This is a genomic window from Campylobacter concisus, from assembly GCF_902460715.1.
GTDB lineage: Bacteria > Campylobacterota > Campylobacteria > Campylobacterales > Campylobacteraceae > Campylobacter_A > Campylobacter_A concisus_AK.
In genome coordinates this window covers 218,547-276,217 of record NZ_CABPUX010000001.1, presented here as the reverse complement: position 1 = coordinate 276,217, position 57,671 = coordinate 218,547, and the positions used below count along the sequence as shown (strand labels likewise).

Annotated in this window: 53 protein-coding genes and 4 pseudogenes (1 of these 57 only partly in view); 44 read left to right on the top strand and 13 right to left on the bottom strand. The window is 39.9% G+C overall.

Annotation, left to right across the window (positions count from 1 at the left end; genetic code table 11):
* From F3G91_RS01315 to F3G91_RS01255, 13 genes are all read left to right on the top strand, one after another.
* On the top strand, positions 1-315 hold the final stretch of the coding sequence (locus tag F3G91_RS01315; protein WP_149700458.1) for a Jag N-terminal domain-containing protein. The gene continues 768 nt to the left of window position 1, outside the view; the window shows 315 of its 1,083 coding nt (coding positions 769-1,083); the start codon falls outside the window, past its left edge; its stop codon occupies positions 313-315.
* On the top strand, positions 312-1,637 hold the full coding sequence (gene mnmE / locus F3G91_RS01310) for a tRNA uridine-5-carboxymethylaminomethyl(34) synthesis GTPase MnmE (RefSeq protein WP_149700457.1): 1,326 nt from the start codon (positions 312-314) through the stop codon (positions 1,635-1,637). Before F3G91_RS01315 ends, mnmE begins: the two co-directional genes overlap by 4 nt.
* A 42-nt stretch (positions 1,638-1,679) precedes the next feature.
* Positions 1,680-2,255, top strand: a complete 576-nt coding sequence (locus F3G91_RS01305) for an NAD(P)H-dependent oxidoreductase (RefSeq protein WP_149700456.1) — start codon at positions 1,680-1,682, stop codon at positions 2,253-2,255.
* A gap of 80 nt (positions 2,256-2,335) precedes the next feature.
* Positions 2,336-3,055, top strand: coding sequence for a DUF8095 domain-containing protein (locus tag F3G91_RS01300; RefSeq protein ID WP_149700455.1), 720 nt, complete (start codon positions 2,336-2,338; stop codon positions 3,053-3,055).
* 56 nt (positions 3,056-3,111) lie between these two features.
* A complete protein-coding gene (purL, locus tag F3G91_RS01295; RefSeq protein ID WP_149700454.1) occupies positions 3,112-5,301 on the top strand; it encodes a phosphoribosylformylglycinamidine synthase subunit PurL in 2,190 nt (729 codons plus the stop codon).
* Between the two features lie 3 nt (positions 5,302-5,304).
* On the top strand, positions 5,305-6,357 hold the full coding sequence (locus F3G91_RS01290; protein ID WP_103598235.1) for an SDH family Clp fold serine proteinase: 1,053 nt from the start codon (positions 5,305-5,307) through the stop codon (positions 6,355-6,357).
* Between the two features lie 6 nt (positions 6,358-6,363).
* Entirely contained in the window at positions 6,364-7,161 is a 798-nt protein-coding gene (locus F3G91_RS01285) for a TerB family tellurite resistance protein (protein WP_149700453.1), read from the top strand.
* Positions 7,162-7,734: a hypothetical protein gene (locus F3G91_RS01280; RefSeq protein WP_149700452.1), complete on the top strand. Its 573-nt coding sequence runs from the start codon at positions 7,162-7,164 to the stop codon at positions 7,732-7,734. It abuts the gene before it with no gap.
* 22 nt (positions 7,735-7,756) lie between these two features.
* Positions 7,757-9,289, top strand: coding sequence for a bifunctional phosphoribosylaminoimidazolecarboxamide formyltransferase/IMP cyclohydrolase (gene purH / locus F3G91_RS01275; protein ID WP_149700451.1), 1,533 nt, complete (start codon positions 7,757-7,759; stop codon positions 9,287-9,289).
* A gap of 77 nt (positions 9,290-9,366) precedes the next feature.
* A complete protein-coding gene (gene msrB / locus F3G91_RS01270; RefSeq protein ID WP_149700450.1) occupies positions 9,367-10,407 on the top strand; it encodes a peptide-methionine (R)-S-oxide reductase MsrB in 1,041 nt (346 codons plus the stop codon).
* Between the two features lie 73 nt (positions 10,408-10,480).
* A complete protein-coding gene (locus F3G91_RS01265; RefSeq protein ID WP_149700449.1) occupies positions 10,481-10,819 on the top strand; it encodes a hypothetical protein in 339 nt (112 codons plus the stop codon).
* 1 nt (position 10,820) lies between these two features.
* A complete protein-coding gene (locus F3G91_RS01260; RefSeq protein ID WP_149700448.1) occupies positions 10,821-12,011 on the top strand; it encodes a peptidase M50 in 1,191 nt (396 codons plus the stop codon).
* Between the two features lie 3 nt (positions 12,012-12,014).
* Complete coding sequence (locus F3G91_RS01255) at positions 12,015-12,311, top strand: metal-sulfur cluster assembly factor (protein ID WP_107856111.1); 297 nt, start codon at positions 12,015-12,017, stop codon at positions 12,309-12,311.
* 271 nt (positions 12,312-12,582) lie between these two features.
* Here F3G91_RS01255 and ftsZ read toward each other — a convergent pair whose 3' ends face one another.
* From ftsZ to F3G91_RS01235, 4 genes are all read right to left on the bottom strand, one after another.
* Positions 12,583-13,722, bottom strand: coding sequence for a cell division protein FtsZ (gene ftsZ / locus F3G91_RS01250; RefSeq protein WP_002940156.1), 1,140 nt, complete (start codon positions 13,720-13,722; stop codon positions 12,583-12,585).
* 14 nt (positions 13,723-13,736) lie between these two features.
* Complete coding sequence (gene ftsA, locus F3G91_RS01245) at positions 13,737-15,155, bottom strand: cell division protein FtsA (protein ID WP_103559079.1); 1,419 nt, start codon at positions 15,153-15,155, stop codon at positions 13,737-13,739.
* Between the two features lie 5 nt (positions 15,156-15,160).
* Positions 15,161-16,618, bottom strand: a complete 1,458-nt coding sequence (locus F3G91_RS01240; protein WP_148824270.1) for a peptidylprolyl isomerase — start codon at positions 16,616-16,618, stop codon at positions 15,161-15,163.
* Between the two features lie 140 nt (positions 16,619-16,758).
* On the bottom strand, positions 16,759-17,346 hold the full coding sequence (locus tag F3G91_RS01235) for a class II aldolase and adducin N-terminal domain-containing protein (protein WP_149700447.1): 588 nt from the start codon (positions 17,344-17,346) through the stop codon (positions 16,759-16,761).
* 126 nt (positions 17,347-17,472) lie between these two features.
* Here F3G91_RS01235 and rsmH point away from each other — a divergent pair, with 126 nt between their 5' ends.
* Genes rsmH through F3G91_RS01220 form a run of 3 tightly spaced genes read left to right on the top strand, consistent with a single transcriptional unit; the run spans position 17,473 to position 20,632 of the window.
* The gene (gene rsmH / locus F3G91_RS01230) at positions 17,473-18,396 is read left to right on the top strand and encodes a 16S rRNA (cytosine(1402)-N(4))-methyltransferase RsmH (RefSeq protein ID WP_149700446.1); all 924 of its coding nucleotides are present in this window, start codon (positions 17,473-17,475) and stop codon (positions 18,394-18,396) included.
* 2 nt (positions 18,397-18,398) lie between these two features.
* A complete protein-coding gene (locus tag F3G91_RS01225) occupies positions 18,399-18,692 on the top strand; it encodes a hypothetical protein (protein WP_149700445.1) in 294 nt (97 codons plus the stop codon).
* Positions 18,683-20,632, top strand: a complete 1,950-nt coding sequence (locus F3G91_RS01220) for an FUSC family protein (protein ID WP_149700444.1) — start codon at positions 18,683-18,685, stop codon at positions 20,630-20,632. The genes F3G91_RS01225 and F3G91_RS01220 overlap by 10 nt, the downstream gene beginning before the upstream one ends.
* On the opposite strand, the gene F3G91_RS01215 is transcribed toward F3G91_RS01220, so the two are convergent.
* Entirely contained in the window at positions 20,611-21,117 is a 507-nt protein-coding gene (locus F3G91_RS01215; protein WP_002940170.1) for a hypothetical protein, read from the bottom strand. The two genes, F3G91_RS01220 and F3G91_RS01215, sit on opposite strands and share 22 nt — an antisense overlap.
* Positions 21,118-21,221: 104 nt before the next feature.
* On the opposite strand from F3G91_RS01215, the gene F3G91_RS01210 reads away from it, so the two are divergent.
* From F3G91_RS01210 to F3G91_RS01185, 6 genes are read left to right on the top strand one after another with little or no spacing between them, the layout of a single operon-like run.
* A complete protein-coding gene (locus F3G91_RS01210) occupies positions 21,222-22,088 on the top strand; it encodes a D-amino acid aminotransferase (RefSeq protein ID WP_149700443.1) in 867 nt (288 codons plus the stop codon).
* A complete protein-coding gene (locus F3G91_RS01205; RefSeq protein ID WP_149700442.1) occupies positions 22,085-22,528 on the top strand; it encodes a 2-thiouracil desulfurase family protein in 444 nt (147 codons plus the stop codon). Before F3G91_RS01210 ends, F3G91_RS01205 begins: the two co-directional genes overlap by 4 nt.
* Positions 22,521-23,015, top strand: a complete 495-nt coding sequence (locus F3G91_RS01200; protein WP_149700441.1) for a chemotaxis protein — start codon at positions 22,521-22,523, stop codon at positions 23,013-23,015. Before F3G91_RS01205 ends, F3G91_RS01200 begins: the two co-directional genes overlap by 8 nt.
* Positions 23,012-25,027, top strand: a complete 2,016-nt coding sequence (locus F3G91_RS01195) for a bifunctional C40 family peptidase/M15 family metallopeptidase (RefSeq protein WP_149700440.1) — start codon at positions 23,012-23,014, stop codon at positions 25,025-25,027. The genes F3G91_RS01200 and F3G91_RS01195 overlap by 4 nt, the downstream gene beginning before the upstream one ends.
* Complete coding sequence (locus F3G91_RS01190; protein ID WP_149700439.1) at positions 25,028-26,347, top strand: ATP-dependent DNA helicase; 1,320 nt, start codon at positions 25,028-25,030, stop codon at positions 26,345-26,347.
* The gene (locus tag F3G91_RS01185; protein WP_149700438.1) at positions 26,344-26,883 is read left to right on the top strand and encodes a hypothetical protein; all 540 of its coding nucleotides are present in this window, start codon (positions 26,344-26,346) and stop codon (positions 26,881-26,883) included. The genes F3G91_RS01190 and F3G91_RS01185 overlap by 4 nt, the downstream gene beginning before the upstream one ends.
* 27 nt (positions 26,884-26,910) lie before the next feature.
* On the opposite strand, the gene lolA is transcribed toward F3G91_RS01185, so the two are convergent.
* Positions 26,911-27,423, bottom strand: coding sequence for a LolA-like outer membrane lipoprotein chaperone (gene lolA, locus F3G91_RS01180; protein WP_087578679.1), 513 nt, complete (start codon positions 27,421-27,423; stop codon positions 26,911-26,913).
* Between the two features lie 97 nt (positions 27,424-27,520).
* Here lolA and secA point away from each other — a divergent pair.
* The 3 genes and pseudogenes from secA to F3G91_RS01170 form a co-directional block, all read left to right on the top strand.
* A pseudogene (gene secA / locus F3G91_RS01175) lies at positions 27,521-29,917 on the top strand (preprotein translocase subunit SecA); the annotation flags it as partial.
* A gap of 108 nt (positions 29,918-30,025) precedes the next feature.
* A pseudogene (locus tag F3G91_RS10665) lies at positions 30,026-30,127 on the top strand (SEC-C metal-binding domain-containing protein); the annotation flags it as partial.
* Positions 30,128-30,178: 51 nt separating this feature from the next.
* Positions 30,179-31,378: an ABC transporter permease gene (locus F3G91_RS01170; protein WP_149700436.1), complete on the top strand. Its 1,200-nt coding sequence runs from the start codon at positions 30,179-30,181 to the stop codon at positions 31,376-31,378.
* Positions 31,379-31,642: 264 nt separating this feature from the next.
* Here F3G91_RS01170 and F3G91_RS01165 read toward each other — a convergent pair whose 3' ends face one another.
* From F3G91_RS01165 to F3G91_RS01155, 3 genes are read right to left on the bottom strand one after another with little or no spacing between them, the layout of a single operon-like run.
* Positions 31,643-33,268 carry a cation:proton antiporter gene (locus F3G91_RS01165; RefSeq protein WP_149700435.1) on the bottom strand — a complete coding sequence of 542 codons (1,626 nt, stop codon included), beginning with the start codon at positions 33,266-33,268 and terminating at the stop codon, positions 31,643-31,645.
* A gap of 3 nt (positions 33,269-33,271) precedes the next feature.
* Entirely contained in the window at positions 33,272-33,646 is a 375-nt protein-coding gene (locus F3G91_RS01160) for a heat shock protein transcriptional repressor HspR (RefSeq protein WP_002940240.1), read from the bottom strand.
* 3 nt (positions 33,647-33,649) lie between these two features.
* Positions 33,650-34,546, bottom strand: a complete 897-nt coding sequence (locus tag F3G91_RS01155) for a DnaJ family protein (protein ID WP_009293707.1) — start codon at positions 34,544-34,546, stop codon at positions 33,650-33,652.
* A gap of 155 nt (positions 34,547-34,701) precedes the next feature.
* Here F3G91_RS01155 and F3G91_RS01150 point away from each other — a divergent pair, with 155 nt between their 5' ends.
* The 6 genes from F3G91_RS01150 (at position 34,702) to F3G91_RS01125 (ending at position 40,729) form a co-directional block, all read left to right on the top strand.
* The gene (locus tag F3G91_RS01150) at positions 34,702-36,105 is read left to right on the top strand and encodes a Do family serine endopeptidase (RefSeq protein WP_149700434.1); all 1,404 of its coding nucleotides are present in this window, start codon (positions 34,702-34,704) and stop codon (positions 36,103-36,105) included.
* Between the two features lie 97 nt (positions 36,106-36,202).
* The gene (locus tag F3G91_RS01145) at positions 36,203-36,880 is read left to right on the top strand and encodes a response regulator transcription factor (protein WP_002940190.1); all 678 of its coding nucleotides are present in this window, start codon (positions 36,203-36,205) and stop codon (positions 36,878-36,880) included.
* Positions 36,880-38,121: an ArsS family sensor histidine kinase gene (locus F3G91_RS01140; protein WP_103575996.1), complete on the top strand. Its 1,242-nt coding sequence runs from the start codon at positions 36,880-36,882 to the stop codon at positions 38,119-38,121. The genes F3G91_RS01145 and F3G91_RS01140 overlap by 1 nt, the downstream gene beginning before the upstream one ends.
* A gap of 29 nt (positions 38,122-38,150) precedes the next feature.
* Entirely contained in the window at positions 38,151-38,588 is a 438-nt protein-coding gene (locus F3G91_RS01135; protein ID WP_002940300.1) for a nucleotidyl cyclase domain-containing protein, read from the top strand.
* Between the two features lie 20 nt (positions 38,589-38,608).
* Complete coding sequence (locus F3G91_RS01130) at positions 38,609-40,051, top strand: potassium/proton antiporter (protein ID WP_103650212.1); 1,443 nt, start codon at positions 38,609-38,611, stop codon at positions 40,049-40,051.
* Between the two features lie 498 nt (positions 40,052-40,549).
* Positions 40,550-40,729, top strand: a complete 180-nt coding sequence (locus tag F3G91_RS01125; protein WP_103650213.1) for a transformation system protein — start codon at positions 40,550-40,552, stop codon at positions 40,727-40,729.
* Positions 40,730-40,767: 38 nt separating this feature from the next.
* On the opposite strand, the gene F3G91_RS01120 is transcribed toward F3G91_RS01125, so the two are convergent.
* Positions 40,768-42,039 carry an O-acetylhomoserine aminocarboxypropyltransferase/cysteine synthase family protein gene (locus F3G91_RS01120; RefSeq protein ID WP_103650214.1) on the bottom strand — a complete coding sequence of 424 codons (1,272 nt, stop codon included), beginning with the start codon at positions 42,037-42,039 and terminating at the stop codon, positions 40,768-40,770.
* Positions 42,040-42,145: 106 nt separating this feature from the next.
* Here F3G91_RS01120 and F3G91_RS01115 point away from each other — a divergent pair, with 106 nt between their 5' ends.
* The 11 genes from F3G91_RS01115 to F3G91_RS01065 all read left to right on the top strand — a co-directional run bounded on the left by F3G91_RS01115 (position 42,146) and on the right by F3G91_RS01065 (position 51,402).
* Positions 42,146-42,478 (top strand): hypothetical protein, encoded by a 333-nt coding sequence (locus F3G91_RS01115; RefSeq protein WP_054196491.1) that lies wholly within the window; start codon positions 42,146-42,148, stop codon positions 42,476-42,478.
* Positions 42,475-43,098 (top strand): HAD family hydrolase, encoded by a 624-nt coding sequence (locus F3G91_RS01110; RefSeq protein WP_149700433.1) that lies wholly within the window; start codon positions 42,475-42,477, stop codon positions 43,096-43,098. The genes F3G91_RS01115 and F3G91_RS01110 overlap by 4 nt, the downstream gene beginning before the upstream one ends.
* Positions 43,099-43,146: 48 nt before the next feature.
* Complete coding sequence (locus F3G91_RS01105; RefSeq protein WP_107856093.1) at positions 43,147-43,401, top strand: DUF2018 family protein; 255 nt, start codon at positions 43,147-43,149, stop codon at positions 43,399-43,401.
* The gene (locus tag F3G91_RS01100; RefSeq protein ID WP_149700432.1) at positions 43,394-43,825 is read left to right on the top strand and encodes a hypothetical protein; all 432 of its coding nucleotides are present in this window, start codon (positions 43,394-43,396) and stop codon (positions 43,823-43,825) included. Before F3G91_RS01105 ends, F3G91_RS01100 begins: the two co-directional genes overlap by 8 nt.
* A gap of 10 nt (positions 43,826-43,835) precedes the next feature.
* Complete coding sequence (locus tag F3G91_RS01095) at positions 43,836-44,729, top strand: polyprenyl synthetase family protein (RefSeq protein ID WP_149700431.1); 894 nt, start codon at positions 43,836-43,838, stop codon at positions 44,727-44,729.
* On the top strand, positions 44,729-46,012 hold the full coding sequence (hemA, locus tag F3G91_RS01090) for a glutamyl-tRNA reductase (RefSeq protein ID WP_021085432.1): 1,284 nt from the start codon (positions 44,729-44,731) through the stop codon (positions 46,010-46,012). The genes F3G91_RS01095 and hemA overlap by 1 nt, the downstream gene beginning before the upstream one ends.
* Complete coding sequence (locus tag F3G91_RS01085; protein WP_149700430.1) at positions 46,002-47,702, top strand: proline--tRNA ligase; 1,701 nt, start codon at positions 46,002-46,004, stop codon at positions 47,700-47,702. The genes hemA and F3G91_RS01085 overlap by 11 nt, the downstream gene beginning before the upstream one ends.
* A complete protein-coding gene (locus F3G91_RS01080) occupies positions 47,699-48,130 on the top strand; it encodes an FxsA family protein (protein WP_149700429.1) in 432 nt (143 codons plus the stop codon). The genes F3G91_RS01085 and F3G91_RS01080 overlap by 4 nt, the downstream gene beginning before the upstream one ends.
* 8 nt (positions 48,131-48,138) lie before the next feature.
* Positions 48,139-49,068: a hydroxymethylbilane synthase gene (gene hemC, locus F3G91_RS01075; protein WP_149700428.1), complete on the top strand. Its 930-nt coding sequence runs from the start codon at positions 48,139-48,141 to the stop codon at positions 49,066-49,068.
* 2 nt (positions 49,069-49,070) lie between these two features.
* Positions 49,071-49,421, top strand: coding sequence for an Imm10 family immunity protein (locus tag F3G91_RS01070; protein ID WP_149700427.1), 351 nt, complete (start codon positions 49,071-49,073; stop codon positions 49,419-49,421).
* Between the two features lie 172 nt (positions 49,422-49,593).
* Entirely contained in the window at positions 49,594-51,402 is a 1,809-nt protein-coding gene (locus tag F3G91_RS01065) for a menaquinone biosynthesis decarboxylase (RefSeq protein ID WP_149700426.1), read from the top strand.
* A gap of 865 nt (positions 51,403-52,267) precedes the next feature.
* Here F3G91_RS01065 and F3G91_RS01060 read toward each other — a convergent pair.
* Positions 52,268-53,287 (bottom strand): HdrB C-terminal domain-containing protein, encoded by a 1,020-nt coding sequence (locus tag F3G91_RS01060; protein WP_149700425.1) that lies wholly within the window; start codon positions 53,285-53,287, stop codon positions 52,268-52,270.
* A gap of 63 nt (positions 53,288-53,350) precedes the next feature.
* On the opposite strand from F3G91_RS01060, the gene F3G91_RS01055 reads away from it, so the two are divergent.
* Positions 53,351-54,172, top strand: a complete 822-nt coding sequence (locus tag F3G91_RS01055; RefSeq protein WP_149700424.1) for a thiamine-phosphate kinase — start codon at positions 53,351-53,353, stop codon at positions 54,170-54,172.
* On the top strand, positions 54,150-55,274 hold the full coding sequence (truD, locus tag F3G91_RS01050; protein ID WP_149700423.1) for a tRNA pseudouridine(13) synthase TruD: 1,125 nt from the start codon (positions 54,150-54,152) through the stop codon (positions 55,272-55,274). The genes F3G91_RS01055 and truD overlap by 23 nt, the downstream gene beginning before the upstream one ends.
* Before the next feature lie 112 nt (positions 55,275-55,386).
* On the opposite strand, the pseudogene F3G91_RS10660 reads toward truD, so the two are convergent.
* Positions 55,387-56,439: pseudogene (locus tag F3G91_RS10660) on the bottom strand (methyl-accepting chemotaxis protein); the annotation flags it as partial.
* A gap of 24 nt (positions 56,440-56,463) precedes the next feature.
* Positions 56,464-57,294: pseudogene (locus tag F3G91_RS10655) on the bottom strand (Cache 3/Cache 2 fusion domain-containing protein); the annotation flags it as partial.
* Between the last annotated feature and the right edge of the window lie 377 nt (positions 57,295-57,671).

Sequence of the window (57,671 nt, the reverse complement as noted above, 5' to 3'; positions counted from 1 at the left end):
ATCGGCAAAGAGGGTTATAGATATAAAGCGATCTCTTATATGCTTTATAACTGGTTAAATTCTAAATACAACCTCGCTATCCGCCTTGAGATCGCGCAATTTTTGCAAAATCAAGAAGCGATGATGGATCAATATCTAAATGGTGTGATCGAGCGTGTGCAAAATAGTGGTAGAGCCCAAACTAAGCCACTTGATGGAGTTTTAGTCAAGATCGCACTTGAGAAACTTCGCGAGAAATTCCCAGATAAATATGTCGGCATAAAAAGTGGCAATGACGGCAAATTTGTCGTTGTAAATGACTTTTTCAAAAAATGAGTGAGACCATTGCAGCCCTTGCCACAGCTTATGGCATCGGCTCAGTTTCTATCGTAAGGCTTAGCGGCAAGGACGCCCTGGCCATCTCTTTAAAACTTCTTAAACTTTCAAATTTAGAGCCAAGATACGCAAAACTAGCCAAAATTTACTCCCTTGATGATGAAATTTTAGACGAGGGCATCGTTATATATTTTAAAGGCCCAGCAAGCTTTACTGGCGAGGATATCGTCGAGTTTCAAACTCATGGCGGCGTGATGGTGAGCGAGAGAATTTTAAATGAGCTAATAAGAGCTGGCGCAAGGCTTGCTATGCCTGGCGAGTTTAGCAAGCGGGCATTTTTAAATGGCAAGATGGATTTAGCCAAGGCTGAGGCGATGCAAGGGCTCATCACTTCAAAAAGTGAGATCGCTGCTAAAATTTTGACCCGTCAGATGCAAGGCGATCTTAGTAAATTTGTAGGTGAGATAAGGGGTGAAGTGGTCAAAACTCTTGCCTTTGTTGAGACGATGATCGACTATGCTGATGATGATCTGCCAGCAAATTTGCTAGAGCAGACTAAACAGATGCTTTCAAAAAATAGCGAGAAGCTAGAGCGCATAGCAACTCTTAGCGAGCAAAGAAGGGGACTAATAGATGGCTTTAAGATCGCCATCGTTGGCAAGCCAAATGTTGGCAAAAGCTCCATTTTAAACTCATTTTTGGCATATGAAAGAGCGATCGTTAGCGATGAGGCTGGCACAACTAGAGATAGGATAGAAGAAAATTTTAAGATCGGCTCGCATCTAGTTCGCATAATAGACACCGCAGGCATCAGAAAAGACGCTGGAAAGATCGAGCAAATCGGCATAAACTACTCAATCTCAGCCATAAACGAGGCCGACATCATCCTAGCTATCTTTGACGGCTCATCTTTAAGCGACGAGCAAGATAAAGAGATAATAAAGCTCGTTTCTAACTCAAATAAAAAAGCCTTTTTTATCCTAAATAAAAGCGATCTTGCGTTTAAATTTGACATAGAGTTAGAGGGCGCCATCAAAATTTCAGCAAAAACCGATACGAGCGTAGTTTTAAAAGAGCTTGAGGTCTATCTCAAGACGCAAGACACCGACGAGATCATGCTAAGCTCAAACCGCCAAATTTTAAGCTGCAAAGAGGCGAGCGAGGCTTTAAAAAGGGCGTTTTTAAGACTAAGTGAAGATGAGCTAGAAATTTTTGCTTATGAGCTAAATACCGCGATAAAGGCACTCGCAAGTATCACAAAGCCATTTGAGAGAAGTGAAATTTTAGATGAGATGTTTAGCCATTTTTGTTTAGGAAAATGATACTTTTTTTGGCTAAAATCTGCGCTTTTTAAAGGAGAGAATATGAAAATTTTACTTTTAAATGGCGGCAAAAAATTTGGCCATTCAGATGGCAGGCTCAATCAAACACTTCACGATCTTGCGTGCGAAAAACTAGCAAAAATGGGTCACGAGGTAAAGCAAACCGTGATAGATCAAGGCTATGATATCGAGGCTGAAGTTGAGAAATTTCTCTGGATGGACGTGGTAGTTTGGCAGATGCCAGCTTGGTGGATGGGCGAGCCTTGGATAGTGAAAAAGTATATCGACGAGGTCTTTACCGCAGGTCATGGCAAGCTTTATACGAGTGATGGCAGGCATAGGGTTGATCCAACTAAAAACTACGGCAAAGGCGGCTTGCTAAATGGCAAGAAATTTATGCTAAGCCTTACTTGGAATGCCCCAGCCGAGGCATTTAGCGATCCAAACGAGTTTTTTGAGGCGCGCGGCGTTGATGGAGTTTATTTTCATTTTAGAAAGGCAAATGAATTTATGGGCTTAAAGTCGCTTCCGCACTTTATCTGCTGCGATGTTATCAAGATGCCAGACGTGCCAAGATACCTAAAAGAGTATGAGGCGCATCTTGAAAAAGTTTTCTAAGCGTAAAAACAAATTTCTACCGCTCTTTAGCTATTTGCGCTAGAGAGCGTTTAAATTTACATCTATTTTGTGTGGGAAAAATGAGGGCAAAATTTCTATTTTTAGCTGCTATTATCTTATTTGCTGGGTGTGCTAGCAAGCAAATTCTAAAGCCAAGCGATGAGGCAAATTTACTCTATCTTGAAAATAACGAAACCTTGCACGAGATGAAAATTTATAAGCAGCAAAACAGCCTAAATGACTTTAATAAATTTGCAAACATTGTCAGCAAGGCTGAGATAAAAGCAGCCGGAGTAAATGCAGAATTTAGCGCTCTTGGCGATCTCATGCAAGGCAGCGAAGCAGACAAAATGGTGCTTGTTAAAAATTTAAGCACAAACCACGAGCTCATCTTGTCAAATGCTAGTGACATAGAGGAGCTCGTAAATGCAAAAAATATCAAATTTTATGAAATTTCAAATGGCGCTATAAAAAGCGTGGTTTATAGCACAAAAAGCGTGCCAGTTTGCGAAGCTTTTGCAGGTGGCAAAGAGGTGATAAAAGTAAAAAGCGTGACAAATCATCCTTTGAAAAATGGCTTTTTTGCGGTGATCCTAAACTCAGATATATCTAATGAACGAGGCTTTTTTCTAAGAGAGACGAAATATTATTTCAACCTTTCAAGCGAAGATGAAGAGAAGATTAAGGCTGAGACGCTAACGCAAAATTTTTATAAAACATTTATTGAAAGCGACCTTGTAAAGCAAGGCGAAATTCTCTCAAATGTGCTTTGTTTTAGTAAATTCCAAAAGGCTTTTTAGTAACTTTTTATAAGCAAGGTTGTAAAATAGCTTAAAATTCTTAAAAGGTTACATCAATGGATAAAGCTACCATACAAGCACATAAAATCAGCGACGAAGAGTATGAAGAGATCTTAAAAATTTTAGGCCGTGAGCCAAATTTACTAGAGCTTGGCATATTTTCGGCGATGTGGAGCGAGCACTGCAGCTACAAATCAAGCAAAAAATACCTAAACGGCTTTCCGACAAAGGCACCTTGGGTCATTCAAGGACCTGGCGAAAATGCTGGCGTCATCGACGTTGGCGACGGGGTTGCGGCTGTGTTTAAGATGGAGAGCCACAACCACCCAAGCTTTATCGAGCCGTTTCAGGGCGCTGCAACTGGCGTTGGTGGAATTTTAAGAGACGTCTTTACGATGGGCGCAAGAGTCGTTGCGAACATGAACTCACTTCGTTTTGGCGAGATAAGAGGCGAGGGCGAGCTAGCCAAAAAGCATAGATATTTGCTAAAAGGAAGTGTCGCTGGTATCGGACATTACGGCAACTGCATGGGCATCCCAACGATCGGCGGCGAGACTACATTTGATCCTAGCTTTAATGGCAATATCCTAATCAACGCTTTCGCGCTTGGACTTTGCAAAAGTGATGAAATTTTCTACGGCAAGGCCGAAGGCGTGGGCAACCCAGTCATTTACGTGGGCTCAAAGACCGGCAGGGACGGACTTGGTGGCGCTGTGATGGCGAGCGATAGCTTTAACGACGAAAATAAATCACTTCGCCCAACGGTGCAAGTAGGCGACCCATTTGCCGAGAAACTGCTCATGGAGGCGTGCTTGGAGCTCTTTAAAAAAGACTACATCATCGGCATCCAAGACATGGGCGCAGCAGGGCTAACGAGCTCTAGCTTTGAGATGGCTGGCAGAAGTGGCAGCGGTATGAAGATGTATTTAGACCGCGTGCCGATGCGCGAAGTTGGCATGACGCCTTATGAGCTGATGCTAAGCGAGTCTCAAGAGCGTATGCTAATATGCGCCAAAAAAGGCTATGAGCAAAAGGTACTTGAAATTTTTAGAAAGTGGGACCTTGACGCTGAGATCATCGGCGAGGTCACAAGTAGCGGCGTGATGCAGCTTTATTGGCACGGTGAGCTCGCAGGTGAAATCCCTATCGGCCCACTTAGCGAGGCAGCTCCGGTGCTTGATCGTCCAGTCGCACGTCCAAAATACCTTGATGAGATAGCAAATTTACAAATACCAAATAATGTTGATAACAAAAGCGCATTTTTCAAGCTTTTAAAAGAGCCTGAAGTGCTAAATAAAAGCTTCATCTACGATCAATATGACGCAAATATCCAGACAAATACGATAAAACAGCCAGGCCACTTAGGCGCTGCAAGTATCAGAGTAAAAGGCACTAAAAAGGCCGTCTCTATGGCTGCTCAGTGCGATCCAAGAGCAAATTTCGTTGATCCAAAAATAGGCGTTGCAAGAGCTGTCGCTGCAGCTGGCAGAAAGGTAGCGATGAGCGGCGCTGTGCCACTTGCGATCACTGACTGCTTAAACTACGGCAATCCGCAAAATCCAGAGGTTATGTGGCAGTTTAAAGAGGGATGTGAAGGCATAAAAGAGGCTTGCCGTGAGCTAAATACGCCAGTTGTGAGTGGCAACGTGAGCCTTTATAACGACACTGACGGCGTTAGCGTCTATCCAACGCCAGCCATCGTAACAGTTGGGGTAAATGAAGATGCAAATTTAAACCTAAAAAGCACATTTTTAAGCGAGAGCAGGGCGATTTACTTGCTTGGTGAGACAAGCGGAGAATTTGCTGCTTCTCTTTACGCAAAGGCGCTATTTGACGTGGTTGGTGGCAAGCTAAAAGAAGTTGATTATAAGGCTGAAAGGGCTATTTGGGAGCTAGTGATAGAGGCAAATAAAGAGCAAATTTTAGAGTTTGCAAATAGCGTAGGTGTGGGCGGTCTTGCTATCACGCTAGCAAAAATGGCTAGCATCTCAAACATCGGCGCAAGCTGCGAAGTTAAATTTAAAGAGCCAAATTTCATCTTTGATGAGAGCTTTTCAAGGGCGGTCGTGGGTGTAAAAGACGAGGCTAAATTTGAAGCGCTTGCAGCTAAATTTGGAGTGAAATTTGAAAAGATCGGCGTTAGCGGAGGCAAGAGATTTAAGCTAAATGATATCGATGAGAGCTTAGAGGACGTAAGAGAAATTTATCTAAATGAGTTTGCGAAAATCGTAAAAAAGGAGGACTAAGAGATGTTTTCTAAAAAGTCTCAAAAAGCAAGCGGGGAAAAGGAAGTAGAGCAAAACGAGAAAAAGGGCGTGGCGAAACCGCCAGTGCTCTTTAGCGATACTCAAAATTTGATAAGTACGATCGAAAAAAGGCTAAATGCCCCTTTGATAACCTACTACAACTCAAACGCTGGTAATGTTTGCGGCAACGATGCAAGCGCTATGTATGAAATTTTAAAGGGCAAAAAGATAGATACTGCCTATCTTTTCATAAAAAGTGACGGCGGAAGCGGTATAGCCGCACTTAGGATCATTAGCACCCTTAGAAACTACTGCAAAAATTTAATAGCGCTGATCCCATCAAACTGCGCCTCAGCTGCTACGATGATGGCACTTGGTGCAAATGAGATCGTGATGGGGCCACTTGCCTATCTAACGCCAGTTGATACCTCTTTAAAACACGAGCTAAGTCCTACAAATAAGGGCAATGAGCTTGTTAGCGTCTCTATGGACGAGCTTAGCCGTGTGGTGAAGCTTTGGAAAGAGCAGGATAAAGATAGACCAAACGACACAAACCCTTACAACTCACTTTACGAGTATATCCATCCGCTAGTTTTTGGTGCGGTTGATCGTGCTAGTTCGCTCTCACTTAAAATTTGTTCTGAGCTGCTTAGATACCACATAGATGATGATAAAAAGATCGTTGAAATTTCAGAGAGGCTAAACGCAGACTACCCGGCACACGAGTATCCGATACTTTTTCGTGAGGCGCAGGAGATAGGCCTACATGTCAAGAAAATGGACGATGATCTAAATGAGATGCTTCAGGAGCTAACGCTACTTTACTCAGAGATGGGACAGCGAGCCTTTACCGACTACGATGAGAACAGCTATCACGATAACAACATCGCAAACATTATCGAGACAAACGGCAAGCAAATTTACTATCAGATCGATAAAGACTGGTTTTACCGCCCTGAGGAGCGCCGCTGGAACGTGATGAACGACGAGAGCTCTTGGCGTAAAAACGAACTGGTAAATGGCAAGATAAAAAATACCATATATCACTTGTGGTAATATAATATGTTTGGAGTTTTGTTTTTACTGATATTAGGCGGTGTGATATTTTTCTTTAAGAAACAAGCAAATGCAAATGAGACTAAATTTCTACTCTCACTAAGTGAGGCTATGTTTCTAGTATCGCTACTTGCAAAAGTAGCTAAAAGTGACGGCAGGGTTAGCGAACTAGAGGCTAGACTGATCACTCAAGCACTTGATGATCTAAGCCAGAAAATTAGTGGCATTAGTGGCGTGCGTGAGTATTTAAAAGAGGTATATAGCAGTCAAAAAGAAAATATGGATAACGCCAGTGGCGTGCGTGAGTATCTAAAAGAGGTCTATAACAGAGAAAAAGAAAATGTGGATAACGCCTATGAAATCGCCAAAGCTTATAAACGCGCGTTTAATCTAAACTACGACACCTGTGTGGCTAAGCTCACTTTTTTTCTAAATTTAGCCTATATAGACGGAGAATTTAACAAAAGTGAGCAAGATATTATAAGAAATATCGCTTATGGATTTGGCATAGATAAAGAGACGCTTGATGAGATAATCTTTAAATTTGATAGCTTCTATGGCTCAAGATTTGGGGCAGACCGCGATGAGGTGAGCCGAGAAAACGATGCATTTGAGGTTTTAGGACTTAGTAAAAATGCAAGCCTTGATGAGGTAAAGGCTCGCTACAAAGAGCTTGTGAGGCAGTATCATCCTGACATTTTGATGGGCAGGGGTGAGAGCAAAGATGTGATAGAGCGCTCAACCAAGAAGCTTCAGGAGATAAATGAGGCTTATGGGCGATTAAAAGAGAAATTTGGAGTTTAGATGAAGAAATTTATTATTTTGCTGCTAGCAGTGGCTGGCTTTTGTAATGATTTTAAAGTGGTAAATGTCGATGGAAAAGAGATAAAATTTAAGCTTACACAAAGCGAGCTTTATCGAGATCAAAGGCTAGTCATCAGCAACTACGATGTTAAAGATAGTAATGTGAGCATAATATTTGTCGATAAAGATGGCAACAAGAGTGACATTATGTCAGTTCAAGCAAAAAAATTAAACGAAATTAGTGAGTATATCTTTTCGTATGATCGCGGTATAAAGGTGATGAAATTTAGCTCGAAAAAGCCGATATGCGAGGCGCTTGAGAAAGAGGAACCTATAAATTTAAGCGTATTAGATGCAAGTTACTTTGATGGCAATCAAATTTCAAGCTATGCCTTTAGCGTTGATATTGTTGGTCAAAAGCGTGAAAACTTTGTAGATAGAAAAGACTATTATATAGATGCAGCTGCAAATGTTATGGTGACGCTAGAAGCTTTATCGATAAAGAATATCGCAAAGGATATAAAAATGGGGCAGCTTCTGCTTGTAAAAGGTATGTGTTTAACAAAAAGATAAAAAATTTAATAAAGGAGAAAAAATGAGAGCGTTGCTTAGCGTTAGCGATAAAGAGGGCATTGTAGAGTTTGCAAAGGGGCTAGAAGAGCTTGGCTGGCAGATACTTTCAACTGGTGGCACCTACAAACTTTTAAAGGCTGAGGGCGTCAAAGCTACTGAAGTTAGCGAATTTACGGCGTCGCCTGAGATGTTTGAGGGCAGGGTAAAGACCCTTCATCCAAAGATACACGGCGGCATTTTGCACAAACGTGACGACGCTATGCACGTGGCTCAGGCAAAAGAGCGTGGCATCGAGGGGATCGACCTGGTTTGCGTAAATTTATATCCATTTAAAGAGACTACGATTAGGACTGATGACTTTGCCGAGATCATCGAAAATATCGACATCGGCGGCCCAGCCATGGTAAGAAGTGCGGCTAAAAACTTTAAAGACGTACTTATCGTCACAAATGTGCTTGACTACGATGAAATTTTAAAGCGCCTAAAAGAAAAAAGCGATGATTTTGAGTTTAGAAGATCGCTGATGATAAAGGCGTTCGAGCATACAGCAGCTTATGATAGCATGATCGCAAACTATATGAATGATAGATTTAATGGCGGTTTTGGCGATGCTAGATTTATCGTGGGAAGCAAGGTTTTTGACACCAGATACGGCGAAAATCCACACCAAAAAGGCGCGCTTTATGAGTTTGATTATTTCTTTATGAACAACTTTAGAGCCCTAAAAGGCGAGGCAAGTTTCAATAATATGACCGATATAAATGGCGCATTGATGCTTGCAACTAGCTTTGATGACGCTCCTGCCGTGGCTATCATCAAGCACGCTAACCCTTGCGGCTTTGCGGTAAAAGATACGTTGCTTGAGAGCTACGTAGCAGCGCTTAAGTGCGATCCGATCTCAGCATACGGTGGCGTGGTCGCGATAAATGGCACGCTTGATGAGGAGCTAGCTAAAAAGATAAATGAAATTTACGTTGAAGTAATCATCGCTGCAAATGTTGATGAGGCTGCACTTAAGGTATTTGAGAGTAAAAAACGCATCAAAATTTTCACACAAGATAATAAATTTTTAGTGCGCGCAAATGATAAATTTGACTTTAAGCACATCGATGGTGGCTTTGTATTTCAAGAAAGAGACTTCGTAAAAGACGAAGAGCTTGAAAATATGAAGCAAATGAGCAAGAAATTTGCAAGTGGCAGCGAGCTAAAAGACGCTCAGATCGCGTGGAAAGTGGCTGCACTAACAAAGAGCAACTGCGTAGTTTATGTAAAAGATGGCGCTATGGTGGCTATTGGCATGGGTATGACTAGCCGTGTGGATGCTGCTCGTGCGGCCGTAGCGAAGGCAAAAGAGCTAAAGATCGACCTAAGTGGCTGCGTGCTTGCAAGCGAGGCGTTCTTTCCATTTAGAGATAGCATCGACATCGCTAGCAAAGTGGGCGTAAAATGCGTCATCGAGCCAGGTGGCAGCATAAGAGATGATGAGGTGATAGAGGCTGCCGATGAACACGGCATGTCGCTATATTTCACTGGCGTTAGACACTTCTTGCACTAAAATTTAGGGGCGCTTTGCCCCTTACTTCACACTTTATAACTTTAAATTTTATATAATCCTTCAAAAAAGGAGTTCTCATGAAAAAGATGTTAAATTTTCTCTTGGTTTTGGCGGTATTTTTGGGTGTAAATTTGATGGCAAAAGATGAGTTTTTAAAGGAGCAGACGATGGCAGGGCAAAATTTGAAAGAAATTTATTTAGCAGGTGGCTGCTTTTGGGGCATGCAGGGATATTTTAAAAAGATATTTGGCGTGGTAGATACAAAAGTGGGCTACGCAAATGGTAAGAGCGAGAACACGAGCTACCGAGAGCTGCATGAGAGCGATCACGCCGAGACACTTTATGTCAAATTTGATGAAAATAGGGTCGCTTTGGCTGAAATTTTGGCTCATTTTTTTAGAGTGATCGACCCGACCTCGCTAAATAAACAGGGCAATGATGTCGGCAGGCAGTATAGAAGCGGGATTTACTATGTAAGCAAGGACGATCTGCCAGTCATTGAGAGCTTTATAAAGATCGAGCAAAAGAAATTTAAAGATAAGATCGTGGTTGAGGTAGCACCACTTAAGAATTTCGTCATTGCCGAGGAGTATCACCAGGACTATCTTGATAAAAACCCTTTTGGATACTGCCACATCGATCTAAATTTGGCGAGCAAGCCACTCTATGACGAGGCTAAATTTAAGCCGCTTAGCAAAGAGGAGCTAAAGAGAAATTTAAGCAGCGAGCAGTATGCCGTGACGCAGGAGGCGGCGACTGAGAGGCCATTTAGCAGCGAGTATGATAAATTTGACAAAAAGGGCATCTATGTCGATATCACCAGTGGCAAGCCGCTCTTTTCAAGCGCTGATAAATTTGACGCGGGGTGTGGCTGGCCAAGCTTCACAAAGCCTATCACGACAACGGCGCTTGCGTATAGCGAGGATAACTCTTTTATGATGAAAAGGGTAGAGGTGAGGTCGCAAAACAGTGATGCGCACCTTGGACATGTCTTTGATGATGGACCAAGCGACAAGGGTGGGCTAAGGTATTGTATAAACGGCGCAAGCCTTAAATTTATACCGCTTGAAGATATGGCTAGGCTTGGATACGAGGAGTTTATCCCCTACGTAAAGTAGCTTTTGTTGAAGCAAATCAATGGTTTGAAAAGTTTAATCAGAGTATAATTCTCCAAAATCAAAAGGAGAAAAAATGAGTGAATTTTTCAAAAACGCAGAGCAGTTTAACGTAGAGGGTGCGACGGTGCCATTTTATAAATTTAGTGAAAATGGAGTAAGCTTTGTGGGTTTTGACTCACGTCCTTGCGTGCCGCCAGAGCCTATGATGAATGCGCTTTTGGCTATCAAATTTGCTAATAAAGATACAAAGATCGTGATGGTAAATCACAAATTTCCAGCTGGGCTCATACCAAAGATAGAAAAGAGCTTTGACGTGGAGCGCGAGGACCTTGAGGGTGGGGCTGTGAAGATGACTTTTAGCCTAAAAGAGGGTGCGAGCATAGAAAACATAGACACCAGCCTTTGCCACTAAAATGCTTTTAAACACCTATGCGCCGCCATTTAAGCTAGTTGGCGGCTACTTTATCGCTGGAATTTTCTTTTTAGCGTTTAGCACTCCGGCGTTTTTTTACGCTGATTTTGAGGCGATTAGCTCGCTAAATACGGCTGGCTTTTTGCATATATTTTTCGTGGGCTTTGTGATGAGCATCATCATCGGAGCGCTCTATCAGCTAACCTCGGTCATCTTAGAAAAGCCATTTTTCACGGTTAAAGGGGCTATTGTAAATTTAGCCATATTTTGCCTGTCGCTGCTTGCCATGAGCTATGCGATGATATTTGGCGAGGGTCAAATTTTGCAAGTTGGCGGAGTTTTACTTTTTTTCTCGCTCGTATTTTTTGGCTCGACTTATGCGCTAAGCTTTTTAAATAATCAAAAAAGAAGCTTTGCCGCCTTTGCACTCTTTATTTCGGCGATATTTTTGCTAGTTGGCATAATGCTTGGATTTTGCCTAGTGATGATACTTGGCGGCACACTTATGCTTGATTTTATAATGACATTAAAATTTCACGTATATTTTGTGCTGGGCTTTGTATTTTTTGTCATACTTGGGGCTGCAAGCGTGCTTTTACCGATGTTTGCTTTGGCGCATGATCTTAAATTTACACTTAGTAAGGCTTCGCTTACCTGCTATATTTTGGCTGGAGTTTTGCTAGCAATCGATGAAAATTTAGCCATTTTTGCGGTGGCTGTGGCAGCTTTGCTTTTTATAGCTCAAGCGTTTTATATCTTAAAAAAGCGCGTGAGAAAGGCGTATGACTACTGGAATGTAAATATCGCTCTTTCGCTGCTTGCCTTGCTTTGCGCTGCTACATTTATGGTTTTTGAAAAGCTAAATTTGGCTGCATTTTTTATGATATATGGCTTTTTGTTTGCCTTTATCGTGGCTCATCTTTATAAGATCGCGCCATTTCTCATCTGGTATCACTATGTGGCGCCATTTGTTGGTAAGGCAAAAGTGCCGCTGCTTGATGCGATGATATTAAAAAAGGCTGCATATTTTGCCATAGCCTGCAATGCCATTTCGCTTGTGTGCTATCCTTTGGCGGTTAGCTTTGAGATGAGAAATTTGGTCTATGCAAGTATGATTTTTATGGCTTTAAGCATCATTTTACTTGCTGTAAATATGATAAACGTTTTTAAATTTACTGGTTTTAAAGGATAAAAAATGAAAGAAAAAATTTATGATGCTCTGTCAAATATCGTCGATCCAGAGGTTGGCTTTGACATCGTTTCGCTTGGGCTCATATATGATGCAAGCTGCGATGAAAACGGCAAAGCAAAGGTGACTATGACACTTTCAACTAAGTCATGCCCGCTTCATGAGATGATACTTGAGTGGGTGCAGACGGCTACGCTTGGAGTGGAAGGCGTAAAAGAGTGCGAGATCGACCTAGTTTGGGAGCCTGAGTGGAATATCCAAATGGCAAGCGACTTTGTAAAAGCACAGCTTGGAGTGAATTAAAATTTATTGGCTAGAAATTTAGCTTAGTCAGCAAATTTCTAGCTTTTCTTCTTGAACTTCTACTTTAAATTTTTATCACAAAAAGCGTAGTTAAATTTTTTGGTGATGCTTAAGCTCTTTAATAAATTTACAAATAAATTTATGCAAGTAAAAGCTAAAAAATATAATGCAAGTTTAAGTGTTTGCTAGATTATGGTTAAAATTTTGAATATATTAAAAGGTAAATTGCAAGATAAACTTGCAATTTAACAGGAGAATTTTTAGTTAGGACTTAGTCCATTTGGTGGCGAAGATATGATGGGATATCTAGCTGAGAGATATACTCGTCGCTGTTATATCCGCCACTTACTCTTCTTTTTAAAACGATATTTTTATTTAAAAGATCGTTTTCAGGCTCTTGGGCTATTTTTTTTTCTTCGTTTTCTTTTTCAGTACCTTTAAAACCTGTTGCGATGATAGTAACTTCGACTTTATTGTCTTCTATGTTTTCATCAGTTGTTGTACCAAAGATCACATCAGCATCATCATCAGATGCCTCTTCGATCATTGACATCGCACTATGAAGATCATCAAGTGAGCAGTTTGGATGCATTTTAAAATGAACTAAAACGCCAAGCGCTCCGTTTATGTTCATATTGTCAAGTAGTGGTGATTGGATAGCATTTTTGATGGCTTCTTGAGCTGCACCCTCGCCATAAGCCTCGCCAACGCCCATCAAAGCATGACCTCTGTGGCTCATGACTGTTTTTACGTCAGCAAAGTCAAGGTTTATATCGCTAACACCAGAGTCAAGCACGATAGAGCACATACCATTTACTGCTCTTGCAAGCACTTCATCAACCATTTTAAAGCTCTCTTTGATGCCTGATTTTTTATCTATCAAAGTTAAAAGTCTGTCGTTTGGTATGATAACGATAGAGTCGCTCTCTTTTCTAAGCTCGCTTAGACCTATATCTGCTAGCTTACTGCGCTTTTTACCCTCAAATGAAAAAGGCATAGTAACAACTGCAACTGTTAGCGCACCTATCTCTTTTGCAGCTTGCGCAACAACTGGAGCAGCACCTGTACCTGTACCACCGCCAAGACCTGAAGCGATAAACACAACATCAGAAGTCTCAAGAGCACTTTTTATCTCTTCGTAGCTCTCTTGTGCAGCTTCTTTGCCAACTTCTGGTCTCATGCCAGCGCCAAGACCTTTTGTCTTTTTCTCACCAAGCTGTATCTTTGTGTGTGCAGGAGAATTGTCAAGTGCCTTAGCGTCCGTATTTGCTATCATTAGATCGATGTCTAAATTTGGATTTTCTCTTATGATGTGGTTTATCATATTACCACCACCACCACCTACGCCTACTACCTTTATCTTTGCACTATATAGGCTCTTGTTCTCTTCGATTGTGAAACTGTTGCTCATTGTAAAAATTCTCCTCAAAATAGTTGTGTCATGCTGTGCCAAAATTTCTTTAAAGCACTTGGTTTTTTTTCTTGCTTACTTATATCAGCGATATTTGCAAGCTCGTTTTTGTTGTTTGTTTGCTCTAAATTTATATCCATATTTACAAGCTCAATGCCCTCTTCAAAATCATCCTTATCCTGTTTTTTTGCTTCAAATTTCTCTTTTTTCTCTTCTTCAAAAATGTTGAAATTTGTTTTTGGCTTTGATCTTAACTCACCTTTATATCTCATCTTTTTTTCTGAGTCTATCTCATAAGGTGTAAATTCACCAGCGCCATACATACATAAACCGATGGCACAAGAATTTGCTGGATCTCTTAAAATCTCATATAAACCATCCATCTCTTTTGGTCTTGCGATCCTAACTGGCATGTTGTCAAATATCGCAGAAGCTAGGTCTTTTAACCCATCAAGCTTTGTCATGCCACCAGTTAGTACTATGCCAGCACCAACAAGATCTTTGTATCCACTATCTTCAAGCATATTTGCAAGCACCATCACAGTCTCTTCTGCTCTAGCTGAGATGACATTTGATATAACATCAAGTGAAACTTCGTGAGTTTTTTGCTCATCGCCAAGTCTTGGAAGCTCGATAAGATCGACTGATTTATTTACCAGTTTGCCATATTCTAGTTTTATCTCTTCAGCTTTTGGTAAAGGGGTATGAAGCGCCATTGAAAGATCTATGGTTATATTTGCAGAGCCAACGTGTAGATATGAGTTATATCTTAGTGAATTTCCAGCGTGCACTACCATATTACATGTCTCGCCGCCCATATCTATGAGTGCAACACCAAGTTCTTTTTCATCTTTTGTTAGTGTTGCTATGGCTGATGCGTAACCAGAAAGAACTACATTATCAACCTGCACACCTGCTAAATTTACAGCTTTTCTTAGGTTGCTTAGTTGTGATTTTTGGATACTTATGATATGTGTTTGTACTTCAAGTCTGGTGCCATTCATGCCAATAGGATCTTCTATAAATTCTTGTCCATCCACTTTAAAGTTGTAAGGCAAGACATGAAGTTTTTCATATTCTGGGGAAGTCTCGGCATTGTGATCTGCCATCTGCATGGCACGCTCTATCTCTTTTATACCTATTTCATGATTTGGTATATTTACTACGCCACTGCTATTTACACTTTTAGTATATTTGCCAGATATCGAAACTACTACTCTTTCATAGTGTGTGCCCGCAACTTTTTGCGCTTCTATGAGTGCATTTTTTATAGATTTTGCAGCTAGTTCAATGTTGTTTATAGCACCCTTTTTTATACCTTGTGCTTTTTCTGTGCCTATTCCTATTATTTTTATGCCATCATCATTTTGCTCTGCTATAACGGCGCAAATTTGAAATGATCCGACATCTATGCCTAAAATTCTAGTACTCAAAATTTTTACCTTTTGACATATTCTTTAACTTCATAATATTTTAGAAGTTTGTTTGTTAAATCTTTTATCAACTCGTTGTTTTTAAGCATCGCAACATTTTGTTGTGTTATTTGCTTATAGTTGTTATTTATATTGTTAGTAAGCAATCTTTGTTCCAAAATATCGTACACTACGGCTTTGTCATCTAATATAACATAACCTTTTGTGTTGTTAGTGTCAAAAAGTTGAGATACAAAAGCTCTTGTATCGCTCTCATTTAAGCCCGCAATAGAGCCATTTACCTCTCTGCTAACAAAGCCAACATCTGTGCCTTTGAAGTTTTGTAGAGTATCTTTTGCTTTTGCTGTTAAAATTTCTTTTTCTTTTTTACTTTTATAAATTTCAAGCACATTAGCTCTTGCTTGTTCAAAGCTCATAGGTTGTGGAGGAGTTATGCTTTTTACTCTAGCTATCAAATAGCCATCTTTGTAGATAAATGGTTTTATCACTTCGCCAACTTTTGCGCCCTTTATCTCATCAAGTGAAAAAGTAGCGTTATCCTCATTTACGCTTATAAAACCATTAGTTGTAAGCTCAGCTTTTTTAACAGCGACATACTTTTCTAAAGCGTTAGTTTTACTTTGCTCTATGTTGTAGTCTTTATTGACTTCAGCCTTTACCTCGCTAAAAGGTTTTATCTTGTCATCAGATCCTTTGTATTTATCTTGGTTTTCGTTATAGTAAGATTTTAAAACGCTTTCGTTTGCGTCGCTTTTTTCTGACTCGACAAAGTATGTATCTATACCATAAAGTGTCTTTGTCATATAGTTATTTTTATTTATCTCCCAAAGATCTTTTAGCTCTTTCTCATCTACCTTGATCTCGTTTTGATCAGCATTTACTACTTGTACGGCTAATTTATCTTGCATGAAAAAGCTAGCTTCCATCATGGCGATATCTTCTTTGCTAGCAGGTAAATTTAAAATAGTTCTAAGTTTATCTAGTAAGATAGTTAGTTTTAGATTGTCTTCAAAATCAGTTGGGTTTATTCTGGCTCTTCTTAGCACATCGTAGTATAAATTTTTGTCAAAAACGCCGTCTTTTTGAAATGTTGGATCGACGATTATATATTTTAAAACATCGTCTTTATTAACACTAAGACCGATATCGTCTGCAAAATTTAATAGTAAATTTTCTTGAATAGCAGCTTGAAGTGCAGCATTTTCTAAGCCTAGTTCTTCAGCTTTTTCTTGAGTTAATTTGCCTTCAAATACATTGTTGTAGTACTGATATAACCTATCGTATTTTTGTTGCAACTCTTGAACGCTTATATTTCTATGTCCTACTTTAGCTACTGAAGTAGCTCTGTTGCTGTTTAGATCGTATGCGCCCCAGCCGACAAAACCAGCACCGACAAAGGCTATCGTGCTTACCCAAATTGTCACGACTAGGTATTTTTTATGTTTTTGCATCCAAGATAACATTAAGTTCTTCCTTTAAAATACTAACAAAGCTTGTGCGATATTTTATAGAAATTTGGCTTAAATAAGCTTAAAATGGGGCTTTATAAAAACGTTTCTTGTTAAATTTTTTACTAACATTTTTTATCTTTGTTAGCAAAAATTTAAATGCTAAAATCGCTGTAATCACCAGTAAAATGAAGCAGTTTGCAGCTGTTTTCTAACAAGGCTATATCTTTTGCAAGTAGCTGAGGGCTCCTGCTATACGCGTAAACGCCGTATCCTTTGATCACGACGACGTTAGTATTTTTCTCTATCATCGCCCTATAAATTTCTGTCTCAGCACGCTCATACCAGTCGTCAAACTGCTTTGGATCATAGACTAAAATTTCATTAAATCTCATGCATCCAAAATAGTCTTTTGGTGCGATCTTTCCATGTTTCATTGCATAAGCTGTCACGTATGGAGGCATGGCGTAGCAGACAAATTTTGCTTCATTTATGTTTTTGTAGATATTTAAGTGTATATCAGCATCCAAGCTTGCATCATTCCATCGGTAGTCTTTTTTTGATGAAAGAAGCGTTAGATCACTATCTTGCAAGTCGTCAAAAATGGCACTTTGCTTGTTGATGATGAATTGATTTTTTTCTACTCTTGCTGAGATAGAACCATGAAAAACACCAAAAAAATTCTTTCTAAACATCGAAAGAGATATCTTTTTTATCTCATTTGTTGAGTGCAATAAGTCCATTTTTTCTCCTATGTTTGGGTGATTATATTTAAGCTATCTTAAAATTTGTGTAAAATTTTATGTAATGATAGCTTTTTAAGTAAAATTTCGATAAATTTTCACACTAATTTCATAAAAGAGGCAGTGTTGCAAAGTCCGCATATTAGTGTTTTACTTGACGAAGTTTTATCATTTTTTAAAGACCTGTGTGGAAATTTTATAGATTGCACACTTGGATATGCTGGACATTCTAGTGCCATTTTGTCTCAAAATGAAAATTTAAATTTGATCGCTTGTGACAAAGACATCGAAGCTATAAATTTCTCGCTCAAAAAACTTGAGTCATTTGGCAGCAGAGTAAAAATTTATAAGAGCAATTTCTCTGAGCTTATTAGTAAACTTAGTAGCGATGAAATTTCAAACGTTAGAGGAATTTTGGCTGACATTGGCGTTAGCTCTTTGCAGATAGATAAAGATGATAGAGGCTTTGGCATTGGCTCAAGCGCGCTTGATATGCGCATGGATATAGAGCGAGGATTTAGCGCCTATGACGTGGTAAATGGCTACTCGTTTGATGAGTTAGTTAGGATTTTTAGGGATTACGGCGAGTTAAAAAATGCCTCTGGGATCGCAAATAAGATAATAAATGCTAGAAATTTAGGCGAGATAACAAGCGCAAAAGAGCTTGCAAATATAATAGGCACAGCCCAGATAAAAGGGCGCGGTGTTAGCCCTGCCATCCTTGCTTTTCAGGCGATCAGGATAGAGGTAAATGGCGAGCTAGATGAGCTAACAAATTTGCTTGATAGTATAGAAAAGGGCGGTTTTAAAGATTGTTTGGTGGCGATCATAACATTTCACTCGCTTGAAGATAGGATCGTAAAAGAGCGCTTCAAAAAGTGGGCAAACAGCTGTATCTGCCCGCCTGGCATCTACCGATGTGAGTGCGGAAACAACCACGAACTAGGCGAAATTTTGACTAAAAAACCACTAACAGCAAGCCAAAGTGAGCTAGCACAAAACTCACGAAGCAAGAGCGCAAAACTGCGTGTTTTTAAGATAAAAGGATAAAGATGCAAGAAAAAGAAGAGCTGCTAACACTTCACGACGAGGAGCAAAAACGTGAGGTAAATTTAAGCTTTAAGACGCTAGTGATGGTCTATCTGGCGGTTTTTATAGCACTAGTTCTATTTTTGCCAAAAATTTATATAGCAAATCAAATTTATTATATAAGTAGAGATATCGCTGACATCAGCGGCAAACGAGATATGCTCCTTGAAGAAAACAGAGCTCTTAGCATAAAGCTTGAAAATTTGCGTTATAAAAATCAAATTTTAAACAATATGCAAGAGCGTCAATGGAAATAATTAAGAAATTTAAAAGCTTTATCCACTACTACGACCCTGCAAATTTCCAGCTCATCTACTCGCTAAAAGCTGCCACGACCATCGCTTTTAACTGCTTTTTGTGCTTTTACTTCTTTCATCTAAGTGGCGCTATCATGGCTGTAAATATCACGATGGGTATCTTCTTTCTTGGTGAGCTTGAGTGCAAAGATAGGAGCAAATTTGCATTTTTGCTACTTTACATCGCGCTTTCTTGCGCTTTTATGCCCTTTGTTGCACCCCTTATGAGCCTTGGCGTTTGGCTCTCGCTTATCGTATTTGTCTGGATATTTGTAGTAGGCATTAGCCAAATTTATAGCTCAAATTTAAACAAAATTTTACTTGCCGTAAATGCAACAGGGCTAGTTGCCTTTGTGACAAAGGCTGCAGTTGGGCTAAATGTGCTTGATAGCATCGGCGGTCTGGTGCTTGCTGGCGTGCTAAGCATCATCATAAAATTTGAAAACTTTGGCAAATACGGCAAATTTACTAAAAAGAGCATCAGCTTTTTACTAGACAGCGCCATCTTATCAAGCAAGGCACTTGGCACGAGCCATTTTTACGCAAGTATCGCAGATTTGATGAGCTCGATTGATAAATCAAAAGAAATTTTTGCAAACAAAAGCCTAAAGATAAAAGATGTCAAGCTAGTTAGAAATCAAGCCAAAGCGCTATTTTATTTTTATAAAGTTGAAGAGATCGCTCTTTTGCTTCGAACATTGGGCGCTTCGTTTGAAAGGATCGAGGACAAAGCGCTTTTAAACGAGGTAAAAAATGAGATCGCTTACAACCTTTTTGAGCTTAAAAAAATTTTCAAAAATCAAACTCTAAAGCTAAAATTTGATGCGCTAAATTTAGCTAAAAACTCAAATTTTAAAATTTTTGCAAGCTCGCTTGGCGTGCTTTATGATAAATTTTTGCTTATAAAAGAGGGCGGCGAGGACAAACTCTCGTTTAATAACACAAAAAAGATCACGCTAAAAGAGGCATTTAAAAAGCTAAATTTAAAAAATGAAATATTAAAAGAGTCTTTAAGGCTTGCCATTTGTATGTCGATAGCCATTTTTATAGCGCAGGCGATGCATATAAATCATGGAATTTGGATCGCCATAGCAGTGATGAGCCTAAACAAAAGCGACGAAGATGCTTTGAAAAATGCAGGCAGAGATAGCCTTCTTGGCGGAGTTATCGGCTTTTTTATCGCGCTTGCTTTTGTGAAATTTATGGGTGAATCATACGCATTTTACGTGGTTATCTTTATCGGCATGTTTTTGGTTTATTATCTTAAATCCTACAAACAAATCGTCTTTGCAACGGCTTTTATGTTTGAATTTACAGCTATTTTTTCGCTTATAAAAAGAGACTTTTTAGCCCTTATGGTCGATAGACTGCTTGATGTGGCAGCTGGCTTTTTGATAGTTTTTGTCACATATCTACTAACTAGAAAAAATGACTATACAGCGATAAAAGATAGCTTAAGCAGTGCCTTGATAGGTTTTAGAAATTTAGTGCAAATTTCTCTAAATGAGTCAAACAAAGATGCTTTTAGCACGGATGAAAAAGCGATTTTAGGCTCGCTAAATGAGCTAAACTACGCTATAAAAGTTAGTAAAAATTTAGACGATGATAATATGAAAAATGCAAAATTTATAGCTAGCAAGCTTGATGATATAAATAGCGATCTAGTTAAGCTTAGAAATTATCTGAATTTAGATGAGTTAAAAGAGAAAAACGCCTTGCAAAATGATATAAAAATCATCTCAGATAGGTTTTTGATGTTAGATAAAAAGACGAGGAAGCTTCCATATTATTTCATAAGTGAGATAGAAGCGAAGCTACTTTGCAAAGACGAAAATGTTAAAAAGCTAATTTTACGAGTTGCTTTAAAACAAAATGAAATTTACTCAGCGCTCTCTTTTTGAGAGATTAGCTTTTCATATATATATTGTTCTAAATCTTTTTTTGAAACGTCATTTTTAAGAGCGGTGTTGTAAATTTCTTCAACCTTGCTTGAATACTTTTCATATCCAAAATATGGAAAATGCACGCTCCAAGCCTTTTTTATAAGATCCAAGCTTATCTCTCTTCTTGCCCAAACCTTAAACATATCAAATCCGATAAAAACAGCTGAAGTGACGATGGTGGTTGCTATTATCGAGATGTGAGCGTCGGCTTTTGCTAAAAAGTGGTGCGTGATGATAAGAAGCGGAAACAAGACTACAAAGCAGATAAGTGCGTAAATTTGATAGAGCTTCACGTGGTTAAATCTAAAATTTAGCTTTGCGCCATCAACTAGCATACCTTCGTTAAAAAGGGCATTTGCTTCAAGTAAATCTCTAAATAAAACTGGCTGTTTTGAGACGAAAAAAATATTTTTAATGATAGTGTTTCTTAGATTTTCTTTCATTTTTTATAGACTTTTTACCTTAAAAATTTCAGCTCATTGTATCTAAAAATCTATAAATTCAAACAAAATTAGATACAATTTGCCTAAAATTTAAGGAGCTAAAAATGGCAGATAAAGCTTTAGAAACGGTCTTTTTAAATGGCGAGTTTTTGCCAAAAGATGAGGCAAAAGTTAGCGCGTTTGATAGAGGATTTATATTTGGTGATGGAATTTATGAAGTAGTACCTGTGATAAATTCAAAAATGGTCGATAAAGAGGGCTTTTGGGCGAGATTTGAGAGAAGCTTAAATGAGATAGATATAAGCCTGCCTTACGAAAAAGAGAAATTTGAAGCGATCTTAAATGAGATGATCGCCAAAAACGCCTTAAAAGAGGGCGGAATTTACATGCAAGTAACAAGAGGCGTGGCGTTTAGAAATTTCTATTTTATGGAAAATTTAACCCCAAGCGTCTTCATCTTTTGCTACGAGAGTGAAATTTTAAACAACCCAGCTGCAAAAACTGGCATAAAAGTGGTAAGCGTCGAGGACATCAGGTGGAAGAGGCGCGACATCAAGTCGATCTCGCTTCTAGCTCAGTGCTACGCTAAAAATGAGGCTCACAAAAAGGTCGCAGACGAGGGCTTTATGGTAGAAAACGGCTTTGTCACAGAGGGCTGTAGCTCGAGTGCTTTTATCATCAAAGATAAAACCCTCATCACCAAGCCACTTTCAAATGAAATTTTGCCAGGGATCCGCCGTATGAGGCTTTTAAGGATAGCTAAAGATATCGGTCTAAAGATAGAGGAGCGTAAATTTAGCATGGACGAGGTTTACGCGGCTGATGAAGTCTTTATCTCGGCTGCTACGCTCATCCTTTTGCCAGTCATCTATGCTGACGGCAAGGCTATAAACGGCGCAAAAGTGGGTGAAATTTCAAGCAAACTTCGTGAAATTTATGCTAGCGAGCTTTTAAAAGAAGCTGGGCTTTGAGAGAAAAGGTCTTAATAAGCGCTTGTCTTGCTGGCATAAACTGCAAATTTAACGGCGAAAATAACCTTTTGGGTAGTGGCATTTTGGATGAAATTTCAAAAAAATATCATCTGCTTTTTGTCTGTCCAGAGGTGTTTGGCGGACTTAGCACGCCAAGAGATCCAGCTGAGATGAAAGATGGCTTAGTCGTCACAAAAACAGCTAAAGATGTGAGCGAAAATTTTAAATTTGGGGCTGAAATTTGCCTAAAGATAGCTAAGCTAAATGGCTGTAAAAAGGCTATTTTAAAAGCTAGAAGCCCAAGCTGTGGGAGCGGGCAAATTTATGATGGAAGCTTCACTAAAAGGCTCATTTTAGGCGACGGCGTAGCGGCAAAACTACTAAAAGAAAATGAAATTTTAGTTTTTAGCGAAGATGAGATAGGGCAGCTTGATGTTTGAGAGGCTAAAAGATAACGTCTGGCTCGAGGTCATCTTTAAATACATCATCTTGCTGCTACTTTTTGTCTGCGTGGTGGGGCTTTTTGTAAGCGGCGTGCTCTTTTTAAAGGGAGAGATGAGCGAAAATTCGCTAAATTTGCACATTTTCTTTGGCTTTAGCTTGGTTGTTTTAACTATCATTCACAGCTACGTTAAGAAGAAAAAGCTAAAAAAGCTAAGTCTTGAGTTTAAAAATATCTTAAAGCACAAGCCAGTGCAGATGGACTGCAACACGACAAGATTTTTAAACGCGCTAAATGATGTCAAAGTTGGGGAAATTTCAAAGAAATTTGGCTCAGACATTGCAGAAATTTTAAGATCAAACGATATAAAGGTCAAAGATCAAAACGAGACGATGAGGCAAATTTGCAAAAATAACGATGAAAAGATGTTTTATATCTTTGTTTTGATAGTAGAAGCTATATTTAAGGATAAGGAAGAAATTTGAAAAAAGGTATATTTTTAGCACTTAGTGTTGCTTTGTTTTTGGGTTGTTCGCAGACAACAAAACCAGAGCCAAACAAGCAGCAAAATGCCCTGCCAGATGAAAATGTTTATAAGCCAAATGAGCGCATCAGCTTGCTTGAATTTGAAGTAAAACAAGACGCCTCGTCGCTACCTCAAAATATGCAAAGTGCGAGTTTTGCTCAAGATGAAATTTTAAAAAGAAGGTTTAAAGTTTTTACTCTAAGAGGCGTGAAATTTAACCCAAATGACGCTTTTTGGGCGTTTAATGTATATAAACCAAGCGAGAAGAGAAAGTATTTTGGCTCAAATTTTAGGCAGATACCTCAAAGCTGGTTTGACGCACAAAAGGACAATGCAAATTTCGCTGGCTTTTTGCAAATTTCAGCTTACGCTCTAACTTCTGCAAACACAGCTGTAAGAAATTTTCCAACCGACGAGCCGATATTTTTAAACCCGCAAACCCCAGGTGAGGGCTATCCGTTTGATTATTTGCAAGAATCCACCCTGAGCATCGCTCATCCGCTCTTTGTATCGCACCTCTCAAAAGATAGGGCGTGGGCGTTTGTGAGTGATGATGCGGTTTGGGGCTGGGTGAAGGTTGAAGATATCAAATTTATAAGCGATGAAGAGGCGCTTGCCTATCAAAAATCAAGCTTTGTAACGATAAAAACCGACAAGATGCCAGTTTATGACAAGGGCGGAAACTTTTTGTTTTACTCACGTGTCGGCGCGATACTGCCAGTTTTAGCGCAAGATGACAAAAACTACTACGGCAAAATTTATGTAAGAAATATGCTTAGGGAGTTTGTCCTCCCAAAGTCTTTTAGTGCCCTTTTCCCACTTAAATTTAATGACTCAAATTTAAAAACAATTCTTAGCTCGCTTCTTACTCAGCCTTATGGCTGGGGCGGGGTGGATAAGCTAAGAGACTGCTCGCTTTTTACAAAAGACTTGCTAGCAAGCTTTGGCGTGTGGTTACCTAGGAACTCAAGGGCGCAGGCAAATATGGGAGAAAAGATCAATCTAAAAGGCCTTAGCAACGCTGCAAAGAGCAAAGAGATAAAAGAAAAAGGCGTGCCATATCTCACGCTCGTGCATCTACCAGGTCACATCATGCTCTATGCTGGATACAAGGGCGATGATATCTACGTCGTGCATGATGCTTGGGGACTAAAGACTGCAAATAATGGCCGTGCGCTAATTGGAGCGACCGCGATAACTACGCTAAACATCGGACAAAACAGAAGCGACATACAAAGTGCAAATTTGCTTATCTCTAAGGTTGATTCTATAAATGTGATGAGGCCTGAACAAGGGATGCTAGATAAGGCTAGAAAGATCTCGGCTTTACAGCGAGCTTATGGCGTAAAGATCGAAGAAAATTTGGTTAATTTTAGTGATGGCACGAGTTTAGTCTATGATGATTTTAAACAAAAAGATGAAGAGTGCAGCGCTGGGGCTGATATAGAGGATATGAATGCACTTGATTACGCTGCGTTTTCGCCACTTAGCGCGGCTTTAAGTGATGCTGGTAGATGCAGAAACTACGAGCTTTTAGGCAAAATTTATGGCTCAAGTGAGAGCGCGGTAAAAGCAAATTTAGTAGATGTTATCTGGCTAAAAGATTTTTTAAATTTGCCTTTAAAATTTAACTCTAAAAATGGCGCTGCAGCTGCCTTGCAAGAGGTGAGCAATGAGCTAAACGAGATGGTAAAGAGCGATCCAAATTTACTTCTGTACCTAAAAGATCCAGGCGGGACATTTAAGTGGCGCATCATCGCTGGCACAAACCGCCTAAGCGCGCACAGCTACGGCATCGCGATCGATATAAATGTAAAAAAGAGCCACTACTGGCAGTGGAGCAAGAGCTATGAGAATTTGATCCCTGAAAAGATCGTGCGAGTATTTGAAAAGCATAAATTTATCTGGGGCGGACGCTGGAAGCACTTTGATACGATGCATTTTGAGTATCGCCCAGAGATGTTTGAGTAGATGAAAGATCAAATTTTAGAAATTTTATCTCGCTCAAATGTCTTTTTAACTGGCGGCGGCGGTGTTGGCAAGAGCTATCTAACCGCCTCCATCATCAGACACTACAAAGAAAATTTTAAAAATGTCGTCATCCTTGGCTCAACTGGCATAAGCGCTGTTAGTCTTGGAGGCGTGAGCTTGCATAGCTTTTTTAAATTTGGCTACTGCAAGGACTACGAGGAGCTAAGACGGCTTGACTACCGCCAAAAAGATAAGCTAAGCAAGCTACGAAATATGCTAGACGCTTGCGATCTGCTTGTAATAGACGAAATTTCGATGGTTAGCTCAAATGTTATGGAGATGATAAGATACCGCTTGCTTACATCTAAATTTAAAGGCAGGGTGCTTATAGTGGGCGACTTTTATCAGCTGCCACCCGTGCAAAAAGAGCAAAATGAGAGCAAACTTTTTAACTTTTTATACGCTTTTAACTCCAGTGCGTGGGAGGATATGAAATTTACAAATGTTGAGCTTTTGCTCTCAAAACGCACAAATGATCTTAAATTTTATGAAATTCTCTCTCGTCTTAGAGTTGGCGAGCTAGATGATGAGATGATTGCCTACATCGAGAGCTTGCGAGTGGGAGCTATCGAGCCAGATAGCGAGACTAGTGTGCTTTTTGGCAGAAATGCAGAGGCTGAGATGCTAAATCAAAAGAGGCTTCTCGCACTTAACACTCCGCTTGAAATTTCAAACTCGGACGTGCTTGTTATGGATGAAAATTTAGATAAAAAAGAGTTTGAAAAGTGGGCAAACACGCTAAATATCTCGCGAAATTTGGAGATGAAGATAGGGGCTAAGATCATCTTTACTTCAAATAAATGGGGTGAATACTACAACGGCGAGCAGGGCAAGATCATGCAAATTTTAAAAGAAAATGGCGCCATTTCAAGTGTGATTGTGCAAAAAGATAGCGGCGAGATATGCGAGATAGAAAAGTGCGCCTACAACTTTTGCGCGCTAAATTTAAACGAAGACGAGATCGAAGAGAACGTGCAAGCCTCGCTTTATCAGTTTCCATTTAAGCTAGCCTATGCGCTAACTATCCACAAGTCTCAAGGCATGAGTATAAATTCGCTCATTTGCAACATCAACCACATCTTTGCCAAAGGACAGCTCTACGTCGCACTTTCTCGAGCGGTAAATCCTAAAAATTTAAAACTTTTTTATGATAAGAAAAGTGATTTTAGGCAGCATTTAAGAAAAGTGGTTAAAATTGACGACGAAGTTAAGAAATTTTACCAAGAAAACGTATTTTTGCATATTAAGGAGAGTTTATGAAAAAGCTATTTTTAAGCCTTGTTTTTGGCGTTTTTGCATTTGCAGATGTGCTAAAAGTGAGTGACTTTCAAACAGATATCTACTCAAAAGCTGGACAAAATTTAACAAAAAAGATAAGCATGAACCTTGAAGTTGTCGGACGTGACGTGGAGGAGAACGAAGCTTACGTGCTTGACTCGCTAAACGTCGTTGTTGGCAGCTTTTACGTGGAGGACATCCTAACCTCAATGGGAAAAGAGAAATTTAAAGAGCTCTTTATGAAATATGCAGCCAAAAAACACTCGCTTGACATCGACGACGTGCTTATTTTAAACATCAAAGTGATAAATAATTTGGAGCTAAGCGAGATCATAAAAGCGATAAAAAGCCAAAATTTATGCTCTGATCCAAGCGTAAATGAAGATGTGATGACAAAGTCAGAGAAGAAGAAAAAAGGCAATGAGATCATCGTCGCACCTGATCCAAACGATGTGGTGCAAAAGCCTATTGATCTAAATAATGTGCAAGAATTTGGAAAAGACTTCGGAGAGAAGTGAGTAAATTTGGCTAAAAGCTAGCCAAATTTATTGATTTACGATGTCGTAACCTTGTGGGATGACTGGAGTTAGCGTCTCTTTTGGGATGAGTGCGTCTTTTACAGGGTTACTTAAGGTTATCTTTATCTTATTTGAAAGCTTGTCTTTATAGTCAATCGTCGTTGGAAGCGTGTTTTTGATCGTTATAAAGTATTCAACTCCGTCATATATCGCCTTATAAAGTGTAGGCTGAATTTGCTCTGCGTGGGCCAAAACCTGCGTCAAATTTGGCGTGTCATCTAGTCTTGAAATGATGGCTTGCTCAAGCTCATCTTCGATCACGACCACCTTGTCTTTGTCAAAGTAAATTCTCTTTGGTGTTGGACTTTCATATATCCAAAGCGCTGTGTTGTCGTTTTTAGCGTAAAATCTACCCTTATAATTTACACTTTTACCCTCGCTAAAGACGGTTTGCGTAAAGTCACTTTGCAGGCTTTTAAAATTTAAGCCAGCGCCAAATGAGCAAACTGCGACAAGAGAAGCTATCAAAAATTTTCTCATTTTTTATCCTTTTTTGGCGTATTCTAGCCCAGTTTAATTAAATAAATAGTTAAACTATGCTAAGATCCAAAGTTTAAAAATTTAGGAAGGTAAAGTAATGATTTCATCGGTATTTAGAAAGATTTTTGGCACGAAAAACGATAGAGAAGTCAAAAAATATATAAAACGTGTGGCGCAGATAAATGCGCTAGAGCCAACTTACGAGAAGATGAGCGACGATGAGCTTAAGATCAAATTTAACGAGCTTAAAGCCCAAGTCGTCGAAGAGAAAGTCACTTTAGATCAAATTTTAAATGATGTTTTTGCGATCGTTAGAGAGGCTAGCAAAAGGGTGCTTAAGATGCGCCATTTTGATGTGCAGCTAATCGGTGGTATGGTGCTAAACGAGGGCAGGATCGCTGAGATGAAGACGGGCGAGGGTAAGACCTTGGTTGCGACTTTGCCAGTTATCTTAAATGCGATGAGCGGTAAGGGCGTGCATGTAGTTACCGTAAATGACTACCTTGCAAAGCGTGACGCGACGCAAATGGGCGAGCTTTATAACTTTTTAGGCTTAAGCGTAGATGTGATACTAAGTGGCGGATACGACGATGAAGTAAGACAAGCTGCCTATAACGCTGACATAACATACGGCACAAACTCAGAATTTGGCTTTGACTATCTGCGTGATAATATGAAATTTGAAGCTGGTCAAAAGGTGCAAAGAGGCCATAACTTCGTCATCGTTGACGAGGTCGATAGTATCTTGATAGATGAGGCTAGAACGCCACTTATCATCTCTGGTCCAACAAACCGCACGCTTGATGGCTACATAAGAGCCGATCAAGTCGCAAAACAGCTTACCAGAGGCACTCCAGCTGATCCAAATGTGCCAGGCTCAAAGCCAACTGGGGATTTCATAGTAGATGAAAAAAATAGAACGATAATGATCACAGAAGCTGGCATAAGCAAGGCTGAAAAGCTCTTTGGAGTTGAAAATTTATACAACCTTGAAAACGCCGTGCTAAGCCACCACCTAGATCAAGCTCTAAAGGCGCACAATCTCTTTGAAAAAGATGTTCATTACGTTGTAAAAGATGGCGAGGTTGTCATCGTTGATGAATTTACAGGACGTCTAAGCGAGGGCAGGCGCTTTAGCGAGGGACTTCACCAAGCACTTGAGGCAAAAGAGGGCGTGAAAATTCAAGAAGAGAGCCAAACGCTTGCTGATACAACATATCAAAACTACTTTAGGATGTATAAAAAGCTTGCTGGTATGACTGGTACGGCTCAGACAGAGGCTACTGAGTTTTCTCAAATTTATAACCTTGAAGTTATCTCGATCCCAACAAACGTGCCAGTTAAGAGGATCGATCAAAACGACCTTATCTACAAAACTCAAAATGAGAAATTTAAAGCTGTCATCGACGAAGTTAAAAAGGCTCACGAAAAGGGTCAGCCAGTGCTTGTGGGAACTGCAAGTATCGAGCGCAGTGAGGTGCTTCATGAGATGCTTAAAAAAGCAGGCATCCCACACTCTGTGCTAAATGCTAAAAACCACGAAAAAGAGGCTGAGATCATCGCACAAGCTGGTGTAAAAGGTGCTGTAACTATCGCTACAAATATGGCCGGACGTGGTGTTGATATCAGGATAAATGATGAGGTGAGAGACCTTGGCGGTCTATATATCATCGGCACAGAAAGGCACGAGAGTAGAAGGATAGATAATCAGCTGCGTGGCCGTGCTGGACGTCAGGGCGACCCTGGTATGAGTAGATTTTACCTAAGTTTAGAGGACAATCTTTTAAGGATTTTTGGTAGCGACCGCATAAAAGCGATCATGGATAGGCTTGGTATCGACGAGGGCGAAAGTATCGAGAGCCGAATGGTGACAAGAGCTGTTGAAAATGCTCAAAAGAAGGTCGAGAGCTTGCACTTTGAGGCTAGAAAGCACTTGCTTGAGTATGACGACGTGGCGAACGAGCAAAGAAAGACTATCTACAAGTACCGTGACGAGCTACTTGATAAGAGCTACGATATGAGCGAAAAGATAGCTCAAAATAGGGTTGAATACGCTACAAATTTACTTGATACGGCTGAAATTTTCCATGGCGGCTTGAAAGATGACTATGACATTAAAAATTTATGCTCTATCATCCTTGCAGATTGTGGCGAAGAGATCGACGAGAGCGAGCTAAAAGGGCTAGAGTATAATGAGCTAGTAGAGAAAATAGCGCAAATTTTAGAGGTTAGATATAACGAAAAGATGAGCGTGCTAAATGAAGAGCAAAGAAAAGATATAGAGAAAATTTTATATCTTCAAGTGCTTGATAATGCGTGGAGAGAGCACCTTTATCAGATGGATATCCTAAAAACTGGCATTGGCCTTAGAGGGTATAATCAAAAAGATCCGCTAGTTGAATATAAAAAAGAGAGCTACAATCTCTTTATGGAGCTAGTTGGTAGGCTAAAAACTGAGAGCGTTAAGACGCTTCAAGTTGTTAGATTTAAGAGCCGTGAGGAGCAAGAAGAGCAAGCTAGGATGATGCTAGAAGCTAGCCAAAATGCTGAAAATGAGCCCCTAAGCTATAATAACCAAGGCGAAGAAGAAAATTTCACGCCTGAAAAAAAGATACCAAGAAACGCTCCATGCCCTTGCGGAAGCGGTAAAAAATATAAAGATTGCCACGGCAAAAGTGGCCCTAAAAAAGGCATATTTGCTTAAAATTTCTACTTTTAAGGCGCCAAAGCGCCTTAATCTTTTAAAGGCTATTTGATGACAAGCTTACCAAAGTACCTACTTTTTAAATATTTAAGATTTGATAAAACTCAGCCATTTATCGCTCTAAGCGCCTTGCTCGCCTTTCTTGGTGTTAGCATAGGTCTTATGGTTTTAATAGTTGCGATGGCGATCATGAACGGATTTGATAAAGAATTTGAGCGCAAACTTTTTACGATGAACTATCCTATAACCGTTCAAAGCGCTTTTAAAGGATCGATCGATGATGGCTTTGTAGATGAGCTAAAGGCTAAATTTAGTGATCTTAAATTTAGTCCATATATCAGCACGCAGGTCATTTACCGCTCGGCAAATGCGCTTGAAGGTGGGCTAATTTATGGCGTAAATTTTAAAGATGAAAAGCAGATAAATTCAGTTGTAAATGAAGCTTTGAAAGAAAAAGAGCTAGAGGGCTTTGAGATACTTGTGGGAAGTGGCATAACGAGTGAGTTTAGACTAAGAAACGATGAAAAACTAACGCTTATTTTTACAAAGGCTGATCCAGCTGGCTTTTCGCTAACGCCAAAGATGAAGCGCTTTGATATCGGCGGCTCATTTACATCTGGGTTAATCGCCTATGACAAGGCATTTTCATATACTTCGGTTGATGCATTAAGGAAAATTTTAGACTACCCAAAAGGCGTTTATGATGGAATTCACATCTTTTCAAGTAAGCCATTTGATGATATAAAAAGGGTGCGCGAGGGGCTTCTAGCTGGCACGGTTGCTATTGGCTGGTGGGAGCAAAATGGCAACTTTTTCTCAGCGCTCGCACTTGAAAAAAGAGCGCTTTTTATCGTTTTGATGTTAATTATCCTTGTGGCGTCGCTAAATATCATAAGCTCACTACTAATGACCGTGATGAACCGCAGGCAGGAGATCGCCTTGCTTTTAGCGCTTGGTGCTAGCAAAGGCGAGATAAAAAGAAGCTTTTTTTATCAAGGGTTAGTTATCGGCGGAGGTGGCATTATATTTGGCTTAGTGCTTGGCTTTTTGGGGCTATTTTTACTTGGAAATTTCAACATTATAGACCTGCCAGCTGACGTCTATGGCTCAAGCAAACTACCGCTTGAACTCTCAACCATCGATCTTGTGCTTATCATCGTTGGAGCTGTATTTATCGTGGCTATCTCGTCTTACTATCCAGCTAAAAAAGCCACAGAGGTAAATGTCCTTCAAACTTTAAGAAATGAGTAAAGCCTAGAAAAACTAGGCTTTAAATTTAATTTTAAAAGCATATTATTGGCTAATATGCTTTTATTTTAATTTGTAATAAATTCTATTTTTTATCTTTTGATAGTTCTTTAATTTTTACTTCTTTCTCATTAAGACTAGCATTGATGTTTTGACCAGACAAATTTTTAGCTTCTTATTGTTTCTTATATAATCAAAAATATTGCTAATAGTTTTATCAATTTATTTAAACGAACTTAAAAAGCGTGTTTTAAGAAGCTAAATTTACTACGCTCTTACGTCGTGGTCGATCTTGCACTGAAGAGCTTCGTGAACAAGGGTTTTTGCCATGACGCGCTCCTCGCTTATAAGGTGGAAATTCTCGCCTAGCTCGCCAAAGATATCTTTGTTGCCCTCGCCATTTGCTTTGATGATCGTTTGGATATTTGCTCCGTAGTCTTTGATCTTTTGCGCGATTAGCTCAACTCTTTGCTCGTTATTTACAGTTATGATGACAGCGGCTGCGTCGTCTAAGCAAGCGTTTTCAAGAGTGTTGCTTTGAAGCACATTTCCTAAAAATACATTTTCCCCGCGGCTTCTGCCAAGCTCAACTAGGCTGATGTCGTTATCAAGCACGATGTATAAAAGCTTTGTCTCTTTTAGCCTTAAAACGACCTCTTGACCGAGCCTATCATAGCCAAAGACTACGATGTGATTTTTTAGTTTTTGTGGTTTTAAGGTCTCGTTTGACTCAACTACCACCTCACGCTCTACAAGATCAGCTAAAACATCAAGCTTTTTAAGTATAAAAGGTGTTGCAAACATCGATATGACAGAGGCTGCGATGAAAATTTGAGCTGTTTGGACATCAAGTAAATTTCTTGTAGTCATCAGCCCAAAGACAGCCAGTGCAAATTCGCCGATCTGGCAGACGCTAAGTGCGGTCTTAGCAGCTACCCTGCGTTTTAAGTAGATATTTAAAACAGCAAAAACGACGATGGCTTTTACGACCATTATGCTAAAGACTAGACCTAGAACTAGCCAGATGTTTGAGAGCACGACTACAAAATTTATCTGCATGCCAACGGTTATGAAAAATAGTCCAAGAAGCAGATCTCTAAAAGGTATGAGATCGACCTCGATCTGGTGCTTATACTGCGTCTCTGCCATCATCATGCCAGCTAAGAATGCACCAAGAGAGTATGAAAAGCCAAAGAAGTGAGCTAGCGTGCTAGCGCCAACGACTAAAAAGAGGATCGTGGCTATAAAGACCTCTTGAGAGTTTGTCTGAACGACTTTGTAAAATATCCAGTTGATGACATATTTGCCGAGCAAAAATAGCACAACGATAAGGATGACCGCACTCGTAAATGTTTTTAATAAAAGCTCATTTATCGAGGCATCTTGCGAGCTAAACATATCTATCATAAGCAAGATCGGGATGACGGCGATATCTTGAAATAGCAAAATTCCAAGCGCCTTTCTACCATAAATTTTACTCACATCGCCGTTGTCATTTAGCGTTTTTAGCACGATCGCAGTTGATGATAGAGCAAAGGCAAGACCAGCAATAAGCGCTGTCTCGTCCTTTAGATGAAGCGCGTAGTAGAGCATCATGCCCATCACAAAGCCACTTAAGCAAACTTGCAGACCGCCATTTAGAAAGACCTCTTTTTTCATGCTCATCAGGTGCTTAAAGCTAAACTCAAGTCCGATCGTAAACATCAAAAATGCGATACCAAATTCCGCTATATGAGAAATTTCATCGTTGCTTTTTAGGTTGAAAAATTCTGATATAAGCGTGCCGGTTACGATGTAGCCGATGATGGTTGGTATCTGAAATTTCTTAAAAATGACATTTAACGCGACTGAGATCGCAGCGACAAGCAAGAAGCCTTCTAAAATTTGTTCCATATATTATTTTTTGCCTTCGTAAAATACAAGATCAAAGCTACTTTTTCTCTTTACTAGCGATCTTTTGGTGCTAGTTTGACTGGTAGCTTCGTGTAATTTTTTATTTAAATCATCAATAGTTGCTTCTAAATCGTCAATTTTCTCTTTTAGCTGAAGTATCACATCAACACCTGCTAAATTTACACCAAGCTCACGGGTCAAATTTAGTATCGTTTTGACGCGATCAACGTCTTTTTGTGAGTAGAGCCTCATCTTACCATCTGTTCTTGAGGGTTCAACTAGTCCCTCTCTTTCGTATTGTCTTAAAGTTTGTGGATGTATGCTTAAAACCTTTGCTACAACGCTTATTAAAAAAAGTGGTTCTTCATAATTTTGCATTTTTTACTCCGGTAATTTTTCTTTTAACTCTTTTACTAAGCCTTCGTCAAGCTCACTGATATTTGGAAGTTTTACCCTAGCTTTTAAGTAAAGATCGCCATAAATTCCGCTCTTTCTGTTTTGCACGCCGTATCCTTTCAAGCGGATCTTCGTGCCTGTTTTTGAGTTTTCAGCGATCTTTATCGTGACATCTTTTTTATATGTATGCACATTTATCTTACCGCCAAAAAGCATAGTTTTTAGTGGAATTTCTACATCTTTATAAAGATCATCACCAACTCTTTCATACTCGTCGCTTGGCTCAACGCTAATGGCAAGTATGAGATCGCCAGTTTGACCGCCAGCACTCTTGCCTTTGCCTTTTATGCGAAGTTTTTCGCCACCTTCTATGCCGCTTGGGATCTTTATCTTGATGCTTTCGCCATTAAAATTTATCTTGTGTTCGCCGCCAGTTACAGCCACGTCAAATGGTATAGAAATTTTAGCATTTACATCTAGGTCAGCTCCTCCAAAGCCAAATCCGCCTCCGCCAAAGCCTTCAAATCCTTCAAAACCTCCGCCAAAACCTCCGCTAAATTTAGCGCCGCCTCCGCCAAAGCCGCCTGAGAAGATATTTTTCAAGATATCGTTTAGATCGCCCATATCGGCCGAGCCTCTGGCAAAGTCGTGGAAATTTTGACCGCCAAACATATTATCGCCATATTGATCATACTGGGCACGTTTTTTCTCGTCGCTTAAAATTTCATAAGCAGCGTTTATCTCTTTAAATTTATCCTCTGCACCAGGGTCTTTGTTGATGTCTGGGTGGTACTTTCTAGCAAGTTTTCTATAAGCTTTTTTTATCTCGTCGCTTGATGCGCCTTTTGAAACTCCTAAAGTTTCATATAAGCTTTCGCTCATATATTCTCCTTATGTTTTTTGACACGGATTATATCACAAAACTTTAGTCTATGCAAGTCAAGTTTATTTTTATTTACAAAGGAGAAAAAAGCGTTAAGATTTTATTTTTAAGCTCTATTTATAATTTCAAGACATTTTCAATTTAAAGGAAAAAAATGAAAAAATTTATGCTAATTTCATTAGCAGCGGCTTCTTTGCTAATGGGAGCTGATATTAAATTTAACGAAGCAAACCAAGATGTAACTAGAGTTTCGCCGTTAAGCGATAAAAATAGCGTGCTCTCATACTACGACTCTATCGCTCAGGCAAAACTTTCAGTAGTAAATATCTCGACTACAAAAACAGTAAGCAATGCGGGTATCGAGCAGATGTTTAATGATCCGTTTTTTAATGAATTTTTTGGATTTAACTTTGCAAAACCAAAAGAGAAAGAAAAGACAACCTCTCTTGGCTCTGGTGTCATCATCTCAAATGACGGCTACATCGTTACAAACAACCACGTCATCGAAGATAGCGACCAGATCGTTGTGACCTTGGCTAAGGGTGGCAAGGAGTATAAAGCGAAGCTAATAGGTAGCGACCCAAAAACCGATCTAGCCGTTATAAAGATAGAGGCAAATGGGCTAAATGCGATAACATTTGCTGACTCGTCAAAGCTACTTGACGCGGACGTAGTCTTTGCCATAGGCAATCCTTTTGGCGTAGGCGAGAGCATCACTCAAGGCATCGTTTCAGGGCTAAATAAAGATGATATCGGACTTAATCAATATGAAAATTTCATCCAAACAGACGCCTCTATAAACCCTGGCAACTCAGGTGGCGCTTTGGTTGATAGCAGGGGCTATTTAGTTGGTATAAACTCAGCCATACTTTCAAGAAGTGGTGGCAACAACGGCATTGGCTTTGCTATACCATCAAATATGGTAAAAGATATCGCTAAAAAGCTGATAACTGACGGCAAGATCGAGCGTGGATTTATCGGCGTTACGATTGCAAATTTAACTGATGAGCAAAAAGAGCTTTACACAAATAAAGAAGGCGCTTTAATAAGTGGCGTAGAGCAGGGCATGCCAGCAGATGAGGCAGGGCTAAAAAGAGGCGACTTGGTTATTTCAGCAAATGGCAAAGCTATCAAAAATGCAAATGATCTTAAAAATTTTATCGGCTCGCTAACTCCAAATAGCAGCGTTGATATAACTTACGAGCGATCAAATAAAATCATGAATACAAAAATCAAGCTTGTAAATATGGATCACAACGCAAAAGATGCGACAAAAAGCGTCATCATCGAAGGTCTTAGCGTTAGTAATCTAAGCGATGAGATAAGATTTAAGTATAAGATCAGCCCAGACACTCAAGGCGTGCTTGTAACTGACGTAAAATCTGGCTCAAAAGCTGAAGACTTTGGCTTTGAAAGAGGCGATGTGATCGTTCAAGTTGGCGAAGAGAGCATAAAAGATATTCAAACATTTGCAAGCACAGTTAAAAACGCAAAAGGTAAAAAGACGCTAGTGTGGATAAACCGCGGTGGCATCATGCAAGGCCTTGTTATAAAATAACTACTTAAGAGCTGAAATTTCAGCTCTTAACTCTTTTAAATTTTTAAAACCTTTATCTGCTATAATCCTTAAAAATAAATTTACAACAGGAAAGATCATGACTAGAATTTTAATGATAGAAGATGATATGGAGCTTGCTGAAATTTTAACTGAATACCTAGAAAACTACGACATAAAAGTGACGACGGCTGAAGAGCCATATATCGGACTATCTACCTTAAATACGAGCGAATTTGACCTAGTAATACTTGACCTCACTCTTCCTGGCATGGACGGACTAGAGGTGTGCAAAGAGATAAGAAAAAAGCACAACATCCCTATCATCATCTCAAGTGCAAGGCACGATATAACAGACAAAGTAAATGCCCTAGATAACGGCGCGGATGATTATCTACCAAAGCCTTATGACCCACAAGAGCTTCTTGCTCGCATAAAAAGCCATCTAAGAAGGCAGAGCATAGCCCCTGCAAATGAGGCAAGAAATTTAAACAAAGACTTGGTTTTAAAAGAATTTGAACGAGAAATTTTATTTAAAGGAAGCGTGCTAAATTTAACCGCAGCGGAGTATGACATCTTAAAATATCTGCTTCAAAAAGAGGGTGGAGCGGTCACTAGAGAGGAGCTCATCTACAACTGCGAGAGCATAAATGAAGATAGCTCAAACAAAAGTATCGACGTCATCATCGGCAGAATTCGCCAAAAACTAAATGAAAATCCAAAAGAGCCAAAATACATCCACGCGATCCGCGGCATCGGCTATAAGTTGGTCCTTTGATGCCAAGATCTTCTATATTTATCACGATAACATTTATCTTTGGGCTTGCGCTCGTTTCGATATTTCTAGCCTTTTTGTGGCTCATGGGCTTTGATAAACAAAACTACACAAGAGAGCTAAATAACAAATACTCAAACGTCGCTAGGACAAATTTGCTCTACATGGGTGGCATCATAAACAAAGCTCAGTACGACCGCCAGCTCTCAAACATCGACATGCCAGAGATCACCGCTAAAAATGAAAAAGAAGAAATTTTAAAAAATGCAGCCGTTTTAGAAGAAATTTCAAGCGATCTAGGATCAAGTGCTATCTTGCTTTATGATAAGCATCACTATTTAAAGATCGAGCATTTAGACGAGCTAAAGCTTTTGATGGATAAAGAATTTCAGCCTTACAGATACGAGGTGATAAAGGCCGTGTTTTTGGTGGTTGCGGTCATTTTGCTTGCCGCTTATATCTTTGTCATCTATAAGATAAAGCCGCTTAGAAAGCTAAAGCGTCAGATCGTGAAATTTGCAAATGGCGAGCTTGACGGCGTGCAAAATGTCGGCAACGGCAAGGATGAAATTTCTGAAGTTTCAGAGGCATTTTATGAGGCAGTTTGTCAGATCAAAGCACTAAATGACTCAAGGCATCTTTTCTTAAGAAATATCATGCATGAGCTAAAAACGCCTATCACAAAGGGGCTGATCGCCGCTCAAATGATAGAAAAAAGTAAAAATCAAGAGAGGCTCATCTCCGTCTTTCACAAGCTTGAAAATTTGATAAACGAGCTTGCAGCAATCGAGCAGATCACTTCAAAGATAGGACTTACAAATAAAACGCCTTGCCTTATGAGAGATCTTATCGATGAGGCTATCGATATAGCGATGGTTGAAAAGGAGCATGTTGGCATTAGCGAGCTTGATGAGGTTAGGGTGATGGTTGATTTTAAGCTATTTTCAGTAGCTATAAAAAATATGATAGATAATGGTATAAAGTATTCAACCGATAAGCACGTAAATATCATGGTTAGCAAGGATCATATGAAATTTATAACTCAAGGCGAGAAGCTAAAAAATGACCTCGACTTTTACATCCAGCCTTTTATAAAAGGTGAGGATGCACAAAAGAGCTTTGGTCTAGGTTTATATATAGTTAGCAACATCCTTGAGGCTCATGGACTAAAATTTGGCTATGAATACAAAAATGGAATGAATGTCTTTATTTTTGAAAATTTACAAGATATAATAGCGGCGTAAAATCAAAACCGCAAAAAAGGAGTGTAAAAATGGCGGCAAAAATCTTCTCGGCAGTTGATATTTTATCAATAATCGATCTTGAGATAGCTTTTATAAAGCGATACAAAAACGTAAAGGACTATGCGAAAAATTTATCTTTGATATATTTTTCTTTGCCAAATAGTAAAGAATATGGCGAAATTTTTGAAAAAATCCTAAGACAAACAGACGTTGTCATAAGAGAAAACGAACACTACGTAGTCGTGCTTCACGGCACAAACGAAAGAGGCGCTAGCGAGCTACTAACTGGCATACAAGAGTTTTTAAACGCTGAGCCGATCGATCTAGTAGTTACCTATCCAAAAGATGGAAAAGACGCAAAAGAGCTTGCTATAAAACTTCAAGATGAGATAAAAGATAACTACGGTGTCTTGCTTGAGATGCTTGTAAATCAAGATAAATTTGAAGTTTTTGAAAGTATAATTTAATATAATTTTGTGGAGTTTATTTGGAGAATTTACTACTATTTTTTGCAGTTTTGCTTATAACTAGCATTCTTTTAAGTAAGATCTCTGATAAATTTGGAATTCCATCTTTAATAATATTTTTAGGCGTTGGCATGCTAGCTGGCTCAGACGGCTTGCTGGGTGTAAATTTTGATGATCAAGTAATCGCTCAAAATGTCGGTATGCTGGCACTCATATTTATACTTTATGCTGGTGGGCTAGATACTGATTTTGCAGCGATTAAGCCTATTTTTGGTAGAGGTTTAGCGCTCGCTACACTTGGTGTTTTCTTAACCGCGCTAGCTATCGCTCCAGTTGCAAAATATCTGCTTGATTTTACCTGGGCGGAGGCCTTTTTGCTAGGCTCCATCATCTCTTCAACAGATGCAGCAGCTGTTTTTGCCATACTAAGAGCTAAGAAAATTTCACTTAAAAATAGCATTGCACCATTGCTTGAGTTGGAATCTGGCTCAAACGATCCAATGGCGATATTTTTAACTATGACGATCATTCAAATGATCTCACTAAATAGCACTCCAAGTGCGTCTGAGTGGGCAATTACACTGGTTAAGCAGTTTGGCATAGGTATCGCTATGGGCTATTTATTTGGCGTTGCTTTGCCAGCCATTTTTAATAGACTTCGCCTAAAAAACTGGGGTCTTTATCCAGTTTTTTCTATCGCTTGGATATTGCTTTTATATACGCTTTGCTTTAAAATCGGTGGCAATGGCTATTTGGCTGTCTATATAGCTGGAATTTTTATAAACAAAAAAGAGTTTTCTCATAAGAAAAATTTAGTCGGTTTTCACGACGGTATCGCTTGGACGATGCAGATAGTTGTCTTTTTGACGCTTGGCCTTTTGGTAAATCCCTCACAACTTCCTGCAACTGCGCTGTTAGCGCTTATTTTGGCATTATGGCTTATGTTTTTTGCAAGGCCACTTGGTGTTTTTGCATCGCTTGCATTTTCAAAATTTAAGATAAATGAGCAAATTTTTATCTCTTGGGTTGGGCTAAGAGGCGTCGTGCCAGTCGTGCTAGCTACCTATGTTTATGTAGATGGCATGCGTGATGCAGATATGATTTTTAACATTATATTTTTCATGGTTTTGATCTCGATTTTGATGCAGGGCATGTCGATCGGCTTTGCGGCTGATAAATTTAAAGTAAAAGAGAGTGAGCAAGAGGATGTTAAGGCAGTAGAAAACTCTCCGATCTTAAGCTACACACTTCACCAGCACACCATTCACGATGGCTCAAAACTAATTGGCAAAGATTTGGCTCAGCTTGAGCTTCCAACTGAGTTTTTAATAATCTTAATAAAGCGTAAAAACGAGTATCAAAAGCCAACTGGCTCAACAATCTTTGAAGAAAATGATCTGTTGCTGATACAATGCGAAAATCAAGTGCTTTATCAAGATACGATTAAGTATTTGACTTATTAAAATTTTGATAAAACTTGCCACATTTCATTTCTCTTTGTAAATTTTAAAACTTTACTCGCTTGCCTTAGCAGACTACTAAATTTAGGCTGCACTTCGTTTAGCACTAAATTTAGAGCCGTGATATGCTCGCTCATAAATTTTAAAATTTACTAGAATTTCAATAAAACGCATGCAGTGCGAAGCACTGAGGCATGCACCTCTAACGTCGTCGGGGTTAGGGGATTGTTAAGAGGGAGCTTCTTTGCTTCGCAAGCTCGCAACTGCAAGCAGACCGTAACCCGAGTCCCCTTGTCTCCCTTTTGAATAAAAAGAATTTACAAATTTAATAAAGCTGTCTTTGCAAATTTTAAAATTCCATTCACTCGCAAGAGTTGGCTACTAAAATTTGACTTCGCTTGCAACTTAACTCAAATTTTAGAGCCGAACCAAATCCGTTCAGTCTCGTTTTATTTTGCTTTTTATAAAATCACCAAAACACTAGCAAAATGGGAGGCAAAAATGCTTGATGATATCATCCTTGCTGTCTTAGTATATTTCGCAACATTCTTATTTATGTTTTTTATACTCGCCTTTTTTGCATTTTGGTATATAAGCGTGCCGCTACTTGTCATCTACATCGTTATAAAATTTATAAGGCAAGCAAAAGAGTGTGAGAGGATATGCGGCAAGCTTGAGTAAATTTTAAATTTCTAGCCCAAAATGAGCTAGAAATTTCTTTATTCTAAGGCTTGGGCTAGGTCGGCTATCAGATCCTCGGCGTTTTCAAGACCTATGCTAACTCTTATCAGCTCTTTTGTGATGCCAGCTTTAATAAGCTCTTCGCTGCTTAGCTGCTGGTGAGTTGTCGAGGCTGGGTGTGTGATGAGCGACTTTGTATCGCCGATATTTACTACGATCTTAAAGAGTTTTACGCGCTCTAGCATCTTTTTTGCGCGCTCAAAGCTATCAGTCTCAAAGCAAAATAGTCCATTTGCCATGCCATCTTTAAAGTATTTTTGAGCCTTTGCGTGATCTACGTTGTCGGCAAGCCCTGGGTATGCCACACTTTTTATATGCTTGTGAGAGTTTAGAAATTTAGCCACTTTTAGCGCGTTTTGCGAGTGTCTCTCAACCCTAACAGCAAGCGTTTCAAGCCCTTGTATGAGCTGCCAAGAGTTAAACGGAGAGATCACAGCGCCGATGTCGCGCACGATAGCAAGCCTCATTCTTAGCGTGTAGATGTCAAAACGATCGGTCATATCAGCATATACGATGTCGTGATAGCTCGCATCTGGCACGTTAAAGTGCTCGTATCTCTTGTTGCCTTTTAGTTTTTCGTTTAGGTGATTTGCACTTACTACGACACCTGCTAGACTAAGACCCTGACCGCTCATATATTTGCTAGCGCTATGCACGCAAACATCGACGCCGTGGCGAAGTGGCTGAAAGATGATAGGCGTTGGCACGGTGTTATCAGTGATACTGATGATGCCATATTTGTTTGCGATTTCTACTATTTTTTCGATATTTGGGATAGAAATTTGCGGATTTGAAAGCGTTTCAAAAAATATAGCCCTAGTTTTTTCGTCTATCAAGCCCTCCAGATCATCAGCTGTGTCGCTGTCAAAGACCCTAGCCTCTATGCCAAATCTCTTTAGCGTGTGCGTAAAAAGCACTGTCGTGCCGCCATAAATTTTCTTAGCGATGATGATATTATCGCCAGCTTGGGCTAAATTTATGATGCTGTAAAACAAAGCTGACTGACCGCTTGCAGTCGCTATCGCAGCGGCTCCGCCCTCTAGTGCAGCGACCCTTTTTTCAAAGATATCTGTCGTTGGGTTGCTAAGTCTTGTGTAGATGTAGCCACTATCTTTTAGATCAAACCTAGCAGCCGCGGTCTCGGCACTTCCAAAGTCATAAGCCGTGCTTTGAAAAATAGGCACAGCCATCGTGCCAAAGCCCTCGTTTGTGTCGTAGCCTACGTGGATCGCAGCGGTTTCTTGCTTCATTTTTGCTCCTTGTTTGGTAATTTTTACGTAAATTATACATTAGCAAAGCCAACATTTAGGGGATAAAATCAAATTTTGATATAATTTGCCAAAAAAAAGGAAAAATTTGAACCAAGTCACGGACAAATTTAAGCGTGTAAAATATCTTCGTGCGCTAGAAAAATTTGCAAAATCAGCGATAAACGGGCTAAAAAGAGATGACTTTGACGAGACTGAGTTTCGCCAAAGAGTGGAGAAAAACGCGAAAGTCATCGAAAAAGTCGAGGCTGTATATCTTGACCAGCCATACTCAAAGGCGCTAGAAAATTTTATAAATTTGCTTATCAAAAATGCCTCCAAAGATGAGCTTTTAAAGGCGGCAAATCTACTTGATAAGCTAAAAAATCAAAAGACATATAAGAAAGAAAAGCATAAAAATAAATTTAAGGATGAGGATTGAAAGTAGTTATTTTTGATATGGATGGCACGGTGATCGATAGTGGCGAGGCGATATATAAAACAGTAAATGAAGTAAGAGATGAGCTAAATTTGCCGCCACTTGAAAAAGAATTTATCATAAAAGCGATCAATGAGCCAGGTAGAAATTTAGCCCTTGAGTTTTACGGCATCGACACGCCAAGCAGGAGCTTAAAAGAGGGCTTTGAAGAGAAATTTAAGAAATTTTACGATGAGTGCGCGACTACCTATGATGGTGTAAAAGAGCTTTTGCAAAAGTGCAAAGAGGCTAAATTTAAAGTCGTTTTGGCCAGCAATGCACCGCATGATACGCTAGAGAAAATTTTAAAGAAAAATGAAATTTATGAGTTATTTGACGAGGTCATCGGTGCTAGCAAGGAGATACCGCAAAAGCCAGATCCTGCGATGCTTCATTTGGCTGTTCAAAAAACTGGAGCCAGCAGGGCGGTCTTTGTTGGAGATAGCCTAAAAGACGAGCTTGCAGCCAAAAACGCAAATATGCCTTATGTGCAAGTTTGCTGGGGATTTGGCGAGGAGAGCAAAACAGCGACTTATAATGCCAAAAATGTCAGCGAAGCTTGGGAGATAATATTAAATTTTTAACTTAGTTTTAATTGGCTATAATCTTAAGAAATTTTCAAAGAAACAGCGATGATAGATATATTTGAGGGCAGTGCGAGGGATAAATTTTATGACATTTTGTTTAACGCAAATGCCGTTTTGGTTAAAAACGAGATAGATAAAATTTTTGAGAAATTTGTAGCTATGAGTGAGCTTTGCGAAAAGCATGGCGTTAGTGAAGATGAGATCAGAAATTTTATACTCTCAGAGCAAGATAAAATTTATAACGGAGTAAATGACCTATATATCGAGCTTAGCGGAGAAATTTTAAGCCAAAATGAGTAGAATTTTTGCGCTCATTGCTTTGCTAGCCGCTCTTCTTTTTGCAAAAGAGCCAAATTTTGACCCAAATTCGGTCCATACGTTTGAGCTTAAAAAAGATGAGTGGGCGCGCGTCTTTATAACCGAGAAAAAAACTCAAAAAGTTGAAACATTTGACTTTCGTTGGACGCTATTTGATAGTACAAATATCACTGTGCAAAGTTTTTTTAGGCGCTATCCAAGACAGATGGTCTTTTCGCTAAGACATGGGCAAGATACCTACATGCAGCGAGTTTTGCCTGATTTTATGATGCCGCCAAACGAGAGCGTGAGCCTTTATATATCATTTATTGATTTTAAGGATAAAAAGGCGCATTTTAGGGTGGCGCTGCTAGATGAGAGCAAGCGTGTGGATGTGGGTTTTAGAGATCCGCACGAGGATAAATAGAAGGATAAAAATGGATAAAATCGATGAAATAATGAGCAAATTTATAAACGAGCTTGGCTACAAAGAGGCGTTTGAGATGTTTTTAAAGATAAGCTCAGGCAAGAAGCTGCGCTCAAAACTTCTATTAAAGATCGCAGGCGAGAGTGAAATTTCACTTAAACTTTGCGCTATCATCGAGCTCATCCACCTTGCAAGCTTGCTACACGATGACGTCATAGACGAGGCAAATATAAGACGCGGCAAACCAAGCATAAACGCACTTTATGGCAGTAAAAACTCAGTCATGCTAGGCGATATTCTCTACTCAAAGGCATTTTTTGAACTAACCAAATTTGATCCAAGCATCGCAGCTGTCATCTCAGACGCAGTCAGCAAACTAAGCATCGGCGAGATGATGGATGTGAAAATGGCTGAAAATTTTAATGAAAACGAGCAAGAATATCTAAAAATGATCTATTATAAAACAGCTGTTTTGATAGAAGCCACGGCAATTTGTGGGGCAAAGCTAGCTAGCAAAGATAGTGAGAAATTTGGAATTTACGGCAAAAATTTAGGCCTTGCGTTTCAGATCGTTGATGATATCTTAGACATCACTCAAGATGAAAAGACGCTTGGCAAACCAGCGCTTAACGACTTTGTCGAGGGCAAAACGACACTCCCATACATATATCTTTATAAGAGCCTGGACGAGGCTGGTAAAACAAAGCTTAAATCGCTTTGGGCAAAGAAGTTAAACGCGGACGAAATTTCATGGCTAAAAGAAAATTTTGATAAAACTGGCTCACTTAGCAAGGCTGTAAGCGAGGCAAAAAGGCTTGGTAATGGGGCGATAGAAGCGATAAAAGAGTATAAAAACGCCGAGCTTGAAGGGATCATAAAAAGCATGATAGATAGGGAATTTTGATGCACTATTTAGACATAAGTTTTACATATAAAAACACTGATATTTCGGTTAGAGAAAAGCTTGCATTTGATAGTGACGAGAAAAAAGAGCAAATTTTAAAGCTGATAAACTCAAACAAAAACATAAAAGAGAGCATGGTGCTAAACACCTGCAACCGCGTCGAGATCATAGCAAGCGTAGAGGATGTAAAGGCTGCTACTGCTCATATCATTAGGTGTATGTCGATATTTTCAGGCGTTTTTGAAGATGAGCTTTATGAGAGAGCTGACATCTATGAAAACAGCGGTGCTGCACACCACCTCTTTGCCGTGGCAAGCTCGCTTGATAGCCTAGTCGTTGGCGAAACGCAGATCGTTGGCCAGCTAAAAAATGCCTTTAAATTTGCCTATGATAACAACTCATGTGGCGAAGATATCAGCAAGATCATACACTACGCATGTAAGTGCGCTGCTAAGGTTAGAAACGAAACTCAAATTTCTAAAAACCCGATCTCAGTCTCAAGCGTCGCCGTGGCAAAGGCAAAAGAAATTTTTGGCACGCTTGAAGGTAAAACGGCTATCGTCGTGGGCGCTGGCGAGATGGGCGAGCTAGCAGCAAAGCACCTCATATCAAGCGGCGCAGAAGTGATCATCATAAACAGAAGCTCCGAGCGCGTTGAGCAGCTAGTTGATAGCCTAGGAGATAACGCGAGCTGGGATAGTATTTTGAAATTAAAAGAGTATGTAAATAACTACGATCTCATCTTTTCAAGCACCGCAGCCCCGCACGCTATCATCACAGGCGAGATCATCGAGCCAAGAGAATTTCACAGATACTTTTTTGATATCGCTGTGCCAAGAGATATCGACCTTTTAAACACAGAGCTTATCAGCGTCTATACTGTCGATAGCCTAGAGGAGATCGTGCGTAAAAATTTAGCCCTAAGAGAGGAGCAGGCGCAAAAGGCCTACTCGATCGTCGGTCAAGATACGAGTGAGTTTTTAAAGACTTTAAAAGAAGATATGAGCGTGCCTCTTATAAAATCTATCCGCAAACAGGCTGAAATTTGCGCTAAAAACGAGCTAGAAAAGGCGATGAAAAAGGGCTATTTAAAACATAGCGATTACGATGAAGCGCAAAAGCTCATCCATCAGGTCTTTAAAGCCTTTTTGCACCAGCCAACGATGAAGCTAAAAGGGCTTGCAGACGAGGAGAGAGCTAGTGAGCTTTCAAATGGAGTTAAATTTTTATTTGATATAAAAGATGAACAAAATTTTCAAGCAGGAGATATAGATGAAATTTAGTAAATTTTACGCCCCAACGACCAAAGAAGCGCCAAAAGATGCATCTTTACCAAGCCATCAGTTTTTGATAAGAGGTGGCTTTGTCGAGCAGATCGGCTCTGGGCTTTATAACTATCTGCCGCTTGGAAAGATCATGCACGATAAAATTTCACACGTGGTAAAAGAGGAGATGAACGAGGCTGGCGCGCTAGAGGTGAGCTTTAGCGTGGTCACTTCAGGCGAGCTTTGGAAGCAAAGTGGCCGCTATAATGTCTTTGGCAAGGAGCTTTTGCGCTTTAAAGATAGAAAGGACAACGACTTTGTCATAAGTCCTACAAACGAAGAGGCAGCCGTTGCTTTGGTGCGTGGCAAGGTGACTAGCTACAAGCAGCTACCACTAAATTTATACCAGATAAACACCAAATTTCGTGACGAGGCAAGACCACGATTTGGCTTACTAAGAGGTCGCGAATTTACGATGAAAGATGGCTATAGCTTTCACTCGAGCAAAGAGGATCTTAAGCGTGAATTTGACCTTATGGAGGCAACTTATAGTAAGATTTTTACCCGCTTGGGGCTAAATTTTAGAGCTGTTGAGGCTGATAGCGGAGCCATTGGCGGTAGCGGCAGTAAAGAGTTTATGGTGCTTGCAAGTAACGGCGAGGACGACATACTTTGCTGTGAGGCTTGCAGATACGCTGCAAACGTTGAGGCTGCAAGACGCAAGCCAAGAGTTAGCGAGGCTGAGGCGCCAGAGGCGGATGCGGCTAAATTTCTAACGCCAAATGCAAAAACTATAAAAGATGTGGCGGAGTTTTTCAAAGTTAGCGAGTTTTACTGCATAAAAGCTGTTATAAAAAAGGCGATTTATGAGGATAAAGAAGAGGTTGTGGTCTTTTTTGTAAGGGGCGATGACGAGCTTCAGGAGACAAAGGCGCAAAACGCTTGCAAGGCGCTAGAGCTTGTCGATGCTAGCGAGGCTGACGTGGCTAAAGCTGGGCTTGTGGCTGGATTTTGCGGGCCAGTTGGGCTAAAGGATGTGAAATTTTTTATAGATAACGAGCTAAAAGGCGCAAACAACATGATATGTGGCGCTAACGAAAAAGACTATCACTTTGTTGGCGTTAGTGTTAGCGGATTTAACGAAGAGAGATTTAAAGACCTTGTAAAGGTAAAAGAGGGCGATAAATGCCCAGTTTGTGGTGGAAATTTAAAACTTAGCAAAGGCATAGAAGTTGGTCATATCTTTCAGCTAGGCGATAAATATTCGGCTGCGATGAACGCGACATATCTTGACGAAAACGGCAAGGCAAAGCCATTTTTGATGGGCTGCTACGGCATTGGCATAAGCAGGCTGATCGCTGTGATGATAGAGGCTAGCCACGATGAGAAGGGCTGCATTTGGAAAAAAGAGTGCGCGCCGTTTGATGTGGAGATCATCATCTCAAATTTAAAAGATGAAGTGGGCGTGAAATTTGCATTTGAGCTTTATGAGAGCCTTAAAAAAGCTGGCGTTAGCGTCATCATCGATGATAGAAACGAGAGATTTGGCGTTAAGATGAATGATTTTGAGCTTATAGGCTTTCCTTACGCACTGCTTGTGGGTAAAGAATTTGCAAATGGCAAGGTTGAGTTTATAACAAGAGATGGGCTAAGCAAAGAGGCGATAGAGGCAAACGACGCCTTTAGAAAGATAAAAGAAAGCTTATGAGATTTTTTGCATTTTTGTTTTTTTTGATAGAAGCGGTATTTATCTATCTTTTTGTTGATAAATTTGGCTTTTTAAACTACTTTCTTGAGGTGCTGGTGTCTGGATTTGTTGGTATCGCACTTCTTTTTAATGCTGGATTTTCTAGCTTAAATTCGCCTCAAGTGGCGCTTAAAAGCTTTCTTGGCGGAAATTTATTTAGTCAGCTAGGACTTAGCTTTGGCGGAGCGCTGCTCTTTTTACCAGGAATTTTGACAGATATTTTTGGTATCGCCGTGGTCGTTTTTTCTTTAGTGTTTAAGAAAAATGCAGCGAAAAATGAGAGCTATCAGGAGTTTAAATTTCAAAATTTTAGCGAGCAGGGCAGTAAAAAAGATGATGGCGAGATCATCGACGTTGAGGTCATCGAAGAGCCAAAAAGAGTAAATTAGGAGAGATGATGAAAGAGATAAAAATAGCAACTAGAAAGAGCATCTTAGCACTTTGGCAAAGCGAGCATATCAAGGCTAGGATCGAGGCGCAGCACAAGGGCGTGAAGGTCGTGCTTGAGGGCATGAAGACAAAGGGTGACGTGATCCTTGACACGCCACTAGCCAAGATCGGTGGCAAGGGACTTTTCACAAAAGAGCTTGAAGATAGCATGCTAAAAGGCGAGACTGACATCGCCGTGCATAGCCTAAAAGACGTGCCAGTAGTCTTTCCAGAAGGGCTTAAACTAGCGGCTATTTGCTCACGCGAGGACACCAGAGATGCGATGATAAGTGAGAAATTTGCTAAATTTAGCGACCTACCGCACGGCGCTAAAGTCGGCACAACGAGCCTGCGCCGCAAGATGCAGCTACTTATCATGAGGCCTGATCTTGAGATCATCTCGCTTCGTGGAAACGTGCAAACTAGACTTAGAAAGCTAAAAGAAGGCGAATTTGACGCGATCATTTTGGCGATGGCTGGCATAAACCGCCTAAATATCAAGGCCGAAGTGGCGCACATCTACACATTTGGCTTTGACGAGATGATACCTGCGATGGGTCAGGGTGCTCTTGGTGTCGAGGCTAGAGATGAGAAGCAAATTTTAGAGCAGATTGACTTTCTAAACGACGAAAATGCAGTTATAGAAACGACCATAGAGCGTGACTTCGTAAGCGTTTTAGAGGGTGGCTGCCAAGTGCCAATAGGCATAAGCGCAAGGCTAAAAGGCGATGAAATTTCTATCGATGCGATCGTTGGCCTGCCTGATGGAAGCGAGTTTATAAAAGATAGCTTAAAGAGTAGCAAAGATAAATTTCAAAGCATCGGCAAAGAGCTAGCGCATAAATTTATAGAAAAAGGGGCGAAAGAGCTTTTAAAACGCGCTGAAGAGATGGCATAAGCGTGTTTGAGCTAAATTTTAAAGCAAAAGCCATAAGCGCCACTAAAAATAGCAAAGACAACTACTATATGATCGGTCTTGCGGACGACAAATATAACTACAAAAACTACATAATCTTTCAAAGACCGATCAAACTAAAAAAGGGCGACGACGAAAACGCCGAGATAAACGGCCTATATGCTGAGTGCAATGGCGATATTTGCTACAACGCTTGCAAGCGGGTGAAAATCACTGATAAGAGCATCATTTTTGAGGTGCAAGATAGTCTCATTTGCGTAGATACCGAGGATGTTAAGCTTAATGAGCGCTTTATGAAATATAGCAAAGAGATATTCGGCGAGCTGCTAGAGTAGCCCTAAATTTAATCATTCGCCTGCTTTGCCGCTTTTTGAGCCGCGATGATAGAGTTGTCTTTGCGATAAAAAACAGACACGCACAAACTGCCTTTACATGCAATAACAAAATATTAGCATCGCCTTTTTTATCAAATTTTAGCTATCATCCTTAAAAATTTAAGGGAAAAATATGGACTACATCAAGCTTTTAAAAGATAACGGCCTACTTAGGGTGATCGAGGAGCCAGTGGACATCGACCTAGAGATCGCGCACGCTAGCTACATCGAGGTCAAGCGCGAAGGCTCGCAAGCGCTACTTTTTACAAACCCAGTCTGCAAAAAAACTGGGCGTAAATTCGCCCCAGTGCTTACAAATATCTACGGCTCAAAAAGGGCGCTTGAGCTGATATTTGGCGTGCAGCCTGATGAGATCGCGGCTGAGATAGAAAAGCTTTTAAATCCCAAAAAACCTGAGAATTTCAAAGAGAAGCTTGACTTTTTAGCCTATCTTTTTAGCATGAGAAAAATTTTTACAAAAAGGCTAAAGGGCGAGGGCGAGTGCCAGCAGGTCAAATTTATGGGCGAGCAGGCTGATCTTTTGAGCCTGCCTGCGCTAAAGACCTGGCCGCATGACGGAGGTGCTTTTATCACGATGGGGCAGGTCTATACGCAAAGTCTTGATGGTGCGCTGCAAAATTTAGGCATGTATAGACTGCAAATTTATGATAAAAATCGCCTTGGCATGCACTGGCAGATCCACAAAGACGGCGCAAATTTCTTTCACGAGTATAAGCGCGCAGGTCGTAAGATGCCAGTCTCTGTGGCGATCGGCGGCGATCCACTCTACATCTGGTGCGGCCAAGCGCCGTTGCCAAAGGGCGTATTTGAGCTGCTACTTTACGGCTTTATCCGCAAAGAGCCAGCCAAGCTTGTAAAGTCGCTCACTAATGAAATTTACATCCCACACGACGCCGACTACGTGATCGAGGGTTTTGTGGATACTGCTAAGAGCGAGCTTGAGGGGCCATTTGGCGATCACACTGGCTTTTACACGCCAGTTGAGCCATTTCCAGTGATGGAGGTCACGGCGATAACTAGCAAACAAGACCCCGTATTTCACGCGACCGTGGTTGGCAAGCCGCCGCTTGAGGATAAGTATATGGGCTGGGCGACTGAGCGCATTTTCTTGCCACTTTTGCGCACGACCGTGCCAGAGCTACTTGACTACAACATGCCTGAAAATGGCGTCTTTCACAACCTGATCTTAGCCAAGATCAACGCTCTTTATCCAGCTCACGCTAAGCAGGCGATGCACGCATTTTGGGGTGTTGGGCAGATGAGCTTTGTAAAGCATGCTATTTTCGTGGGCGCTGAGGGGCCTGCGCTTGAGAACTATGGGAAATTTACGGACTTTGTGCTTGATAGATTTGGTAGCGAAAGTGTGCTAATAAGCCAAGGCGTGTGCGACCAGCTCGATCACGCCAGTCCAAACTCGTGCTTTGGCGGCAAGCTTGGCATCGATGCGACGCAGGATTTTTGTAAATTTAGCCCTGCGGTCTTAAGCGATGACGAGCTTTTGGCTAAATTTCAAAGCGTTGCGCCAAATGTTAAAGAGCTTAGGCAGTTTAAAAAAGAGAGTAAAACGCCTATTTGTGTGATTAAATTTAAAAAAGATCGCCCTGTAAAAGAGTTATTTTCTAAGCTTTTGGAGTTTAGAGAATTTTTCAAGCTTCTAGTCGTCGTGGATATGCAAAACTACCTAGAAAATCCATATATGCTGCTTTGGCGCGTGACAAATAACATAGATGCCTTGCGTGATATCTACATAGATGGTGAAAATTTCTGTGTGGATGCGACGAGCAAGAGTGAGCTTGAGGGCTACACGCGTGGCTGGCCTATGCAAACTGACTGCGAGCGAGAAGTGGTGGTTGATCTTGTGAAGCGTGGTGTAGTAAAAGATGAGCCAGAGCTTTTTCATAAATTTGAGATATTTGGGTAGGGTTGTAACCTAGTGGCTTTGGCACGCTCGTGCGCAAAAGTGACAAGAAAATGTGCTCAGCCACCCAACCCTTGTAGTTATATTCAAACGGCTACTTGCCGGTCGCAGTCGTGTGAAATGCTGCTCCCTGTTTGCTAGCCGTCTCTATCGCTAAAAATGGCTCGATCGGCGCATAAAGCTAGCGTGATCGCTCAAGTTCGCTCTTGGCCGTATAGGCAAAGCTCTTTATCATTAAGCTTTAAATTTGATTTAGCATTTTGGCTTGATAAAATTGCTTTTAAATTCAAAATAGATTGGTTTTTGCACTTAAAAATGGCTTAACTTAAGGCTATTTTTATACTTTGGCATAAATTTCTTGCCATTTTTATGAAAATTTCTAGTTAATTTTTTCTGTTTTATCTGGGGGTTTTGGTTGGCTTGGTTGGCTTGAAAGCTACCAAAATTTACACCAGCAAACGCAAATTTTTAAATTTAGCACTTCAAATTTCTTAAAATACTAAAAATAATATGTAAAAATTTACGTAAAATAATATGATTCTGCCTTGTGTAGAGATAAAATTTGGAGTAAGAGACAAGTGAAAATTAAATTTGATCTGTTATGTGAGCATAAAAACATCTAAATTCAAAAGATCAGAAGTGTAAAAACTTTTAAATTTAAATAACTAGAAGCGTCAAAACTTTTCAATTTAATAAAGTTAGCAGATTACAGGTGCGTTTTTTAAAAAAAGATATGCTATGCCAGCTTTGGTAAATCAAGCGTTTAAAATAGCTTATTTTTGTTTTTAGAAAAATTATAAACCCTAAATACAAGATTTAAAATCGCACGAGTGCCATAAAGCTTTAAATTTGGCCTAGTAAATTTAGCTTATAAATTTACTAGGCCAACCTTCAAAACATGCTCTTTTAGGCTGCTTGGTATCTCGCCATTTTCAAACGCCATTAGCTCGCTCACTCTTAAGACATAAAAGTCTTGCAAGCTTCTATTAGCAGACTTCTCAAGCTTTTTTGCTAGCGTGTCAAAGATATGAAACTCCGTTTCATTACTAGCTAGCAAAAAGTCAGCCCCACTATCAAATGCAGCAAAAATTATCTTACTAGCAAGCTTGCAGGCTAGCTCCTCATCAGCCTTTAAAAGATCATATCCACAAGGCATTTTGGCGTTTAGCTCTATAAAATTTGCCTTGCATGCGCTTAAATTTGCTGGCAGTCTGTCTTTTATGGCTATCTTAAACTCTTTAAATTTACTAAGTTTTTCTATCTTTTCAAGCTCGTTTTCATATTTTTGCGTTGCTTTTATGCCTAAAATTTCTTTGAAAAATTTAATCGCTTCGTTGTAAATTTCACTTCCACCAAATAGCAAATCATCAAGCTCGCAGGCTATCAAAACGCCGTTTTTACCGCTAATAAGCTTTAAAATTTCATCATTTTTCTCATTTTTATAAAGATGATGAGCTAGCATTATTGCGGCAGCTCCTATAAAATTTGGCTCGTAGTCTCTCACAAAATCAGCGTAAAAATAGGGCTTAAAGCTAGCGTAAAGCTCTTTGTCGGCTCTTTTACAAAAGCTAGCAAATGGCTCAAATTTCGCCCAAAAGTCATCATCATTTATGGCTAGGTCTATAACTGCTCTTTTTTCATCAAGTGGAGCGATGCAAAGCTCGCTGCTCAGTTTTTGAGCTAAATTTTCAAGTGGCTGGGTGGTGCTAACTACGACGTCATTTACCTTGACAAAGCCTTCAAATGGGCTAAAGTAGGGGTCTATGCTCTTTACGTGGGCAAAAAGCTCGTTTAAGTTTGCAAAGTCTGAAATCTCTAAAAAATAGGGCTTAAAATATGCCAAAACATCTCTTTTCGCGTCAAATCTAAAAATCTCAACTCTTTGCATCTGTATCCTTTTTTTGGGCTTATTTTATCCTAAATTTAAAAGGAGTTTCATTATAATAGCTCAATGGATAAAGAAAATTTTACGATTGCATGCTTTAGTAACGAATATATCGGCGATGATGCGGCGGTTGCCGGCAAAATGGTCTTTAGCAAGGACATTTTTGCGCAAAATTCGCACTTTAAGCTTGGCTGGCTAAGCCTTGCAGAGATCGGCTACAAGGCGATGATCGTAAATTTTTCAGATACGATCGTGATGAATGCTAAGCCTAAATTCGCCCTTCTTGGACTTAGTCTGCCAAAGAGCTTCACGCCGCGCCAGATCAGCGAGCTAAGTAGGGGCATAAATAGGGCGTGCGAAGAGTTTGGCGTAAAGATAATCGGCGGCGACACGATAAGTAGCTCCATTTTAAACATAAGCGTCAGCGTGATCGGCGAGCTAAAGGGCAGGGCTGTGCTTAGAAAAAATGCTAAATTTGGCGATCTTGTCGCATTTACAGGCAAGCTTGGAGGCAGCCAAAAGGGGCTAAAATCGCTTTTAAGACTGGCTCAAATTTCTAAAAACTCACGCTTTAAAAAGCCTGTTTTAAGAGATAAGTTTTTTTACAAAGCAGCTCATCTTATAAACTCCGCCATGGATATCTCAGACGGGCTAAATACCGACCTTGGTAAGCTTTTAAAGGCTAGCAAAAAAGGCGCTAAATTTACAAAAAAACTAAGCAAATTTGAGCTTAGTAGCGGCGAGGAGTACGAGGTTTTATTTACCTTTAGTCCTAAAAATTTATGCGCTATTAAAAGGATCGCCGCAAAAACTAGGACAAAGATCACGATTTTTGCCAAAATTTCACACAAAAGGTTAAGACAAAATGCAAGAAGCCACCACTTTTAAGCCACTTTATGCGCTCACTCATGCGCCCATCGAGGCATATTTTTCTAAAAACTCAGATGATTTTGTCGTGCGCGAGATACCGCTTTATGAATTTAGTGGTGACGGCGAGCATTTGATCGTTGAAATTTCTAAAAAAGATATGACGACAAGCGACGCTTTGCACGCCTTAAGCGAGGTTACAGGGGCTAAGATGCGCGACTTTGGCTATGCAGGGCTAAAGGACAAGCAGGGCATGACGACGCAGTTTATCTCTATGCCTCGTAAATTTGAGAGCGCGCTTGCAAACTTTAGCCATGAAAAGATGAAAATTTTAAATTTAAACGTGCATAAAAACAAGCTCCGCATCGGACATCTAAAGGGCAATAGCTTTTTCATCCGTCTAAAAAAGGTGCTGCCAAGTAGCGCTAAAAAGCTAGAGCAGGCCTTTGTCAGCATCGATAAAATGGGCTATGCAAACTACTTTGGCTACCAGCGCTTTGGTAAATTTGGCGACAATGCTGCGACTGGCCTTGAGCTTCTTAAAAACGGCACGATAAATGGCAAAAAGAGCAAAAATGTAAAGCTAAATGACTTTTTGATCTCAGCCTATCAAAGCGAACTTTTTAACCGCTATCTTAGCAAAAGGGTTGAAATTTCAAGGTTTGTAAGTGACTTTAGCCTAAGTGAGCTAGGCGAAATTTATAAAAACTTTAGCAAAGAAATTCTTCAGGCGATGAAGGCGCAGGAGAGCTTTTTTAAGCTTTTGCCAGGGGAGGTTTTGGGGCACTATCCATTTGGCAAGCTCTTTTTGTGTGAAAATTTAGATCAAGAGGCACAAAGATTTGCTAGGCGTGATATCACAAGCCTTGGTCTCATTGTCGGCGCAAAGGCCTATGAGGCAAGCGGCGTGGCAAAAGAGCTTGAGGATGAAATTTTCGCTGAGGCATTTTCGCTTACTTCAAAGATCGCTGGCTCAAGGCGCTTTAACTGGGCGTATCTTGAAAATACAAGCTACAAATACAACGAAGAAAACGCTCATTTTAGCTTAAATTTCACACTTCAAAAGGGCTCATACGCCACAGTTGTGCTAGAAGAAATTTTGCATAAAAATATATTTGAGTAGGTTAAATTTAAAGATAGGTTTAAAAGTAGGGCTGGCTAAATTTAGCTGGTTTAAATTTAAAAAGGTCCAGCCAAAGCTAGACCAAAAACATTAAATTTAAAAGGTAAAAGTCTTAAGTTCTAAAGACGCTTAGTTTAGAATTTAGCGCATCTGTCATCTTATTTAGATGTTCAGCCGCAGAAGCTATCTCTTCTACGCTTCTAGCATTTTCAGATGAAATTTGATTGATCTCTGAGATGCCATCCATGATCTCATTTACATTCTTGCCAGTTGCGATGTAGTCTTGCATAGTCTTGTCAGACATCGCTATGGCGTTATTCATCGTTGCACTCATATCATTTATCGTCTTTTCAACGTCGCTTGCAACGTGGGTTAGCTCTTGAATTTGTTTAGAGTTGATACCCATTTGCTCGCTGCTATCATTTATCGCTTGAACGATAACGTTGATAGTTGCATTTATCTCTGTTAGAGACTTTTGAGTTCTCTCAGCTAGCTGTCTAACCTCGTCAGCAACGACTGCAAAGCCACGTCCATGCTCACCTGCACGAGCTGCCTCAATGGCTGCGTTAAGAGCAAGTAGGTTTGTCTGATCAGCTATATCGTTGATAACAACAAGCACTGATTTAACCTGCTCTGCATCACGGCTAAGCTGCTCGATCTTACCAGCCATTTGATTTTCTACATTAGCAGAGTCTATGATCTGAGATGATAGGGCTCTGATAGCCTCAGTAGCTGTTTTTATATGAGTGCTTGCCTTTTGAAGATCATCTTTGCCAGCTTGAGCAATTGAAAGTGACTCTTTCATGCTTTCTTGCATAGACTTGCATCTTTGATTTGTCTCTTCAACGATCTGGGTTGATTCTTCTACGCGTTTGCCTGTTTGAAGAGATGTAGAGCTTAGCTCGTTAGCAACTGAGCTGTTTTCGCTTGAAAGGTTTTTAGTGTCGCTTATAAGCACTCTTATGCGCTCTATGAAGTTATTTATATCATTACTTATTTTAGCTATCTCATCTTTGCCGTAGATTGGGATTTTAAGAGTAAAGTCAGATGTTATAGCATTTAAATTTGCTCCTAGTCTATCGATAGGATTTGCAACTAGCTTTTTAAGCAAGAAGATAGATACTATGATAAGAAGCAATGTAACTATAATGCTTGCGATGATGAAGTTTTTGCTAACTACTTTTTGAGGTGTTAAAAAGTCATCTGTAACAGCTGAGCCAAGCACGATCCAGTTTAGCTTGTCAAATGGCTCAAAAGCAACTACTCTCTCAACTCCACCAGTATTAGCGAATTCAACACCTTCTTTTTGTTTTACTATTTTTTCCATAGTAGCTTTAACATCGCTGCTTAGCTCTTTACCAGCTTGAGTTGGGTGGATTTCAAATTTGTTAGTCTTTGTATTAAAGATAGAGAAGTATCCATGCTCGCCTAACTTCATTTGTGCCATTGTCTTTTGAAGATCTTCTAAGCCTTCAGTAAAGTCGTAACCTATAAATAAAACCGCTACAACTTCGCCGTTTTGAATGACTGGCTCATAGACACACATATAGTTTCTGCCAAAAATATTTAATGCACCCACATATGTTTCTTTGTTCATCATCTTTGGATAGATCGTTTTGTTTAGCATACCAAGCGCTCTACTGCCATCATCTAGTAAAAGTGAGGTAGATACAGCAGCAAATTCATTGCCTGATTTTGCAAAGATAGTTGGGATGCCGCCGTTTGTTAGCTTTTTGATCTTATCAGATATCTCGTGGTTGTTATTTAACACGCCCATTTTATCTGAGATAAGCTCTAAAGCATCGTCATTTTCTGTCTTTATGGTTTGTCCAGTGGTCTTTAAATTGCCTAAAGCTTCTTTTAGGACATGCATATATAGTTTTGCATTATCTTCGTTATCTTCATCAAATAGCTCAACTGTATCCATCGCAAGTGCGACGTCTTGTTTAACTGTAGTTGCCACTCCATTCTTGATCTCACGCTCCAAAACGTTTGATATAAAAAATACAAAGCAAGCCATACAAATGGCAAGAACTAAAGCGATGATCGCTGATACCTTGACTAAGATGCTACGCAAATTCATCTATATCCTCCTTGGTTAGATTTTAAGGTCTTATTATACAAATTTTTTCTCGTAAAACATATAGAATTTCTGGGAAAAATAATGACTTTTAAATTTTTGTTTGCTTTGTATTTTTTATATCAAACGTTTTGGAGCGTGAGATCAAGAATGGAGTGGCAACTACAGTTAAACAAGACGTCGCACTTGCGATGGATACAGTTGAGCTATTTGATGAAGATAACGAAGATAATGCAAAACTATATATGCATGTCCTAAAAGAAGCTTTAGGCAATTTAAAGACCACTGGACAAACCATAAAGACAGAAAATGACGAT

What these genes read in the sequence shown, in the direction of transcription:
- mnmE (WP_149700457.1), top strand. Translation starts at nt 312, where the DNA reads ATGAGTGAGACCATTGCAGCCCTTGCCACAGCTTATGGCATCGGCTCA.
- F3G91_RS01305 (WP_149700456.1), top strand. Translation starts at nt 1,680, where the DNA reads ATGAAAATTTTACTTTTAAATGGCGGCAAAAAATTTGGCCATTCAGAT.
- F3G91_RS01300 (WP_149700455.1), top strand. Translation starts at nt 2,336, where the DNA reads ATGAGGGCAAAATTTCTATTTTTAGCTGCTATTATCTTATTTGCTGGG.
- purL (WP_149700454.1), top strand. Translation starts at nt 3,112, where the DNA reads ATGGATAAAGCTACCATACAAGCACATAAAATCAGCGACGAAGAGTAT.
- F3G91_RS01290 (WP_103598235.1), top strand. Translation starts at nt 5,305, where the DNA reads ATGTTTTCTAAAAAGTCTCAAAAAGCAAGCGGGGAAAAGGAAGTAGAG.
- F3G91_RS01285 (WP_149700453.1), top strand. Translation starts at nt 6,364, where the DNA reads ATGTTTGGAGTTTTGTTTTTACTGATATTAGGCGGTGTGATATTTTTC.
- F3G91_RS01280 (WP_149700452.1), top strand. Translation starts at nt 7,162, where the DNA reads ATGAAGAAATTTATTATTTTGCTGCTAGCAGTGGCTGGCTTTTGTAAT.
- purH (WP_149700451.1), top strand. Translation starts at nt 7,757, where the DNA reads ATGAGAGCGTTGCTTAGCGTTAGCGATAAAGAGGGCATTGTAGAGTTT.
- msrB (WP_149700450.1), top strand. Translation starts at nt 9,367, where the DNA reads ATGAAAAAGATGTTAAATTTTCTCTTGGTTTTGGCGGTATTTTTGGGT.
- F3G91_RS01265 (WP_149700449.1), top strand. Translation starts at nt 10,481, where the DNA reads ATGAGTGAATTTTTCAAAAACGCAGAGCAGTTTAACGTAGAGGGTGCG.
- F3G91_RS01260 (WP_149700448.1), top strand. Translation starts at nt 10,821, where the DNA reads ATGCTTTTAAACACCTATGCGCCGCCATTTAAGCTAGTTGGCGGCTAC.
- F3G91_RS01255 (WP_107856111.1), top strand. Translation starts at nt 12,015, where the DNA reads ATGAAAGAAAAAATTTATGATGCTCTGTCAAATATCGTCGATCCAGAG.
- ftsZ (WP_002940156.1), bottom strand. Translation starts at nt 13,722, where the DNA reads ATGAGCAACAGTTTCACAATCGAAGAGAACAAGAGCCTATATAGTGCA.
- F3G91_RS01240 (WP_148824270.1), bottom strand. Translation starts at nt 16,618, where the DNA reads ATGTTATCTTGGATGCAAAAACATAAAAAATACCTAGTCGTGACAATT.
- F3G91_RS01235 (WP_149700447.1), bottom strand. Translation starts at nt 17,346, where the DNA reads ATGGACTTATTGCACTCAACAAATGAGATAAAAAAGATATCTCTTTCG.
- F3G91_RS01225 (WP_149700445.1), top strand. Translation starts at nt 18,399, where the DNA reads ATGCAAGAAAAAGAAGAGCTGCTAACACTTCACGACGAGGAGCAAAAA.
- F3G91_RS01220 (WP_149700444.1), top strand. Translation starts at nt 18,683, where the DNA reads ATGGAAATAATTAAGAAATTTAAAAGCTTTATCCACTACTACGACCCT.
- F3G91_RS01215 (WP_002940170.1), bottom strand. Translation starts at nt 21,117, where the DNA reads ATGAAAGAAAATCTAAGAAACACTATCATTAAAAATATTTTTTTCGTC.
- F3G91_RS01210 (WP_149700443.1), top strand. Translation starts at nt 21,222, where the DNA reads ATGGCAGATAAAGCTTTAGAAACGGTCTTTTTAAATGGCGAGTTTTTG.
- F3G91_RS01200 (WP_149700441.1), top strand. Translation starts at nt 22,521, where the DNA reads ATGTTTGAGAGGCTAAAAGATAACGTCTGGCTCGAGGTCATCTTTAAA.
- F3G91_RS01190 (WP_149700439.1), top strand. Translation starts at nt 25,028, where the DNA reads ATGAAAGATCAAATTTTAGAAATTTTATCTCGCTCAAATGTCTTTTTA.
- F3G91_RS01185 (WP_149700438.1), top strand. Translation starts at nt 26,344, where the DNA reads ATGAAAAAGCTATTTTTAAGCCTTGTTTTTGGCGTTTTTGCATTTGCA.
- lolA (WP_087578679.1), bottom strand. Translation starts at nt 27,423, where the DNA reads ATGAGAAAATTTTTGATAGCTTCTCTTGTCGCAGTTTGCTCATTTGGC.
- F3G91_RS01170 (WP_149700436.1), top strand. Translation starts at nt 30,179, where the DNA reads ATGACAAGCTTACCAAAGTACCTACTTTTTAAATATTTAAGATTTGAT.
- F3G91_RS01165 (WP_149700435.1), bottom strand. Translation starts at nt 33,268, where the DNA reads ATGGAACAAATTTTAGAAGGCTTCTTGCTTGTCGCTGCGATCTCAGTC.
- F3G91_RS01160 (WP_002940240.1), bottom strand. Translation starts at nt 33,646, where the DNA reads ATGCAAAATTATGAAGAACCACTTTTTTTAATAAGCGTTGTAGCAAAG.
- F3G91_RS01155 (WP_009293707.1), bottom strand. Translation starts at nt 34,546, where the DNA reads ATGAGCGAAAGCTTATATGAAACTTTAGGAGTTTCAAAAGGCGCATCA.
- F3G91_RS01150 (WP_149700434.1), top strand. Translation starts at nt 34,702, where the DNA reads ATGAAAAAATTTATGCTAATTTCATTAGCAGCGGCTTCTTTGCTAATG.
- F3G91_RS01145 (WP_002940190.1), top strand. Translation starts at nt 36,203, where the DNA reads ATGACTAGAATTTTAATGATAGAAGATGATATGGAGCTTGCTGAAATT.
- F3G91_RS01140 (WP_103575996.1), top strand. Translation starts at nt 36,880, where the DNA reads ATGCCAAGATCTTCTATATTTATCACGATAACATTTATCTTTGGGCTT.
- F3G91_RS01135 (WP_002940300.1), top strand. Translation starts at nt 38,151, where the DNA reads ATGGCGGCAAAAATCTTCTCGGCAGTTGATATTTTATCAATAATCGAT.
- F3G91_RS01125 (WP_103650213.1), top strand. Translation starts at nt 40,550, where the DNA reads ATGCTTGATGATATCATCCTTGCTGTCTTAGTATATTTCGCAACATTC.
- F3G91_RS01120 (WP_103650214.1), bottom strand. Translation starts at nt 42,039, where the DNA reads ATGAAGCAAGAAACCGCTGCGATCCACGTAGGCTACGACACAAACGAG.
- F3G91_RS01105 (WP_107856093.1), top strand. Translation starts at nt 43,147, where the DNA reads ATGATAGATATATTTGAGGGCAGTGCGAGGGATAAATTTTATGACATT.
- F3G91_RS01100 (WP_149700432.1), top strand. Translation starts at nt 43,394, where the DNA reads ATGAGTAGAATTTTTGCGCTCATTGCTTTGCTAGCCGCTCTTCTTTTT.
- F3G91_RS01095 (WP_149700431.1), top strand. Translation starts at nt 43,836, where the DNA reads ATGGATAAAATCGATGAAATAATGAGCAAATTTATAAACGAGCTTGGC.
- hemA (WP_021085432.1), top strand. Translation starts at nt 44,729, where the DNA reads ATGCACTATTTAGACATAAGTTTTACATATAAAAACACTGATATTTCG.
- F3G91_RS01085 (WP_149700430.1), top strand. Translation starts at nt 46,002, where the DNA reads ATGAAATTTAGTAAATTTTACGCCCCAACGACCAAAGAAGCGCCAAAA.
- F3G91_RS01080 (WP_149700429.1), top strand. Translation starts at nt 47,699, where the DNA reads ATGAGATTTTTTGCATTTTTGTTTTTTTTGATAGAAGCGGTATTTATC.
- hemC (WP_149700428.1), top strand. Translation starts at nt 48,139, where the DNA reads ATGAAAGAGATAAAAATAGCAACTAGAAAGAGCATCTTAGCACTTTGG.
- F3G91_RS01065 (WP_149700426.1), top strand. Translation starts at nt 49,594, where the DNA reads ATGGACTACATCAAGCTTTTAAAAGATAACGGCCTACTTAGGGTGATC.
- F3G91_RS01060 (WP_149700425.1), bottom strand. Translation starts at nt 53,287, where the DNA reads ATGCAAAGAGTTGAGATTTTTAGATTTGACGCGAAAAGAGATGTTTTG.
- F3G91_RS01055 (WP_149700424.1), top strand. Translation starts at nt 53,351, where the DNA reads ATGGATAAAGAAAATTTTACGATTGCATGCTTTAGTAACGAATATATC.
- truD (WP_149700423.1), top strand. Translation starts at nt 54,150, where the DNA reads ATGCAAGAAGCCACCACTTTTAAGCCACTTTATGCGCTCACTCATGCG.